The sequence below is a fragment of the Streptococcus himalayensis genome, assembly GCF_001708305.1.
Lineage (GTDB): Bacteria > Bacillota > Bacilli > Lactobacillales > Streptococcaceae > Streptococcus > Streptococcus himalayensis.
Genome location: NZ_CP016953.1, coordinates 305,687 through 363,357 on the forward strand (window position 1 = coordinate 305,687; position 57,671 = coordinate 363,357).

Consider the following 57,671-nt stretch of genomic DNA (forward strand, 5'->3'; position numbering starts at 1 on the left):
GAACATAGGAGCGGAAAATTTAACTTTTTTGAACGATATAAAGATCCCTATACAGGAAAATGGAAAAAAGTATCCGTGCTCATGGAGAAAAAGACACCGCAAGCACAGAATCAAGCCGCAAGATTGCTACAAGAAAAAATCAATCAAAAATTACAAATAAAACCTAATCACTCAGATATAAACTTTGAAACTCTATACAAAGAATTTAAGCTTGGATGGTCTCAAAGTGTCAAGAACTCCACCATTTATTCAACAAACAATATTGAAAAAGTCATTCTTGACAACATACCAGGGGATTATCTAGTCAAAAACATAGACAGACGGTTTTTACAAAGTATAATCAATAACCTACTGAACGAAGGTCGCTCACATAACTTTACTAGCAAAGTCAAATCTAAGTTAAAACAAATCATGGCATTTGCCGTGAGGATGAATTATATTGATAGAAATGAGATGCTATCTGTTGAAATGCCTAAAAAAGTATTGACAACAGAAATGATTCAAAAATCAAAAAGGAAATATCTGGATCAAACAGAGTTTGAGTTGTTAATGAAACATTTAGAAGAAGAGAGTATCCGTGATTATCGGGTTGCAAAGTATGCCAAAATTGCCCAAGTATTATTTATGACAGGCATGCGTTATGGAGAATTAGCTGCCTTAAATCCAGAAACCGATATTGACTTTGAACATCAAACCATATACATCCAACACAATTATAATTTCAGAGATAAAGAACGAACGACACCTAAAACAGTCAAATCAGATAGAGTGATTGCTGCACCTACCAAGGTATTAAACATCATTCAACAGCAACTAATCACCAATATAGAAAATGGCTTTGATACAGATTTCATCTTTATCAATACGAAAGGGCAACCAATCAACCCCGAGCGAGTCATCGGAGCCTTAAAAAGACATGGTCAAAAAATAGGAATTGAAAAAAATATCACAACGCATATATTCAGGCATTCTCACATCTCTCTATTAGCAGAATTAGGAATTCCGCTCCCTGCTATCATGGATAGAGTAGGGCATTCAGATTCCAAAACAACATTAGAGATATACTCTCACGTCACTAAAAAAATGGGAGATGAACTCATACAAAAACTCAATGATTTAAAGTTTTAAACTTTTGCCCCAAAAATGCCCCAAAAGTAATTTTGAATAAGAAAAAAAGCCTTGAAAATATTGATTTCATAGGCTTTTTAAAGATAAAGAAAAAAGAGCACACAGCTTACATCGCTTAGGGCTGCTGGATTCCTCCCCTGACCCGCTTCACGCAAAGCTGTTGCTCCAGAGACTATTATACCACATTTTCTTCATTTTGCACATGAAAAGTCATTTTTTCCGTCGATTTCTGAAAAATTCCTGCATCATCTGGGCGCATTCTTCTTCGAGAATTCCACTTTCAACCGCTACACGGTGGTTAAGCCGCTCATCTGTCAAAATATCATACAAGCTTCCTGCTGCCCCAAATTTTTGATTGGTCGCTCCAAACACGACCTGCGGAATTCGAGCAAGCCCAATCGCTCCACTACACATAACACAGGGTTCAATAGTGACAAACAAAGTCGCATCTAGCAGCCTCCAGCTTGAAGTCTGGCTATTTGCCTCCTCAATCGCCATAATTTCTGCATGCATAACTGCTCGCTGCAATTCTTCACGTGCATTATGCCCACGACCTATAATTTCCCCATCTTTCACAATCACACAGCCGATAGGAATTTCTTCCAACTTCAGGGCGATATGGGCCTCTTTCAAGGCTTCTCGCATAAAACGTTCTTTTTCTTCCTTCGTATAATCCATCATCGCTTCCTTTCACTGCCTTCATTATACCAAAAAGATAAAAAGTTTCCCATTCTCACTTGAAAAACAGATGCCAACTTCGTATAATAACAGTAGATGCTTCAGCATGCAATGAAAGCATTTCTGAATGGCGAATGTTACGGCTATACTTGAACGTTTAGTATCACAAAGTGCACCATCAATTGATAAGGAGAAGCTATGACTCACAAGATTGCGATATTATCGGATATCCATGGAAATCTTACTGCTTTACAGGCTGTTCTTGAGGATTGTTCCAAGCAGGGCATCACTGAATACTGGATTTTGGGAGACTGTTGGCTTCCCGGGCCTGCTCAAAGGGATATTTTCGAACTCTTGGACCAACTTCCTGTAACGGTTTGGATTCGGGGAAATTGGGATGACTGTCTATTAGAGTCCTTAGATGGTGTTTATAGCACAAAGACAGCTCAAGAAATCTATATTCTCCGCCTGAGTCAATACTTGCTAGAAGATTTGACGGCAGAAGATATCACCCGCATTCGACAACTCCCTCTACAGCAAGAACGAATAATCAACGGCCTTCATATTAGTATTTCTCACAATTTACCCCAGCAAAATTATGGCAGGGCACTGTTGAGTACCAATCCAACTGAAAATTTTGATGCCTTGTTTGAAAAAGACTACGACATCGCCGTTTATGGGCATATTCATTCCCAAGTTCTCCGTTATAGTAGCAAGGGACAGCTCATTCTCAATCCAGGCTCTATCGGCCAGCCTTTCTTTACTTGGGAGCCTCTGTGGAATGACCTCCGAGCTCAATATGCTGTGTTAGAAATTGATGAAAAAGGACTGCCAAATCTACAGTTTCGCAAGGTAGACTATGATATCAAACGCGAATATCAACTCGCAAAAGACCGACAACTCCCTTACTTGGAACTCTACAAAGAGCTGCTAGATACAGGTGCCCTCTATACCCACGACGAAACGACCCTTCAAAAGTGGACCGCCCGTTATCCCTATAAACACGATGTTCAAACATTCTTTTCTTCCTCAGCTCATTCTGATTTGTAATGGCTCAGCTGCCAACGCTTGCCATCACAGGATTTCTCGTGATGATGTCGAAACTTTCTCAACACCTATACAAAGAACAAAAAATAAAAACTCTTAGAAAGCTTACCTAGTAGCATTTCTAAGAGTTTTTATATTGCTTCAATTCGAGCCCTTATTTGTTGATTTGCAGCTCTGCTAACTGTTCTAAAATAGCATCAAGGGGAGCACCCGCCTGCAATAGGGCTGCTGCGGTGTAGCTTCCTTCGACAATGGGAACAGACTGGATTTGGATATTTTTGTCAGAGAAGTCAGCGACCATTTCCATGTTCATCCGAGCACTGCCTAGGTCAAAGAAGGCAAGGATGGTGTCGGCAGGATTGCTGTTTACTGCGTGTTCTACGCAGGAAAATTCTGTTCCGATGCTGCCGTCTTCTAATCCACCACAATAGGTAAGAGGGACATCTTTTGCAACCTCGGAGATTAAATCAACAACTCCTTGGGCAAGATGACGAGAGTGCGAGACAAGGACGATACCAATTTGTGTCATACGAGTCCAGCCTCTACCAATGCTTCAAAAAGAAGACCAGAAGAGTAGGAACCAGGATCGATATGTCCCACAGAACGCTCCCCAACGTAAGAAGCCCGTCCCTTTGTAGCCTGTAAGTCCTTGGTGCTGTCAACGGCTGCTCGGATAGATTCTAGACTGAGTTGCCCTGCTTTTAGATCAGCGATGACAGGTGTCCAGACATCGACCATGGTTTTTTCTCCGACTTCCGCCTTTCCTCGTTTTTGAATCATATCAAGTCCAGCTTGAAGGCTATCAGAGAGAGAATCATTCGCTTGTGCACTCTTGGTTAATCCCATGAAAGCTGAGCCGTAGAGTGGTCCAGAAGCTCCACCGACTTTACTGAGCAGTTGCATGGACACCACTTTAAAGATTTGATCGGAACTAGCAAATTCCTTTCCCTCTAACTCTTCCATGACTGCTGCCATGCCTCGTGCCATATTGCCACCGTGGTCACCATCTCCAATCGGTGTATCTAACTCGCTCAACAAGTCTTTATTTTCTTGGATTTTTTGGGCAAATAATTGCATCCATTTGAATACTGCTTGTGTCTCCATTCTTTCCTCCTTTACCAAGCTGGGGTTTCAACTGTTGCCTCTAAAGCCTCCAACCAGCTACTATCTTCTAATTGAATGAGGGTGAGGGATAGTCCTGCCATATCGATTGATGTCATATAGTTTCCAATCTTATGGTAGACCACTTCAATTTGCTTACTCTCTAAGAGTTGTGCGACGTCGTTAGCAAAAACATACTGTTCCATGAGTGGTGTAGCCCCGAGACCGTTGATAAGAAGACCGTATTTCTCGCCTGCTGTGGCTTCAAAATCTTGGAGTAATTTAGCAACTAACTCTTCAGCCAATTCTTTAGACGGTTGGAGTTTTTCTTTCTTATAGCCCGGTTCACCGTGGATACCAACACCGTATTCAAATTCATCTTCTTCTAGGACAAAACCTGGTTTTCCAACTTCAGGGACAGTAGCTCCTGAAAGGGCTAATCCAATGGTTTTAATCTGCGGAACAAGTTTATCTGCCAACTCTTTGATTTCAGCGAGGGATTTTCCTGTTTCTGCAGCATGACCAAGAATCTTATGGACTAAAATCGTACCAGCAACACCACGACGACCTTGTGTATAGAGGCTGTTTTCAACTGCAATATCATCATCCACGACGACACTTGCAACTTCAATGCCTTCCATTTCAGCTAATTCCTGTGCCATTTCGAAGTTCATAATGTCACCAGAATAGTTTTTGATGACCATAAAGACGCCTGCCCCTTCGTCAGCTGCCTTGATCGCTTCTAAAATCTGATCTGGTGTTGGCGAAGTAAAGACAGCTCCACAGACAGCAGCTGATAGCATACCACGTCCAACAAAACCTGCGTGAGACGGCTCGTGACCAGAACCTCCACCTGAGATGAGCCCAACTTTTCCACGTTTTTCAGCTTTCCGAACGATGACGTCATAGCCGTCTAAGCGCTCAACCAATTGACCATGCATAAAGACAAGACCTTGGAGCATTTCATCGACAACGTGCTCTGGCTGATTGATAATTTTTTTCATGAGTATTCCTCCTAATGAATATGAGTCATAAGAAGAGATTTGCCCTAGGAAGGTGGATGTTCGAAAGAGACAATCTATTTCTATGATGACAGTGATGATTACGCTTACAGTATACTGGATTTTAAGGAAAAAAGAAAGGGACAAAATAGGCTGTCTGTCCCTTTGGATTTTTGGAAAAATATGGTAAGGTAGAGATAGAATGACTGGAGGATGTTGATAGAGTATCAATCTGTTTTTCGGTTGAATGGAAGGGTAAGAAAAGAGTAAGGCATGGGAACATCTCTGATTACAAAAAAGCGGATTGCAAAGGCCTTTAAACAGCAACTGGCCCAAAAGAGCTTCGATAAACTATCGGTTGTGGATATTATGCAGGAAGCCAACATGCGACGCCAGACCTTTTATAATTATTTTTTGGATAAGTATGAACTGCTGGATTGGATTTTTGAAACGGAGTTACAGGAGCAGGTCACCGATAATCTCAACTATATCAGTGGCTTGACCCTGCTCGATGAATTGCTTTACTATATTGAACGAAATCAGTCCTTTTATGTCCAGCTGTTTGAAATCAAAGGCCAAAATGCTTTTGTTGCTTACTTGGACGGCTATTGTCAGATTTTACTAGAGAAGATTCTTCGAGAGGTGCAAAGTCAGGAGCGTGTGAACCTAGAGGACAACTATGTGCAATTCTTAGTTTCGTATCATGCGGGGGCCCTGCTCTCCTTGATTGAGCAGGGAATTCGACAGTGTCCATGTAGACTTTGTGAGCACTATCCTTATTTGGTGCAAGTGGTCACAAGATCCGTTAGAGAAGGAAAGGGGAAGTAAATGGTTGCCATTATCAATCAAGCTCATCACGTTATTTCTCAATATATAGATGGTTTCTTGCTGACTCATCCCGAACTTGAGCGGCTAGATCAAGAGCCTATTATTGCTTTGAGGGAGCAAGAAAAGACTTGTGTTCCTTTGATTTCGGGTGGTGGTGCTGGTCATGAACCCATGCATCTAGGCTTTGTCGGGCAAGGAATGCTGACAGCGGCAGTTTATGGCGAAGTTTTTATTCCACCGACTGCTGAGCAAATCTTACGTGCGATTCGGCATGTGCATAAAGGAAGCGGCGTTTTTGTTATCGTTAAAAATTTTGAAGCAGATCTACTAGCTTTTCAAACGGCTATTCATCAAGCTCGTCAAGAAGGGATTCCGGTTAAGTACATTGTGTCCCATGATGACATTTCCGTTGACACCAAAAAGAATTTTCAAAAGCGGCATAGGGGACTAGCAGGAACCATTTTACTGCATAAGATTGTAGGGGCAGCGGCCCAGTCGGGCCTGTCCTTGGATGATTTAGAACAGCTGGCTTTAGCCTTGTCAACAGAGATTGCGACGATTGGTTTTGCAAGGAAATCAGCACGTTTTCCTCAAGCAGCACACCCTTTATTTGAGCTAGAAGAAGGGCAGATTTCGTATGGTATCGGTATTCATGGTGAAGAAGGCTATCGGACGGTTCCCTTTGAATCATCAGAGCAATTAGCTAATGAAATTGTCAATAAGTTAAAACTGCGTTTCCGCTGGCAGGAGGGGGAAGAGTTTATCCTCTTGGTGAATAATTTAGGGACGATTTCTGAGTTAGAACAAGGTGTCTTTCTGAATGATATTTGCCAATTATTGGATTTGGAAGGTTTGCGACTTTCCTTTATCAAGGCAGGACGATTTGCGACCAGTTTAGACATGGCAGGGCTGTCTGTCACCCTTTGCCGTGTCAAAGACCCTGTCTGGCTTGCGTATTTACAGGAAAAAACCACCGCACCAGCTTGGTAGAACACTAAAAAAGTCAAAGGGGTAGAACAGATAATGAATAATCTCCTATAAATTTAGTCCAAAAAAACCGAATAATGCTTAATTTCTTTTAAGGAAGCATCATTCGGTTTTTGTCAAAATACTTTTTCAGTAGGCTTCCAGCTTGGTCGAGTGTGAGACTGCCCCTTAATGAGGGCACAAGGAAAGAACACAAATTGAAGAACGACCTTGTACCTTCCAACAGGAGGAACAAGGTTTTTTACATGCTGGCTAGCTGATTGATAAACTCCCTCTATTTTTGAAACGAGCAGAATTTTTGGACAACACAATAATTTTAATCTGAAACAACCATCATTTGTCCTAAAATGCTAAATAATGTTTCTTGAGCTTCTTCCAAAGTAAAACTCGTTTCTAAGAGCCAATAATTGACAAAGGCAGCCACTCCTCCCGAAAATACATGAATATAAGAGGTGTGAGGTGGTGCAATAACTTCTTTACTGCCTTGCAGATTGGCAGAAAGGAGCATTTCTTGAAAGGCGGCAGAAAAGATAGCTGGCTGACTGGTCAACAATTGATAGATGACAAAGCGATGGTCTTCGACTGCCCGAAGAATATTATCCAAGAACAAGCGACGTTCAGCTGTCGAAATACTGGCTAAGTCTTTGGCAAGCGGTTTACAAGCGTCCTCAATCGCTAGCAAAATCTCTTTTAGCATATTCTCATAAAGGTGTTCTTTGGTTTCATAATGCTGGTAAAAGGCATTGCGGGATACTTGGGCGACTGCGCAGATTTCCTTGACAGAGATTTTCGCGATGTCTTTCGTTTGGAGTAAATCCAAAAAGGCTTTTTGGAGAGCTAATTCCGTTTTTTGGAACCGTAAATCTTGTTTCAATAGGACAATCCTTTCTTTTGTGTCTGTTAAGTGACAGATTGGCAAAAAATGTCAATTGACTACCTTAAATGACACATGTACTATATAAACTATAACAGAAAGAAAGCGAGAAGACAAATGGCAAATCGTGTTACTGAAATATTAGGAATTGAAAAACCGATTATTCAAGGACCTTTAGCGTGGCTGACGAATGGAGCCTACGCTGGTGCAGTGAGTGCAGCAGGAGGACTAGGTGTTCTGGGGATTAGCGCAGGACAAACCGTCGCTGCGACAACGGTGGAAGAAACTGTGGAAAATATGCGTCGCGAAATTCGCATTGCCCGTCAAATTACAGACAAACCTCTCGGTCTCAATGTCGCACCAAGTCATCCAAATACAGATATCTTTACACAGCCCATGATGGATTTAATGGCAGAAGAAGGGGTTGAAGTTGCCGTTATGGTGGGAGAATTCTCAGCCGAGTGGACTAAGAGATTTCACAACAAAGGAATTAAAGTTGTCTTTCGAGCGGCCACTCCAACAGTTGAAAATACGGAAGAAGCCATTCAAGGTGGCGCAGATATTATCGTTGCGACCGGTTTTGATGAAGGTGGAACCGTACCTGAAAAGGCAATTGGCACATTTTCAATTGTTCCTATGATTGTGGATGCCGCAAAAGGGCGTGTTCCAGTCATGGCAGCCGGTGGTATTGCCGATGCACGAACTGCCAAAGCGGCCTTTGCTTTGGGAGCAGAAGGACTCTTTGTCGGAACTGCCTTTATGATGTCTGAAGAATCTATCCTCGCACAAAACATCAAAGAACAAGCCTTAGCTGCAAACGCTTCTGATCTCCTACTCTATCGTACCGTACCAGCCTATTATCGCTCCTTACCAGGAGCCATTCCCAATAAACTGCTGGAAATGAGCCAAGCTGGTGCTAGTGAGGAAGAAATTTTTAAGGTGCAAGGTGCCTATAACGGGATGCGCGATGGGATGTTATTTGGGGATTTGACCAAGGGATTTGCTTCCTTTGGACTCGGAATTTCCATGATTGATACGATTGAGCCTGTGGCTGTCATCATGGATAAGCTCATGTCTGGAATTGAGGAGTTAGTATAATGAATATGAAAAAACAAATGAAAATTGTCCTGCAAATGGTATCTGGCTATGGTGGGGAATTTAAGACATGGCGTCTGCCAGAAGCTAAAGAAGATGCCTACACAGACATGGATTTCTATGTTGAAATGGCACAGTTAGCAGAAAAAGGCAAACTCCATGCCCTCTTTATGGCAGACACTCCTGCTCTCGTCAATGATTTGACACAGGATACGCCCATGCATTCCATGGATCCGCTGATTGCCATGACCTCTGTGGCACGAGCAACCAAGCATATTGGCCTAGTCGGAACCTTTTCAACAACCTTTAACGAACCCTATAACCTTGCTCGTCACCTCAAAGCACTAGATGTAATCAGTCATGGACGAGTTGGTTGGAATGCGGTCACCACTTCTACACCAGCAACAGCTGCGAATTTTGGAAGCCATCTAAAATCTACACAGGAGCGTTATGGCAGAGCTCACGAGATGATTGAAGCTGTTCAAGGACTTTGGGGTTCTTGGGAAAAAGGAGCCTACATCCACGATAAACAATCTGGGCAATTTGCTGATATGGGGAGAATTAAACCTCTTAACTATCAAGGTGAATACATTCAGACCAAGGGTCCCCTTCCTATTCCGCCATCTGAACAGGGGCAGCCACCCATTTTCCAAGCAGGACCTAGTCCAGAAGGCATTCGGCTAGCAGGAAGATTTGCTTCTGGTGTCTATGCCAATCCTTTCACTATTGAAGAATCTCGCGAATACCGAAATATACTGAGAGAAAGTGCCGTCGCTCATGGGCGTTCTGCAGACGACATCAACGTCTTTACAGGCTTTATGTTTACCATTGCAGATAGTAAGGAAGAAGCACTTGCTCGGCGTAGAAGAGTCTTAGAATTTGACAAGGAAGAATTAGCACATCGTCTATCCTATCTCGGAGCCATGGTCGGCTTGAATTTCCAAGGTATCGATCCCTATCAACCTCTTCCTGATAGTTGGTTGAAACTCGCTCGGGCTAATCCACACGATCCTCGTTCTCCACGTGCCTTAGCGGTGCTAAAAGAAGGCTACTCTCCAGTCGATACACTGGCACACGGTGTCATCAACTACCATCCAGTCGTTGTGGGAACTGCCAAAGATGTAGCTGACTTCTTGGAAGAATGGTTTGAAGCAGGTGCAACAGATGGATTTTCCATTGTACCCGATTTAGCTCATGATGGCGTGCGTGCCTTTGTCGAACAAGTCGTACCCATCCTTCAAGAACGAGGACTCTTTCATAAAGACTATGAAAGCTCTACTCTTCGAGACCTCCTCGGTGTGCCTTATCAATACGGCATACGAACAGAAGAATAACGAAAATAGAAGCGCAGGTTAAACTGCACTCAGACCGAAGACAAACTAGCCCTTAAACTAGTTTGTCTTTTTGTTTGCTGTGTTATTTTTGAAAAAAGTAGTCTAAAAGAGTAGATTAGGGCAACATAAAAAGACCTTCCTGCCCTCATTTTCACCAGTTTTTTGAGATTAAGGCACGCCAAAGTCAGCCCAACCTTATCTCGCATTTTGAGCTTACCAATTTCTCTTGTATAGCGGAGATTATGGTATTCTTTAGCCGTCCCAAAGAGTCGCTCTATCGTCTCCTTACGATGCTGATATCGCTCTTTCATCCCTCTTTGGTGGCGAATCTCTTCACAAATCTCCATGTAACCTTTCCAGATATGTCTGGTGACTAGCTTCTGCTTGGTCTTACTTTCAGTACAACTCTTTAGGAGTGGACAGGTTGCACAAGTCTTAGGGTTACTCTTGTATTCTCGATAGCCAGAACGGTTGGTAGTGCTGTAAGACAAGACTTGGTTTTCAGGGCAGAGGTAGACGTCATAATGCTCGTCATAAATGAAATCATTCGGTCGTAACATGCCCTTCTTGCCACGAGGTCTGGTGTAGGGAAAGACAGGTGTGATATGCTGGTCCAGTAGACATTTGGCAATACTGGGAGTTTTATAACCAGAGTCAGCGATGATATAGTTGGGGTGAAACGGTTCTAGCTTTGCGAAAAGAGCAGGGAAAGCTTGACTATCATGGACATTGCCTGCTTCAACAGTATAGGCTAATGCCCAACCGTGTTTGTCGCAAGCCACCTGTGCTGCATAAGCGAAAACCTCCTTATGCTCCCCCTTATGAAACCAACCACTATCAGGGTCAGTCGTGGACATCTTTTTAGTGTTAGCCTCGCCTTTTGCGGCGGGCTTTAAGGGCTTTTTTTCATGTGTTACCCGATCTTGTGCGATTTCTTTTTCGAGTTGTTCACTCATCCATTTAGCTTGAGCCTCGACCTCTTGTCGTCTGTATTTATGGTTGTTGGCAGCTGCTTTGATGTGCGTTCCGTCGATGAAAATCTCATCTGTATCCACTAATCCAGCAGTCAAACAGAGATTGAGGACATGTTCGAAGATACGCGTGATCACTTCTGTTTCAGCGAAACGACGGCTGTAGTTTTTACCGTATGTGGTAAAATGAGGCACCTTATCGTCCAGACTCAAGCCCAGAAACCAACGATAGGCAACATTGACCTCAATGTCCTTGATGGTCTGACGCATGGAGCGAATGCCATAGAAGCACTGAATCAGAGGGATTTTGACCAGCATAACAGGGTCAAGGCTAGGACGACCCTTGTCTGAGGAATAACTATCCTCCACCAAGTCATAGATGACAGAAAAGTCGACAGTTTCCTCCAACTGACGCAGAAAGTGGTCCTTTGGAACTAACTCTTCAAGCGTATAGAAGCCTACTTGACGACGGTTATAATCGGGATTTTCTTTGTGAAACATAGCCAACACCTCACATTCTTCTTACCTCTATTATACTCCTTGACATCAAAAAAAGCCCTCAGAAACAAGTATTTCTAGGACTTTGTCTTCAATCTGAGCGCAGGTTAAACTGCACTTCTATTTTTCATATCGTTAAAGAAATGATGATAAGCTTTTTGCCTTTTTGAAAAGATGGGTAAAATAAACCACTGAACTTCTCAAACTGAGCATTCGCTTTTACAAATTTCTATTCCCAACTTAAAGCAGTTCTCCAGAAAGGGACCTTTTGCTACGCAAAACTCCTATTTCCCAACTTAAAACGGCTCTATAATATCTGTAGTGGGTAAATCCACTGTGGAGATTATGGAGCCTTTTTCAGTGTAGAAAAAAAGTCCCATATGACCTATAATGAAAAGCGACACAACTATCATTTAGAAAGACTCATATGGAACAACTAAATCTTATCACAAATTTTCTCAAAATGAAAGACAAAAATATCACGATCACTAATGAATGCGACATGGGAACACACTTAGAACTCCACGGTCACTTGGATTACACAGCCCCTAAATGCCCTTCCTGCAAGGGACAAATGGCTAAGTACGACTTCCAGAAAGCCTCTAAAATCCCCTACTTAGAAACTGCTGGCTACCCGCTACTTATCCGCCTTCGAAAGCGTCGTTTCAAGTGCAAGGAATGTGGGAAAATGGCGGTCGCTGAAACTCCTATTGTTAAGAAGAACCATCAAATATCTGTCGCTGTCAACCAGAAAATCACACAATTACTCATCGAAAATCAAGCAATGACACATATCGCACACAGACTTTCCATTTCAACATCTACAGTTATTCGAAAACTCAATGAGTTTAAGTTTGAAACGGATTGGGCTAAGCTTCCAGAAGTCATGTCCTGGGATGAGTATGCCTTCAAGAAAGGGAAAATGAGCTTTATCGCTCAAGATTTTGACACAAATAACATCATCGCTATCCTTGATGGAAGAACGCAGGTGGTCATCCGAAATCACTTCCTACGATACCCTAGACAGGTCAGAAACCGCGTTAAATTCATCACTATGGACATGTTTAGCCCTTACTATCAACTAGCCAAACAACTTTTTCCTCATGCTAAAATCGTGCTTGATCGTTTCCACGTTGTGCAACATCTCAGCCGTGCTATGAACCGTGTCCGTACCCAAATCATGAATGCTTTTGACCGCAAATCGCATGAATACAAGACGCTCAAACGCTACTGGAAACTGGTACAACAAGATAGCCGTAAACTCAGTGACAAGCGGTTCTATCGCCCTACTTTTCGCATGCACTTAACCAACCAGGAGATTGTCGCTAAACTGCTCGGCTATTCTCAAGAACTGAGAGAACACTACGAGCTCTATCAACTACTGCTTTTTCACTTCCAGGAGAAGCAAGCTGACCAGTTTTTTGGACTTATCCAAGACGCTAGGCAGACTGTCAACCCGATTTTCCAGACCGTATTTAATACCTTTTTGAAGGACAAGGATAAGATTCTCAACGCCATGGAATTGCCTTACTCAAATGCCAAACTTGAGGCGACGAATAATCTCATCAAAGTCATCAAGCGTAATGCCTTTGGATTTCGGAACTTTGAAAACTTCAAAAAGCGGATTTTGATTGCCATCAACATCAAAAAAGAGAAGACCAATTTGGTCCTCTCTAGGTGTTAGCTTTTCATCTACCCACTACAGTTGACAAAGAGCCCTTAAAACGAGGCGTAAGCCTGTAAAGAAGAAAATTCGTTTCCGCGAATTTCTATTTCCAACCTAAAACAACCCGTCAGGGTTGTTTTAGCCCCATACGCTTTCCAAGATATTGGTTTGTTCGCGGCCTGGGCCTACGGAGAAGGTTGAGATGCGAACGCCAACGAGTTCGCTGACGCGACGGACATAGTTCCGTGCATTTTCTGGGAGTTCTTCTAGGCTACGAGCGCCTGTAATATCCTCAGACCAACCTGATAATTCTTCGTAGATTGGTTTGCAACGTTTGAGTTCTTCTAGACTTGCTGGATAGTGGTCAATCCGTTGTCCATCTAAATCATAGGCGACACAGATTTTTACCGTTTCAAGGCCTGAAAGAACGTCAATTGAGTTCAAAGATAGATTAGTAATTCCTGATACGCGGCGACTATGACGCATCACAACAGAATCAAACCAGCCAACACGGCGCGGACGACCGGTAGTTGTCCCATACTCATGCCCCACTTCGCGAATACGATCACCGATTTCGTCAAATAATTCCGTTGGGAATGGTCCATCACCGACACGGCTAGTATAAGCTTTACATACCCCAACTACCTTATCAATCTTGCTTGGACCAACACCTGAACCAATGGTCACACCACCTGCAACTGGGTTTGATGAGGTTACAAATGGATAGGTTCCTTGGTCGATATCAAGCATAACCCCTTGTGCTCCCTCAAAGAGAACTCGTTTACCTTGGTCGAGGGCATCATTCAAAATCACCGAAGTATCCGTCACATATTGCTTGATTTGCTGACCGTATTCGTAGTATTCTTCAAAAATTTCGTCAAATGCAATCGCTGTGCTATCATACAATTTCTCAAACAGACGATTTTTTTCTGCTAGATTACGCTCCAAGCGCTCTCTGAAAATTTCGCGATCCAAGAGGTCTGCAATGCGGATTCCCACACGCGCAGCCTTATCCATATAGGCAGGTCCGATCCCTTTAATGGTCGTTCCGATTTTATTATCGCCTTTTGCTTCTTCCTGCAATTGGTCCAACTTGATATGATAAGGCAAGATAACATGTGCACGGTCTGAAATCCGAAGATTATCTGTTGTCACGCCCTCTTCATGCAAGTAGTTCAATTCCTTGACTAAAGATTTTGGATTGACCACCATACCATTTCCGATTACAGAGATTTTTTCTGGGAAGAAAATCCCTGATGGAATCAAGTGCAACTTGTATTTTTTTCCGTCAATCACGATGGTATGACCTGCATTGTCACCCCCTTGGTAACGGGCAATCACTTCTGCATTGGCAGACAAGAAGTCTGTGATTTTTCCCTTCCCTTCGTCCCCCCACTGGGTACCTACAACTACTACTGATGTCATGTCTTTATGGACCTCCATTTTTATTCGGCTCCGACTTGGTAGCCGCTAGGCGAGGATACCTTCTGCATTCCTCTACTGTTTTGATGCAGTAGATCCTCCACCGCTTTCTCAGGCACGGCAGGATTTTCACCTGCTAGTTTCTCTTACAATTCATTATATCCGATTTTTACCGTTTTTTCAAGATAAGACCCTAGCATTGTCCGTGAAAGGTCGATTATCATCTTGAAAAACGCTGCAATAGTTTGCAAAAACTGAACATTTCCTCTTTCAAAAAAACTAGACAAAGCTGAAAAAGCATGCTATACTAAAATAAAAATAGAACAGGAGAAACCATGCTTCAAAAACCCAATCTTTTGAAATGTATCCATATCCTCTTCCTTTTTCTCGGATCTCTTTGTATATTTTCCGGTTTTGCCCTTTCAGGTTATTACGCTGGTCAGATCCAGGATAACTTGTATGCTATTCCATTGCACATCTTTTTAGGAGTTCTAGGATTTTATCTGGCACTTATTCTACATGAGCTGGGCCATGCCTTTTTTGGACGAATCAGCGGCTACAAAACCGTAGCCTTGGGTCTTGGCAAATGGAATCTGGTATATTCACAAACGGGCACTCACTTCAAAAAGAAATTGCTACACAAGGATGTTGCAGCTCAGTACATCGGTGTGAAAGAAAATCGTGAAACGGGCAGAGACATTCTCATGCTTTCTGGCGGAATCATCGTCCACCTGACTCTCATTATCTGCTATCTTATCCTTGGTTCTCTGAATCAATCTTGGACCTGGTTTCTTCCACAAATCTGCCTCAATGCTGGACTTTTCCTGCTCAATCTCAACCCCAATGGCATTACGGACGGTGCCAAAATAGTGGAACTAGCCTCCTATCCTGAGCACAAGGAATATCTCTATCTGGAGTTAGACCATGCTGCCCAAGTATTTTTAGAAAATCAAGAGGTCAATCTAGCCGATTTTACCAAAGACTCCCCTCTCGAGCGGGGAAGTATTGCCCAAACCGCCTATCTCAATCACACAGAAGGCCTGATTGTTCACGGTGAGATAGAAGAAGCCCAATGCCGCTTAGAAACCGTCGTCCATTTCACGGAAAATACTGTAATCCGCATGCTAAGCAGGACGCTTCTCCTTCTTGCCTATCTCCTCCAAGACAAGACGCAACAAGCACGAGACCTCGCACAAACAAAAGACCTCAAAAAAATGTTCCAACAACCGCAAAGCCAATTCCAAATCATCAAGGCCTACTACGAAATCTCTGTTTTAAACGATAGCAAATCTGCCCAAAAATCGCTTGAAAAGGCGAAACAATCTTGGCAATTCTCTCACTTTCTAAAAGATGAAAAAGACTACTATCAAAAACTTTTTGACACTGTAAAATCCCAAATCCAGCCAGGGGAAAAGTCAGAAATCAAAGCCTAAGCAAGCCCCTTCAACTACTTTTTATGATAAAATAGAAGAATGGATAAAATTATTAAAACAATCTCAAATAGTGGCTCTTTCAGAGCCTTTGTGCTAGACAGCACAGAAACCGTCAAAACTGCCCAAGAAAAGCACCAAACCCTTGCAAGCTCAACCGTTGCCTTGGGGCGGACCCTGATTGCCAATCAAATCCTTGCCGCTAATGAAAAGGGCAAGACAAAAGTAACCGTTAAGGTACTGGGGTCTAGCTCTCTAGGAGCTATCATTTCCGTAGCAGATACCAAGGGCACTGTCAAAGGCTATGTGCAAAATCGAGGCGTTGACATCAAGAAAACGGCGACTGGAGAAGTCTTGGTCGGTCCCTTTGTCGGTAATGGAGAATTTCTCGTCATTACCGACTACGGCATGCGCAATCCCTATCATTCCATGACTCCTTTGATTACAGGGGAAATCGGAGAAGATCTTGCCTACTATCTGACCGAAAGCCAGCAAACACCATCCGCTGTGGGACTTAATGTCCTGTTAGATGAACATGACAAGGTCAAAACGGCAGGTGGCTTTCTCGTGCAAGTCCTTCCAGATGCTAAGGAAGCAGAAATCGCCCGCTTTGAAAAACGCATCCAAGAAATGCCTGCCATTTCTACCTTACTCAGCTCAGAGGACCATATCGAGGCCCTTCTTGCAGCCATTTACGGCGATGAACCTTACAAACGTCTATCCGAAGAAGAACTAAGCTTTTCATGCGATTGTAGCAAGGAACGCTTCCAAAATGCCCTCAATACTCTGCCAAAATCAGAATTGGAAGCTATGAAAGAAGAGGACAAGGGAGCAGAAATTATCTGCCAATTTTGCCAAACTGACTATCAATTTACCGAACAAGACTTGGAGGACTTAATTCGTGACAAATCTTAATACGCCCTTTATGATTGGAACTGTCGAAATTCCCAATCGTACCGTTCTAGCTCCTATGGCAGGGGTGACCAATTCTGCCTTTCGTACCATTGCCAAAGAATTAGGAGCAGGGCTGGTTGTGATGGAAATGGTCTCTGACAAAGGAATTCAATACAATAATGAAAAAACCTTGCACATGCTCCATATCGATGAGGGAGAAAATCCTGTTTCCATCCAATTATTTGGAAGCGATGCAGACAGCCTTTGCCGTGCTGCCGAATTTATCCAAAATAATACCCGCACAGACATCGTTGATATTAACATGGGCTGCCCAGTTAATAAAATTGTCAAAAACGAAGCTGGAGCTAAATGGCTAAAGGATCCCGATAAGATTTACCACATTATCCACAAGGTGCAAGCAGTCCTTGACATTCCCTTGACTGTCAAAATGCGGACTGGCTGGGCAGATACTAGTCTTGCTGTGGAAAATGCCCTTGCCGCAGAAAGCGCTGGTGTTGCGGCTCTCGCTATGCATGGACGAACTCGTGAGCAGATGTATACAGGAGAAGCCGATCTGGAGACACTGCGCGATGTCGCCCAAGCCTTGACTAAAATTCCTTTCATCGCCAATGGCGATATTCGCTCCGTAGAAGAAGCCAAGCAGCGTATTGAAGAAGTCGGTGCTGACGCTGTCATGGTCGGGCGTGCTGCTATGGGCAATCCTTATATTTTCAACCAAATTAACCATTACCTTGAAACAGGAGAAATTCTTCCAGATTTGAATTTTGGCGATAAGCTGAACATTGCTTTTGAGCACCTGACTCGCTTGGTCAATCTCAAAGGGGAAAGCATTGCTGTGCGCGAATTCCGCGGTCTCGCTCCTCACTATCTCCGCGGAACAGCTGGGGCTGCCAAAATCCGTGGAGCCGTTGCCCGTGCCGAATCTGTGGAAGAAGTTGAAGAACTCTTTAACCAAGCCCGTGAAGCCTATCAAAAATAAAGTGCATACTCTCTAAAAATCATAAGAGCATTATCAAAAATTTCCTGCCTACTCAAAAAACCAGAAGTTTCGGCAATAGAACTTCTGGTTTTTTGTTTTGTCAAATGCTCACTGATCAACTTGAGGTGACTGTTTAGTTATCCCCTCTTTTATCGATCACCATAACTCCAATGAGATTTGGAATTTCTCTTCTCTCAGCTCCCAGCCATTTATAATGGATACCATCAGAGTCTAGTACCACTTGATTCTCTCCAGGTCCGATATTAAAAGGAGTCATACTGATTGAAATATGCATAGAAACATTGTTTTTATCCATCATATTGTCCCAATGGCCCTTTGAATGTTTCCATTGATCGAATAATTTATTAGCAATATATTCTTCAGATACATACTGATACGGACTTTGGGGAGCAAAGGCAGCTAGATTTTCTCCCATATGTCCTCGATACTTAGGATCTGTAATAATACCTTCATGCCATTTTCGACCGTCTGGACGGGTATGTGCGAGATAGTTTTCCTTGACCTTAAAGCGAATACCACCAGCTGTTTTTAATTCTGTTGCCCGAGCATCTGCTGGTTTTATCAAATCCACATTGTCAGTCATCAGACGCAAACCTCGTTTTTTACGCTCTTCATTAGTCTTATCAATAATAATCTGACTGATCTTTGCTTGATCCAACTGTGATAACAAATAGTCTAAGAGTTGTCCATCGTATGGTGGATTGATTGTTTCTTTTCTTTCCGGAGTCGTCTTCCAAATAGCTGTATTATAAAGTTTAATATCCGAATTTCCAGCTAGCTCAAACCGCTTCTCTGCTGGAAGGGCTAAGATTTCTTCAAAAGTAGCGGGTAGCTCTTTAGCGTATGAATTTCTCCAAGTCTTTTCATACCATTCTTTTCCGGTCGAAGTGCGTTTTGGCTCTGCTGTTCCCACTTCTACGATACGACTCACAGGAGCAAGCATGAGTTTCTCACCGCGAGGGATTTCCTCTTGTGTCGCTGTCAGTTCTTTACCAGAACCTTGGAGTTGTCCTTTGATGTAAACTTTTTCGTTTACAACATATTTGTACCCATTTTTTCCTTCTTGAATGACCCGGGTTTGACCTTTTGGAAGGCTCGCATTTTCCCGCGTAATGGTCTCAAAGGCGAGGTCTTTTTTATGGACATTTTCACGGACAACTCTCCGAGTACCAATTTCTAGGATTCGATGCTGAACTGGTGTTTTGACATAGCTATTGACTTTTTCTTTTTCGAGCACACGGCCTTCTGCTGTATGGACACGGTAGACAGTAATTTTTTCACCGTCTTTACCGGCTTGAATTTCCTTGCTTTGTCCTTCAGATAAGTTAGGATTTTCACGAGTTTCTGTCGTAAATTTCAAAACTTCTTTTTCTTCGACTTGCTTAATCTCCAAGGTACCGACTAAAACCACTTCATCTTGAGCAGACGTCGTGATTTGCTCCTTGAATTGCTCATGGTCTTTTTGGTCGTGAATCTTGGCACCATTGCGATATGGCACTGCCCAAAGCTCTTCGACTTTCCCTTTTTGTCCTTTTTCCAAGACTTGCCGTTGACCAAGAAGGATCTGGTCAGATTTTTTCTCAACGACCTTGTAGTCTAACTCTTTTACCAACCGGCGTTCGTCTCGGTACTCTGGGGCAACGTAGCGACCAACTGCTACCACTTGAGTAATCGGCGCTACCACCAAAGGAGAGCTTCCCTCAATCGGCTTGCGGCTACCTTCAACTTCTACCCCTTCTCGGAAATCGGCACGATAATAGGTCGTCTCACTACCATTTTTACCTAGAATCACCACGCGTGTCTCACCAACTGGTAGATACGGATCATCGATTTCCTTGGTGTCAAAGGCTAGGACTTTTTTATCCTCGATAATCTTGGTTGTAGGAAGTGGCCGTGTCCCACGGCGGACACGAATCGGACGGCTATCAGGAAACTCCCCAGTCGTATAGAGGAGTGGTCGATTTGCTCTCCACTCGTATTCATAGATAGGATTATCTGGGTCTACATTAGCAAACATGCCCTCTGGAAATACTCGGAAGAAAATATCCGAAGACACAGACCAATCACTATTTATCTCTATGGACCGTATAGATGGTAATTTACTTGAAATGCGTCTCTCAAAAAGTTCTTTTATCATTTGAAGTTCTTGAGAAGTCAAGTTATTTTTATCTATTACTCGTATCTTGTTCTCTTCACCATTAGGATTTTCTGTTACTAAAGTATCTTTAGGTATTATGATTCCAACGTGAAGAGTTCTAGATTTCACATTTTCATTGAAAATTTCATCCACAAAATTTTCAGCAATATTATGATACGATGTGCTATAATTATTCTCTCCAAATACTTCTTTTGCAGCATTAACCACTACATCTGCAGAGTCTTGATATGCAGAACGAAGTATATTTGCTGCATATTCTTTATCTTTTTCTGTCAGTCCTGTCGCGAAATATCTACGAACCCAAATTCGAAAATCTTCATGTGTCCCATCTTCTATAACTTCTTCTCCAATATCAAGGTCTGGATCCTCAATATATTCGACAGATTTGTAGCGACGAGATTCTAGATAGAGTTTGCCATACCTCTCTCTCCGCCCGAGTTGTGGTAATTCCGACAAGCTCACACTAGCCGCAAGAGCATTATCACGCAATTTAGCCATAAATGCAGCTTTATTGTCAACATCTCTGGTAGTACCTGTATCAAAACGTTTGTCTAGTGTAAAGCCAGAAAGACGATCGTCTTCTGAATTAATTTTTAGACGATCTACTCCTTTTGGCTTGCCATCTGGCCATTCTTCATAGATATTTTCGACTTTTTCTGTCTCGGTTTCATCGATCAGGGTTCGCTCTGTATTTCCATTACCAGAAACAACTTTATAAACTTTATCATGAATGCCATTTTTTCCAATCGTAATACCTGTTGGAAAGGCAGTCGCAATATACGAATCATCAAAATGATTGAGAAGTGGTCCTTCTATTTTTGGTAGAACATAGAACTCTCCATCAGAATCTCTAACAGGAGTCTCAGGATACACCATCGTCGGATGCTCTACTATTTTCACAGAGTTATCTGAATTTTGCATTTCAGGATTATCAAGAGCATCATAAAGATAATCATCTAAATCACCAGTAGAAGTAGGAAAATTGTCCGCTATTGGACTTACATAATCATCTTCTCCATATTTTATATTTCGTGCATAGGCTTCGATGGTGTGGTTATACTCGTCCACAGTCCGCTCACGCACAATCTCGACATCTTTGGTTCCTACTTCGATGATGGTCTTGGTTAACTCATCGGCAATAATTTCATCGGTTGGGCGATCATGGCGAATTGTCGTTTTTCCACTTCCTTGTTGAATGACCCTGTGCGTACCTTTGTCAAGGTCTGGATTTTCTCTGATTTCCGTATCTGACCCCACTTGGATATCTGAAGCGATGACAGGTCGGTCCTCTTCTTGAGGGAGTTCTTCTGGAGTTCCTGTTGTCGGCTGAATAGCTGCTTTATTAACCAAGACAACGCGATCCTCAGCTGGTGTTTCTTCTACTGGCTCCTCTTCAGATACATTGGTCACAACTCCATTGGTTGTTGTCAAGGAGATTGAGCTTGTAACCTTCCCATCTCGACCTTCTGAGAGGACTTTTTCATCGCCTGGGCCTACTTCTTCGCTCACGCGGATAACGGTATTGTGCCTGATAGGCGTTGTTTCTGAGACAACTTCCGTCGTCACTACTGGCTCTTCATAAGTCCCGTACTCAACGATGGCTTCGACTGGCTCTTCAATAACTTCCTCGCGGATCAAACGATGTGCAATCTCTTGTCCATCCAGCAAGGTCACTTCATAAACAGCTCGTTTTTGTCCGTCTTTCCCAGCCTGAACGACACGGGTTTCCCCTTTTTTCAGATTTGGATTTTCAATATTTTTAGAAGGATGTGGAATGGAAATCAGGTGCTCCCGCTCTTCTTTTACAGAGTTATCCACGAAGGACTGGATACTGGATGCATGAGGTTCCCCAATCACTGGCTCTGGAAGAACCTTGTCATCCGTGCTACCTAAGTTCTGGACCTTGTCTGGAAGAGTTTGAGTTCCAGTTGGCTTTTCAGTCGGCATTTCCTTAGAAGGATTTGATGTATCTGATGTCATTGGTACGACATTGGCTTTGTCTGGTTGGACGACCTTAGCAGGTGCTTCGTAGGTTGCTTTTTTTGCTGGGGCATTTGCAATATAGCCTACATAGACAAAGTTCGGGATTTCTGCTCCTGCTGGCAATTCTGAACCTTTGGATAAGGTAAAGCTTTGGTTATAGCTCGCCAAACGATGACTTTCAACTGCACTCACACTTGGCAAGGCGTAAGAAGCTCCTAGGCTAGAGAGTACGACCATTGATGTGATGATGGTTTTCTTGCTGGCACCTTTTTTAACCAAACTAATCCCAATCACCAAAAGACTAACCCCGGCCGCTCCAGTTAAAGCAAGAGACATCTCACTACTTGTTTTTGGAAGTACACCCGAAGTCTGCACAGGACGATAAACCAAATAATAGCTTTGATCTTCATTCGTCACATTTCGAGGAAGATCACGTACAATCAGCGCTTTCTCTGCATCTGTCAATTCATCTTCAGATACATATTGGTATTGAACCGAGAATTCTTGCCCCTGACTAACTTCTCCTAATTGATCAGCGGATACTGTCTCTACTGGTCCTGTCAAACCTACTAGGGTTGAACCAACGGCTAGCGACACCGTTCCGATTGCTAATTTTCGAATGGAAAACTTCATCAGTTGTTTCCATTCAAAACTCTTACGTTTTTTCATCCTATTCTCCTTTAGAGTTTTACTTTTTTATAGACTTTAATTTTTCTATAAAATCACCTATATTGTACCACTCTCACCATAAAAATTCAATAGATATCTTGCTATTTTGACAAAGTTTTTAAAAATTCGGGGGGGGGGTAAATGTTAGTTTAACAATTATTCTAGACTTAAAAATAATAGGATACATGCATATATGTGTCTATGACCTGTTCTTCTTATACCCAATGAAAATCAAAATTAGCATCTTGATATTTTCTTAGGTGGTTTGGATGTAAACTACCTGTGTTCTATGATTATTCATCTTATTTACTGGAAAAGTATCCTGTTTAACTCATTTAGTTCTCTACATTTTTAACCTAAAATAAATACGTTTAAATAAAATGGCTATTTTTGAAATTAAATGAGTATTATATAGGTTTTTATCTGTTGTCTACACAGAAAAAGACAGGGCTTGCCCTATCTTTTTGATTGTCCTTATACTAAATCTGACTAGGTTCCACAATTGATAATTGTGGAAGGTTGGAAATAGAGCTAGCGAAATGTTTGCTAGCCTCTTCCACTAGAATGTTGATTTATCAACGTTTTACAAAGCAGACAACTACTGCGTCAAACTGTTAAAGCTATAAAAGAAACGAGGCTGGACACTTTTATCTCAGCCTCGTTTTCCTATAATTACACTATGTCAAACTTGAGTTTATCGCCTTTGACACCGACTTTCAAGCTCCTTCCTTCGCCTAGTTCTCCTTTTAGCAGTAACTCTGATAGCGGATCTTCGACTTGGGTTTGGAGGGTTCGTCGCAAGGGTCTGGCCCCCATTTCTGGGTCATAACCTTCTTTTGCTAGCCATTTGAGAGCAGATGGTTGGAATTTCAATTCCACATGCTTGTCTCTGAGTGCTGCAATTAATGGACCTACCATGACTTTGACCACTTCTTGCATATGTTCACTCGAGAGACTATGGAAAACAACCTTTTCATCAATCCTATTGATAAATTCTGGACGATAGGCTTTTTTCAACTCTTCTAACATGCGTTTTTCCATATTGGCATGGTCAAAACGTACATCACGTGCCCCAAATCCAACGGTTTTGTCATCTCGAAGGCTGGTCGCCCCAAGGTTGCTGGTCATGATAATCAAGGTATTTGAAAAATCAACCTTGCGTCCCTTGCTATCAGTCAAAACGCCGTCATCCAAGACCTGCAAGAGCACATTGAAAATATCTGGATGAGCCTTTTCCACCTCATCAAAGAGGAGGACAGAGTAAGGCTTGTTGCGGACCTTCTCTGTCAATTCGCCGCCCTCGTCATAGCCAACATAGCCCGGAGGAGCCCCGTTCAAACGACTTGCTGCAAATTTTTCCATATATTCACTCATGTCAAAGCGAATGAGAGCTGATTCATCATCAAACAGCAATTCAGCCAAAGCCTTAGCCAGCTCTGTCTTTCCGACCCCTGTCGGCCCCAGAAACATAAAGGAGCCGATAGGACGCTTGCTGGTTTTCAAGCCGGATTGATTGCGACGAATCGCACGGCTAATCGCTGAAATTGCTTCGTCTTGTCCGATGATACGCTTATGCAGTTCTGTTTCCAAATTCAAATATTTCTTGGCATCTGTCTGACTTAACTTTTGAACAGGAATACCTGATAAACGGCTCAAGGTCGTCAAGATATCCGCCTCTTCCACCTTTAGGGTAAAGGGTTGCGGAGATAGCTCTTTTTTCAATAGGCGAGACACTTGTTTGAATTGTTGATCCATCACCGCCACATCCAGTTCTGTCAACTCAGACTGGGACATATCCCCCTGTTTTGCTCCCTTATTTTGCACCGTGGCTGCTGCCTCATCTAGCAAATCAATAGCCGAATCTGGCAAGTGCTTACTGGTCAAATACCGATGGGCATAGGTGACTGCCGTTTCAATCGCTTCATCTGAAATCACCACCTTGTGATGGGCTTGATAGCTTTCCCGCAATCCCTTCAAAATTCGAATGCTGTCTGCCACACTTGGCTCATCAATGGTGATTTTCGCAAAACGACGAGAGAGAGCTGCATCTTTTTCGATATGCTTTTGGTATTCTTCCTGAGTCGTTGCACCAACCGTCCGAAGGGTTCCACGTGCCAAGGCTGGCTTGAGAATATTTGCCGCGTCCAAGGTCGAATCAATTCCGCTTCCAGACCCCATAATGGTATGCAACTCATCAATAAAGAGAATAACACGGCCGTCTTCTTCGATATCTGTGATGATATTATTCATCCGCTCCTCGAAATCTCCACGGAAACGCGTCCCTGCTACCACATTCATCAAATCTAGCTCGAGTACCCGCATTTTAGCCATCTCGTTAGGAACAGATCCACTTGCCACTCGTTGGGCAAGACCTAAAGCCAAAGCTGTTTTTCCAACTCCCGCATCTCCGACCAAGACCGGATTATTTTTGGTTTTTCGGCTCAGGATTTGAATCATTCGCGAAATCTCTTCGTCACGACCAATGACCGGCTCTAATTGGCCAGTTCTTGCTAGTTCGGTCAAATCACGGGTATAGTCTTCCAGACCACCGCTTTGCGGTTGTGGCATCCCCATCATATTGGCCATATTTTGCTTGTTTGGATTAGGAGCTTTCTGCAAGTTTCGAATGGCTTTCCAGGCTTCCTTGTCCCAACCCGCACGTTGGCTCAGATTTTTCCGCAAGTCTGCAATCCGAACAGCCTTATCCGTCTCTTCATAGATAAAACCTGCCTGCTCTAAAATATGAGCCACAAGACTACCACGATCCAAAAACATCGCTAAAAGGACATGCTCAGTTCCTATACTTTTTGAACGAGTAGCCGAGGCAATCTTCTCTGCTGTTGCAAACAATTCCTTCAAGCGATAAGAAAAGGCAAGTTTTCCTGGTTTCGCTTCTTTTTGATAGGCTTTTCCTGTCACAGTATAGGCCGCTTCTTCCAGATTGTCCACCTCCAGAGGATAATCATTGAGGACCGAGCCTGCTACACTATAGGGATTATTGGCAATCGCGATTAAGACCTGCCAAGACTCCAGATAGTCCGTTTCAAAATGACTAGCTAACACTTGAGCCGACGCCAAGCTCTGCTCCAAGGCCTTTGAATACTTCATCTTCTACATTCCTTTTCTATCTACTTGTTGTAAAATCCGTTTTAACATCCGTGCCCGAATCTTCTCAGCACCCTCACCTAGAACCATATCCGTCGCTAAAGACAGGAGAAGTTGCCCTTCCTGATAACTCAAAACTCCTTTTTCAAACAACATTTGAATGACATCTTCGAACACTTGCTGGCTAAGATGTTCGCCAACACTACTAGCCAATTCGCAAATCATATCATGATGGTTTGAAAATTCAACCTTGCCAATCCGGATATAGCCACCACCGCCGCGCTTACTCTCGACAATGTAGCCGCGACTTTCTGTGAATCGCGTCTTTAGGACATAGTTTATCTGGCTTGGAACGACCTGAAAAACATCTGCCAACTCGCTACGCTTTAACTCTGCAATGCCCACTCGTGCAAGCAGGGCTTTGATATACTCTTCAATACTATCTGATGTATTTTTCGCTCCCATAGCCGACCCCTTCTCTACTGATATTGACCATCTTTGACTATTATACCCTAAAAGGCAAACTTTGAAAAGCAAAAGCCATGCTGATTTTCTTTCCCACCATTTTTAAAGAAGTCCTTAAAACAAAGCTACTCACAGCCTTAATGATACTCCTGTAATTTCAAAAATAGGCATACGATATGTATTTTTCATTCCCTCATATAATGAAGTTGGCTAAGTAAGTCCAATAGGATGATTTTTTAGCAGAGGAAAAAGACAGCCATAAAAAGAGATAATTTATATCCAAACTATCTAAGAAAGCAGGCAAAATGCTACCTTTGATTTTCATTGTGTATTCAATCGAATGATCTAGATGAGGCTGAACTGCCTATAAAAATTGTTGGTTTCCGAAAAAATCTAGCATCCCGTTACAACCTTAGTTATTTCCAACATCCTGAAACGAAAGGTACCCCGCATACTTTTCAAACCATTTACCCCTTCATATCCTAAAAAATAGTTCTAAATCCTCAAAAAAATCGAACCCCTAAGAGTTCGATTTTGCTAGTCGATTTATTTACCAAGAGCCGCAGCCATTGTTGCAGCAACTTCTGATTCGAAGTCGTTCGCTGCTTTTTCAATTCCTTCACCCACTTCAAAGCGTGCAAATGCTACAACGCTAGCGTTCACTGAGTCAAGGTAAGCTTCAACTGTCTTGCTGTCATCCATGATGTAGACTTGTGCAAGAAGGGTGTAAGCTTGGTCAACTTTTGTATTGTCAAGCATGAAGCGATCCATTTTACCTGGAAGGATTTTATCCCAGATTTTTTCTGGTTTGCCTTCAGCAGCCAATTCTGCTTTGATGTCTTCTTCTGCTTGCGCAATCACATCGTCAGACAATTGTGCTTTTGATCCATATTTCAAGAATGGAAGGGCTGGTTTACCAACCATTGCACGGCTTTCATTGTCTTGTTCGATTGCGTGGTTCAATTGTGCCAATTCATCTTTCACGAATTGCTCATCCAATTCTTTATAAGAAAGAACAGTTGGTTTCATGGCAGCGATATGCATGGATACTTGTTTTGCAAGCGTTTCATCGCCACCTTCGATGACAGAGATAACACCGATACGTCCGCCATTGTGTTGGTAAGCTCCAAATGCTTGCGCATCTGTTTTTTCAATCAAGGCAAAACGACGGAAGGAGATTTTTTCTCCGATTGTCGCAGTTGCGTTTACGTAAGCTGCTTCAAGCGTTTCACCTGAAGGCATTGTAAGGGCAAGTGCTTCTTCGTTGTTAGCTGGTTTACCTGCTGCGATTACTTTAGCTGTTTCGTTTACCAATTCAACGAATTGAGCGTTTTTCGCAACAAAGTCCGTTTCAGCATTTACTTCAACAACTGCTGCTACATTCCCATCTACGTAAACACCAGTCAAACCTTCTGCTGCTACACGGTCAGCTTTCTTAGCTGCTTTTGCCATCCCTTTTTCACGAAGCAATTCAATCGCTTTTTCGATGTCCCCATCTACTTCAACAAGGGCTTTCTTCGCGTCCATGACACCAGCACCAGATTTCTCACGCAATTCTTTTACAAGCTTAGCTGTAATTTCTGCCATTATTAGATCTCCTATTTAGTTTTATTGAAAAAAAGGGGAGGGCTGAGCCCGCCCCTTAGGTTGTTTTACATGTTTATATGATTAGTTGTTTTCGCCTTCTACAACTTCAACGATTTCTTCAATAGAAGTTGCTTCTGTTTCAGTAGCTACAAATTCTGCTTCTACTGATTCAACGCTATCTTCACCTTGACGACCTTCGATGATTGCGTCAGCCATTTTCGCAGTGATCAATTTAACTGCACGGATTGCATCATCGTTTGCTGGAATGATTACATCAATGTCATCTGGATCTGTGTTTGTATCCACCATCGCAACAACTGGAATACCCAATTTTTTCGCTTCTTTCACAGCGATTTGCTCTTTATGTGGATCCACTACATACATAACATCTGGAATACGTGGCATTTCTTCGATACCACCCAAGAATTTTTCAAGACGAGCACGTTGTTTGTTCAACAATGCTACTTCTTTCTTAGGAAGAACGTCAAAAATTCCTTCTTCTTCCATGCGTTTGATTTCTTTCAAACGAGCGACACGTTTTTGGATGGTTGCCCAGTTTGTAAGAGTTCCACCCAACCAACGGTGGTTGATGTAGTATTGACCTGAACGTTCTGCTTCTTCTTTTACAGCGTCAGCAGCTTGTTTTTTCGTACCAACGAACAAGATAATCGCATCGTTTGCAGCTGCATCACGGATAAAGTCGTAGGCTTGATCAGCGTATTTTACAGTTTGTTGAAGGTCAATCACGTGGATTCCGTTACGCTCTGTAAAGATGTATTTTGCCATCTTAGGATTCCAGCGGCGAGTTTGGTGACCAAAGTGAACACCAGCCTCAAGAAGTTGTTTCATTGAAATTACTGCCATGAGTAATGTCTCCTTTTTTGTTTTTTCTCCTCTTTTAGATTTCAACTTGCAGGGCGACCAAGCGGCAACAGCTCCACAATTCATCTAAAATGAGTATTTGTTGTTTTTACAACCTACTTAGTATACCAAAATTTTAGATGATTGACAAGGGATTTTATACAGAATCTGACATTTTTCGATGAAAAACTCTGCTGATTCTTCACCAACAGAGTTTTGTTTTATCGATTTCCTAAAATAGCTGCCCAGGCTTTCTGGTAATCGCTATCTGAACCACCAATTCCAAAGCGATAGCTTGTAGCAGGGGCGCCATTTTTTGCCCAATAGCTTGGAACCATCTGACCACTCACACTGATCGTACGTCCATTGATTGTCACCGTTGCTGGTCTATCTCCTGTTGATTTCAAGACATCTGTCTTAATGACACTAGGATCTAGGTTAAATTTTTCATTGATGCCCAGAACGCTCGGATCTGCTTGATGAATCGCGTTGACCAAGTTGGCCATAAAATTGGCATTGTTATTATAGCCAGTCAGAGGAGCCATGGAGGTATTGTCATCATGCCCAATCCATCCTCCTAAGGTCACTTTAGGAGTTGATAACATCAGCCACATATCGCCATTGAACTGGCTCGTTCCTGTTTTTCCAATCCAATCTCCGCCTGCTACTTGACCATTGATTTGCGACAAGCGAGAGCGGAAAGTCGTTGTGGCACCAGAGGTTAGAACCCCCCGAAGCAACTGCTGCATAATGGTCGCTGTAGCCTTGGAATACACTTGCACAGGATTATCTGTATGCTCATAAATCACAGTGCCATCTTTTTTGGTGATTTTTGCAACCATATACTTTTCTAGGTAGACTCCATTATTGGCCAAGGTTTGAAATCCGTTGGTATGTTGAGCAACAGAGACTTCTACACCGCCCCCCATCGGGAGACTTTCAATACCGTATTCTGCAATATCATACCCCATTTTTTCCATGTATCCACGGACATTTACCCCTTTTTCTCGAAGCAGCTGGTAGGTCCAGTAAGCTGGAATATTCCAAGATGTATTCAGAGCCTCTTGGAGGTCCATCATGGCTGTTCCTCGGCTATCAACGTGCATAATCGGCTCCCCACTGGAGAAGTTGGTTGGGTAATTGGAAAGAACGCTGGCACTTCCCATCAAACCTTGATCGATGGCAATTCCATAGGCCAAAATCGGTTTAATGGTGGATCCTGGCGAACGGACGGTGTCAAAGGCGTGATTATTTTGATTGGACTGGTAATCTCGTCCACCAATAAATCCAAGAACAGCCCCTGTTCGATTGTCCATCAACACATTTCCAGTCTCTACAAAACCAGTCCCGTCATTCAAAAGACCACCAAAATTGTCCACAGCATTCTGCATGGCTGTGTGGATATTTTTATTGATGGTCGTGGTGACAATATAGCCTCCCTCGCTCAATTCTTTGGCAGCAAGTTCTTGGTAGGCCTTGACCGTCGCATCATTTTTCAAATCCTGCTCAGAAACCTGATCTCTCTTGATGACATAATCATACATCACTTTTCTGGCTTCTTCCATCGCTGTGAAGTAGAGGTAGTCATGGGTAATCTCTGGAATTCGCTCAGCTGGTAAAAATTCTTGGCTGAGGTCATAATCCTTGTAAAGATTATATTCTTCTTCTGTTAGAGCACCTGTCCGGTACATATTATAGAGGACATTCTTGGCTCGCTCTAGTCCCAGTGCCATATTTTCAGGACTTTTCAGGCGACCATCTGCTGCATAAGGAGAATAAACAATCGGACTTTGCGGAAGTCCAGCGATAAAGGCCGACTGCGGAATGCTCAAGTCCTTGGCTGCCACACCAAAGATTCCTCTAGCAGCCTCCTCTACACCTGCAATATTTTGCCCCTTATTATTCCGACCAAAGGGGGCAACGTTTAGGTAGGTTGTCAAAATCTCATCTTTTGATAAATAGCGTTCGAGGGCGAGTGCATCCACAATTTCCACTGCCTTGCGTTTAAAAGTCGGTGCGTCTCCCACCACCTGCTGCTTGATCAATTGCTGCGTGAGGGTCGAGCCTCCACTAGAAGAGCCAATCCCAACCACAGAGCCTAAGGTTGCCCGGAAAACTGCCTTGGTCACAATTCCATTATGCTCCTTAAAATGCTCATCTTCGGTAGCAATCACTGCTTTTTTAATATTTTCTGAAATATCTTGGCTTTCTACTGCAACCCGTAACAAATCGCTATCAATGGCCGAAATCGAACTGCCATCCGCATACTTTAACTCAGAAATCGCTGAAATGTTACGGATTTGCGTGACCAATTCTTCCTTATCTGGCACTTTAACATCATCCAAAAGACTAGCCGTATAGCCCAAGGCAATCCCTGTTCCAAATAAGAAACCCAGAAAACCTAAAATAAATAGTAAATTAGAAAGGAGTTTCAAGGTTCTCAGACCCACACCTGCAACATCTCCTATGGTCCACTCTTCTTTGGGAATTCTTTCCTTTTTCGGTCGTTTCTGGAAGTAACCCTTCATACGTTCAATCATCTGTTTCATGCTCTTTCACCTCATAGTTAGAACTATTATAGCAAATTTTTAATCTTCCTTACAAACGAAGGGCTGAAAATTCAAACTTTTTTAGCAAATCCATCCCTTTCTTCCCCATTTTATGGTACAATGGAATCTAACTATAAACAAAAAAGGAGAAGAGACATGCACATTTTTGATGAGCTAAAAGAACGTGGCTTGGTTTTTCAAACCACAGATGAAGATGCTTTACGAAAAGCCTTAGAAGAGGGTCAAGTCTCTTATTATTCAGGCTACGATCCCACTGCCGACAGCCTACATTTAGGACATTTGGTCCCAATCCTTGTCTGCCGCCACTTGCAACTGGCTGGTCACAAACCCTACCCTCTTGTAGGAGGCGCAACTGGTCTGATTGGAGACCCTTCTTTCAAAGATACCGAACGGAGCTTGCAAACAAAAGATACGGTGGATAGCTGGGTGAAAAGTATCCAAGCTCAACTAGAACGTTTCCTTGATTTTGAAAATGGGGACAACAAGGCTGTCATGACCAACAACTATGATTGGTTCGCGAGCATCAGTTTTATTGATTTCTTGCGCGACATCGGCAAATACTTCACGGTCAACTACATGATGAGTAAGGAATCAGTGAAAAAGCGGATTGAAACAGGGATTTCCTACACAGAATTTGCCTACCAAATCATGCAAGGCTTTGACTTCTATGAACTCAATCGCTTGCATAATGTCACTCTCCAAATTGGCGGAAGTGACCAGTGGGGCAATATGACTGCCGGAACTGAATTACTCCGCCGTAAGGCAGACAAAACTGGCCATGTCATTACTGTTCCACTCATTACTGATGCGACTGGTAAAAAATTCGGAAAATCAGAAGGCAATGCCGTTTGGCTCAATGCTGATAAGACTTCACCATACGAAATGTACCAATTTTGGATGAATGTTATGGATGCCGATGCCATTCGTTTCTTGAAAATTTTCACCTTCTTACCACTTGACGAAATTGAAGAAATCCGAAAACAATTTGAAGCAGCACCTCATGAACGCCTAGCTCAAAAAATCCTTGCCCGTGAAGTGGTGACCTTGGTCCACGGTGAAGCAGCTTACAAAGAAGCACTAAACATTACTGAGCAACTGTTTGCAGGAAATATCAAAAACCTTTCTGTCAAAGAACTCAAACAAGGACTTCGTGGCGTGCCAAACCACACTGTAACAGCAGAGGATAGCCTCAACATTGTTGAACTCCTTGTGACGGCAGGCGTTGTGAATTCTAAGCGTCAAGCTCGTGAAGATGTCCAAAATGGAGCGATTTACCTGAACGGAGATCGTGTACAGGATCTTGACTATGCATTGACAGATGCTGACAAACTCGAAAACGAATTAACCGTTATCCGCCGTGGTAAGAAAAAATATTTCGTTATTACTTATTAACCATAAAAACTGGGACTTGCTCTCAGTTTTTACTATCTCATCTTAAAAAGGGGAGCAGAGCATGACGTGTATCTTTTGTCACGATATTTCAGAGGAAGCCATTCTGTATCAAAGCAGACATTTCAAACTAGTTTGGGATATAGACCCCATTCAGACAGGACACCTCTTGATAATCAGTAAAGACCATTTTACCAGCCTGTCTGAACTCCCCTTGCCCCTTCTTCATGAGCTAGCAGAGCTAGAGCAAGAGGTGATCACTCTTATGGAGGAGACACTCCCCATTGACGGTGTTACTCTTCTACGCAATGACAAAAATCTAATGGACGAGGGGACACATTTTCATTCCCATCTTATCCCACGGCAAAAAGGAGACGGTTTTTGGGAGCATATCACCCTCCATAAGAGTTCCTACTCCCTTCACATCTTAGAACAAACCATGAGGTCTCGTTAATGCTTCCAAATGTTTCACCCTTTGCACATGCCCACCGCCATTTCAGCTGCCCTCTTTGCAAGGAACTTTTAAATCTGCAAGAAAAGAGCCTGATTTGCCCCAACAGACACTGCTTTGACATCAGTAAGTTTGGTTATGTCAACCTTGCTCCCCATATCAAGCAATCCAAAACCTATGATAAGGAAAATTTCCAACAGCGGCAATTGGTGCTAGAAGCTGGTTACTACCAGCATATTTTACAAGTGCTTAACGATTTATTGGGCAAGCAAACAGAGCACGAGCATATTCTCGATGTTGGCTGCGGGGAGGGTTACTATACACGCCATCTACAACAAGCTTTTCCCACTAAAACCTTCTATGCTTTTGACTTATCCAAGCACTCGGTACAATTAGGTGCCAAGAGTGACAAAGAAAAAGCCATCCGCTGGTTTGTGGCAGACCTTGCCAAACTTCCGCTACAAGAAAATAGCATGGATATGTTATTAGATATCTTCTCTCCGGCCCACTATCAGGAATTCAAACGTGTCTTAGCTCCCAACGGCAAGCTCATCAAGGTCATTCCCACTAAAGAGCACCTCAAGGAGATTCGCCAGAAAGTAGGAAAAACGGACTATAACAACCAAGATATCATCGAGCATTTCAGGGAATACTTTGAGATAGAGAGCACTATCTCCGCAACAGCGACCTATCCTCTAACCGAGGACAGCAAAGTAGCCCTCCTTGCCATGACTCCCCTCCTCTTTCATATAGATAAAACAAGTATGGATTGGTCTGATTTGACAGAGATTACCATTTCCAGTCAAATTTTGATCGGACGTCAAAAAGGCTAGAATAGCCATCTTAACTCTCGTTAGGCTTTGATATTTCAACAACTTGACGACCGACAAAGAAATGTAGTCTGGCTATCCAATCTATCAAACTTCAATAAACGACCCTTCTGATCATAAAAGGTTAGCAAACATCATGTTGCTAACCTTTTTTAGTACTCTATAAACATCAAAATCTGACTAGGTTCTACAATCGAGAATTGTGGAAGATGAAGCATAAAACTAACCTAACTTGTGCCCTAAAAAACGCAGGGGTAACGGAGATTAGCTGAGGATTATTTCCAACTTTCAACAATCCACTGGACTGTTGAAGCAAGGTGAGTTAACAAGGTCAGATTTTGATGTTTGACGAGTATAGACTGACAGAAAGATTTCTCCATCAAGTCAGTCAAAACAAAAAATCATTCGATGCTCTCAACTTTAAAGCTGTATTCACAATATGATGCATTTGAAAGGCGACCTCAGATACTAACTTTTCAACATTCTGGGAAGTTAGGTTTGTGAAATTATCGCAAATTAGCTTATTTTAAGGATCCTGCGATGGTGTGAATACAGGTTCTTAGAATGCAATGTCTTTGAACTTACAACTGAAATTCAGCCTTTGTCAAAATGTTCTCCGAGAGAGTTTTTTAATTTGCCAACCTTATATATAGTAGTTTTACAAAGTAGAATCGAGGAATTAGCGACGGCTAAAAGCTAGAAAGAGTAAACCAAATACCAACAAAAGATAGGCAACAAGGGCTAGAATTCTTTCTACTAAACTATACGCTCGTCTTTCCCCTCGCACCGGCAGAAACACAGCACAGAGGGCACCTCCTAGTGCTCCCCCCAGATGGCCTCCTAGACTAATTCCCGGCAACAGACTAAAGAGTAAATTAACCACCAAAAGCGACCGATAGGATTGTCCCAACTGCTGAATATAGGGATTTCTAACCGCATAGCGAAGCATGATAATAGCTCCAAAAATCCCAAACAGCGAGGTAGAAGCTCCTGCTCCCACCGCATTTGGGGTGAAGAAAAAGACAAACATATTTCCCATGATACCTGCCAACAGATAGAGCAAGAGAAACTTAATAGAGCCAAAAATATCCTCCGCCTGCCGACCGATAAAATATAAGGTCAGCATATTGAGGAAAAAATGCTCGAAGCCAATGTGGACAAAAATCGCTGATACTAGCCGCCATAGCTGACTTGGAAAAGCCAGCATTGCCTGTCCATAAACACCGCCAAAATCAAAAATAGTTTGCGTGCTACTATAAGCAAAGCCTCGCAACAGTAACATCGCTAAGAACACAAGCGTTGTCAATGCCAGTAAACCGCTGGTCACTGGGTAACGCTTATCCCATAGTTTTTCCATATTTATATACCTTTCCTATCTGAATATCATGGACCTCAGGCTCAAAATCCCTTTCTTGAAAGCCATAAATCGTACTAACCGTTTTACCCTTATAATCCGCCAAATAGCGGTCATAATAGCCACCACCATAGCCAATCCGATACCCCTCTTTCGTAAAGACAACCCCGGGAACATGAATCAAGTCAATCATAGCTGGATCAACCGCAAGCTCGCTCCGAGGCTCTAATAGACCAAAAGAAGTTTGCACCAGTTGCTCAGGATTATAGTCCACAAAAATCATCCGCCCCTGTGGATAAGTCTTGGGGACTAGCACCTGCTTTCCATCCTTTAAAGCTGTCGCAATCAGGAAATCTGTTGCCATCTCGTGAGAAAAGGACAGATAAGTGGCAAGCACCTTCGCCTTTTGATAGGCAGTGCTAGCTAATATTTGCCCAATAAGCCACTCATCTGCCCGCTCCTTTTCAGCACCCGAAAAATCTTTCATCCAGCTCAATACTTCTTGTCTTAATGCGTCTTTCATCTCTCCTCCTAAAAGGGGAAAAGAGAGAGGGAACATGTCCCACCTCTCCTACATCACTGATATCCCCTATTCTTCACTTTTCATCCGTAAAAATTTCCCAACTTTTTCGATGGCAAATGGCAAAGCGGCTTCATCTGGCGTCATCTTAGGATGATGGAGAGCATAAGGGCTATCAATCCCTAGCCAAAACATGACCCCATCCACCTTATTTAGCAGATAACCAAAGTCTTCTCCTGTCATAGCTGGAAGACAATCAATCAAATCCACGCCTTCTTCCTCCTCAAAGAAGGTCATCATTTGATCTGCCAAGCCTGCATGATTTTCCACAGGAAGATAGCCCCCCTGTTTCAGCTCGATTTCGAGCTCCATTCCAAAGGACTGAGCCACACCTTCAGCAATGATCCGAACCCGCTCTTGGGTCAAGCGATTCATCTCCATAGTCAAGGTTCGGATAGTACCATGTAAAAAGGCTGTTTCTGCGATGACATTATTGGTCACTCCTGCCTGCATTGCACCAAAGGTCACCACAGCTCCTTCAATGGGATCGACATTGCGACTGACAACGGATTGCACTTGGGTCACAAAATAACTTGCTGCCACCAAGGCATCATTTGCCTCATGTGGAAAGGCAGCATGCCCTCCCTTGCCCTTAAAGGTCAATTTGACCTCACAAGTCCCTGCAAATAAGGTTCCACGATTGGTCGCAATCGCACCGACCTTCAAATCAGGACGGACATGTAAGGCATAAAACTCATCTGGCAACCACTCGCCAAAGGCTCCATCTTCATACATGAGCATACCCCCAGCTTCGTTTTCCTCAGCTGGCTGAAAGATAAAGAGAAGATGATTCTTTGGCTGTTTTTGCGTCAGTTGCTCCAGCAAACCTAGGGCAATCGTCATGTGCATGTCATGGCCACAAGCATGCATGCGTCCTTCGTGCTGACTAGCAAAAGGAAGCCCAGTATCCTCTACAATCGGCAGACCATCAATATCCGTCCGCCAGCCAATCGTTTTAGTCGGTGCACTTCCTTTAACAAAGACTAAAATTCCCGTTCGCCAAGTTCTGATTTCAACGAAATCAAGGCTCTCTGTTAAATCCTTAATGACCCGCATGAGATAGGCATGGGTCTTAAATTCTTCTAATCCAATTTCAGGAATCTGATGAAGATCCCGGCGGATTTGGTGAATATCTAGCATCTTCTCACCTATTAAAGCGTCCGTAGAGCGTCTTCTAGAGCTGTTTTTTGCTGGGTCTGTTCATCGATTTCTTTGATAATTCGAGCAGGCACTCCTGCAACAACCACATTTTCAGGAACATCTTGAGTCACGATGGCACCAGCTGCTACAACTGAACCACTGCCAATCTGCACGCCCTCAATCACGACAGCATTGGCTCCAATTAAAACATGGTCCCCAACACGCACCGGCTCGGCACTAGCTGGCTCAATAACACCTGCCAAGACTGCTCCAGCACCCACATGACTATTTTTTCCAACAATGGCACGACCGCCGAGAATAGCGCCCATATCAATCATGGTTCCGCTACCGATTTCGGCACCAATATTGATGACCGCTCCCATCATAATCACCGCATTATCCCCAATTTCCACTTGATCGCGGATAATAGCCCCTGGCTCAATCCGTGCATTGATGGAACGCTTGTCTAGTAAAGGCACGGCAGAATTTCTTGCATCTTGCTCCACGACATAATCCTTATTCTCCGTCAGTGACACAAGCAAGGGCTCGATATCCGCCCAATCACCAAAAAGGACATTGCCTAATTTGGTCACTGTTTCAGGTACAGGTTGCGCGAGTTCACCCTCAAAGGTCACTTTCACCGCTGTTTTCTTTTTCGCATCCGCAATAAATTGGATAATTTCTTGTGCTGTCATTTTCGTTGCTGACATGTATGATTCTCCTTCAAACTATCATTTCCTTGCAGTCTTGCAAAGTTATCATCTATTATACCACAAAGACTGGAAAATAGGGGTAAGAGAAGAAAAATTATCTGAAAAAACTGACAATTTCCCAATAAAATTTGTTATACTAAAGTTCTACTATAAATAGAAGAGGTGAAAACATGGCAGAATACTGGGACGCCTACTTGGCAAACGGACAAAAGACAGAGCATATCCTAGAGCGAGGAAAAGCAATTCCACAAGGCCTTTACCACTTGGTCGTCGAATGTATCCTCGTTCATACGGACGGCAGTATCTTATTCATGCAACGAGACGGCAAGAAAGCCTCCTACCCTCATTACTATGAAGCAACCGCAGGCGGCTCTGCCCTATTTGGCGAAAGTTCTGAAACAGCTATTCTGCGTGAAATTGCAGAAAAAACCGGTATCCATCTACAGACTGATCAGCTTATCCATTACCACCACTTTGTGGCCCATGATGACCAGTGTATCTTTGACCTCTTTTGGGCAAAGGTTGACAATAGAAAAGATACGATTACTCTCCAAGACGGAGAAACAAGCGATTTCATCTGGATAGCACCAGCAGACCTTCCGAACTTTTTAGAAACCCAACTCGTCATTCCACGGCAAAAGGAGTATGTCGAGCAGTTGTTTTTAGAAAAAGAATAATCCCAATACGAGCAACAGACTGATGAGACCATGGACAACAAAGTGAGACAGGTGAACTTGACCAAAAACAAATTTTCCTACTAAGGGACGAATGAACCAAAGAAGGACTAAGCCAGTAATGAACATTCCCTGACTGACAACTCTGGTAAATTGCCCTAGCAAAGCCAGAGACACCAGAGAGACTGGTATTGCATAAACCAGTCGCCAGAGTGCAGAAATTCGCTCTTTCATCCATAAAGCAGACAAAAATGGCAAGGTAACATACAAGAAAATCAAAAACTGAAACATATCTTTCCTCCTTCTTCACCATTAAAACATGAGGGACTAAGACCCTGTCAACCCTACTTGAAAGGAGTTCCATGAAAACTGGACAAATCACTCAAACCTACAAGATTAGCCGAGATACCCTTCGATTTTATATCAAGAAAGGATTGCTCATGCCAACTATCCAAGAAGGTCACTATCGCTGGAGCGAGCAAGATTGTCAAGAACTTGAAAACATTCTCCAACTGCGAGAACTGGGCCTTTCTATCAAAGCCATTCAACGAATGAAAGAAGTCCATGACACCATGTGTGGCACTAGAGAGCAGTGGATAGAAAACCGTCAGGTCCTACAAAAGGAAGTAGCTGAACGCAGGAAAATGATTGAGCAACTCGAAGCACAAATCCACAACATGAACGGATTGATCGAGCAACTCGATGAAAAATTAGCAGGTCTAGAAAATGAAACTAGGTGAGACTTCCTGAAAAAATCGTCAACAGCTGGTTTTAAGTTACTCTTTTCAATAACTTGAAGTTGGTGTCCGGATGCTTTTTCTGTAAAGAAGATATCCAATTCTCTCTGAGTTGCTTTATCTAAATTGTCATAACGTTCCTTGCGCCTGATAGCTATTAGATTCTTATTCACCATTAATTACCTCCACTTTAAAGAGGGCAGTTTTGCCCTCTTAATGACTCATTGTTATCAGAAGTAGAAAAATAAGTCTTTACAAAATTCTTTATCTTCTTCCGATAAATTTTTATTCTTATACTCATCTAAAACGTAGAGTACTCCTCTAACATTTCTTTCCAGAGCAGCATCTTCCAAAAGTTGCAGCCGAATAACTTCATCTTCAATATAAATATTGATAATTTTGAATAGTCTTGACCTAACATCACTATATTTCATATCAATCACCTATCATATCCACTTTATTAAACTTAGTAACTGAGTTTGTTTTTAACTGTGAATATCCTCCTTTACCATATTGAGGATAATAAGATGTAATAGGCTCCAATAAATCCCCTGTATCTCCCACTGCCTTAGGAACATATATGTTATCCATAATTTGCAAAGTATTAAACTCACCTCTTAGCTTAGCATCACTCCAAGTTGGTGATATTTGACATGCATCTTGAACTTGTTTCGCTGAATCGAACTTAGAAAATCCTATATAGCTTCCCGGTACCTCCATATTACGCATGGTTTGCTCTGCATATTTAGAATCCATATATCAATAACCAGTGGCTAGTAAAGTGATTCCATCTGGTGTGACATAAAAATCTGTCTCTGGGGCTGTAACATCTTTAACAGGTCGCTTATGAGTGTGACCCAGTTCAAGAACCTCACCATATACCTTATTTCCATTGCCATCTACAGCTTCCACTGGAATTCTAGACTTATTAGGTCCAGGGTTAGACATTTGCTGAACAGGTGTCACATCCTTACGAGGTTTCGTGACTAGTACATCACCCGATTTCGGCTTGTTCTTAGCTACATCTGCTTTGGCAGATTTCTTACTTGAAACACTACCTGAACCATTGTAATGAGATTGAAACCATAGTCTGTCACGACATTCTTTCCCTGTCGCAACAGAGATATCAGTATCGATGTCTGCTTCAACACCAGCCGTAGCAACTTGACGAACAGCCTGAGTCCCAATATTCTGGGTGAGATTAGTCGCAACGCCCGCTCCTGCTCCAATAGATTGACCACCAACAAACCCTGTAATAGCTCCAAGTGCTGCGCCTTTAAGTATAAGACCAATTTCATGGTACAGTCTAGCCTTATTTTTCTATGCCTACTCTACATCAATTCTCTCAAGATACTAACACTGGTCAGTGCATAAAGCGGAGCTGTCTCTGCCCGCATAATCCGTGGCCCAAGACCGACCTTGCGGCCACCCTTCCTTTCAAATTGTGCCACTTCATCAGGCGACAAACCACCTTCAGGACCAAAGATAAAGAGAATTTTTTCGCCATTAGAAAGGCTCGAAAGAACTTCTACCAAGGCCGACCGCTCTCCTTCCTTAGCTGATTCTTCATAGGCAATCAAAATGCGGTCAAACGAGTCCAATGTTGCAAGAAAATCCGCTTGATGAGTAAACAAGGTGACCTCCGGTACCCTATTACGCTTGCTTTGCTCTGCTGCTCCTAGGGCAATTTTCTGCAACTTTTCGACCTTTTTGACAAGTTTCTTACTATCCCATTTGACCACGGACCAATCTGCCGGAAAGGCCCAGAGCTGACTTGCACCTAACTCTGTCGTTTTCTGGGCAAGAAATTCTAATTTGTCCCCCTTAGGAAAACCGCAGGCAATCGTTACCTCGACCGGTAATTCCACTTGGTCAGGCAAGTCCTCAAGGAGTTCAAAGCAGTATTCTGCTTCATTGACCACGCGCGCTAAGCGCTTCACTCCATCATCAAAAACCAAGACCACTTGATCACCTTTTGCCAAGCGCATGACCTGAAACATGTGCTTAATTGTGTCCTTATCTTCAATCGTCACAGGTGAAATTGCTTCACCCTTTACAAAATACTGCTGCATCTAGCCTCCTATGACACCTGAAATATCCTGTGTTTTTTTCAAAACAAGAGCATTCCATTCTCCTTGAGTCATCTGGGTTTCCAAGAAGAAGCCTGCACGATAGGCTGCTTCTAATACCATATCCAACTTGTCCGCAATAATCCCACTCATAATCAGATACCCTTCGTCTTTGAGCAAGCGATAAGCGTCATCTGTCAAATACACCAGAATATCTGCCAAAATATTGGCTACAATGACATCCGCCTCAAGCTCTACGCCACGGAGTAGATCCCCTGTTTGTACGGTAATATTCTCTGTATTAGCATTCAAATCAATATTTTCCTGTGCAACCCGTACTGCAACCTCATCAAGGTCATAGGCATGAATCTCACTCGCACCAAGAAGGGAACTCGCAATCGATAGCACCCCACTTCCTGTTCCAACATCAAGAACACGCTCGCCACCTCGTAACACTTGCTCTAAGGCAAATAAGCTCATCTTGGTCGTCGGATGCGTTCCAGTCCCAAAGGCCATACCAGGATCGAGCCGAATGACCTTCTCCCCAGCTGTCGCCTCATATTCCGTCCAAGACGGCACAATCGTCAAATCGTGGGTAATCCGTGCTGGCTCATAATATTTCTTCCAGTTATCAGCCCAGTCTTCCTCTTCCAAGGACTGTTCCTCCAAGCGAACCGTGTTTGGGTCTAAAAAGTCACTAACTTCTTTCAAGCGCTCAAGGAGGCTCTCCTTGACATCTTCAATTGCAAAATTTTCTGGATAGTAAGCAACAATCGTAATTCGATCTGACTGTTCCTTTTCAGGTACAATTTCTCCGAACAAGTCCTCCTTGTCCACATAATCTGCCGTATCTTCAATCGCAACTCCCTGCGCTCCCAGCTCAATCAAGAGATTGGATACAATCTCCTCACCTTCTCGCTCTAGCTCTACCCGTAATTCCTGCCACATAGTCTCTCCTTTACTTGCTGATTTCTTGTTCCTCTAGTTCTTTCAAGCTCATACCTGCTTGATTTTTCCATTCTGTCCGTCCGTTCGCACTCATACCGAGCACAAACATAGCTGCTGTTGAAGCACTATTGAAAAGTTGATTTTGTTGCAAAATACCATCTTGAATCACATTCCTTTTCACCAACTCTTCTCTTAGTCCCTTCACCGATTCAGAAAGATGGGGAGCATCAATCAGATCCACCATACTGCCTTTTAAGACAACAAACCCTTCCGCAGTCCGCTTACAGATCGCTTGAATTTCTTGCTTTGATTTCTTCGTCTTTCGTTTCAAATGAAGTAGTTGCTCATCTTCCTGCTGTTTTTCAGAAAAGACAGACTCTTTCCGAATAATCGGTACAAATAGCTTATAACCTAATGTTCCAATAATCATCGTCGCATATTCAATAATTTCGTCTAACTCCGCTTGCTTCTCTTCTGTCACATGACCTGGATTAGGCTCATTACCATTTTTAACGATAAATCGCCCAGCTTCCTTGGCAAGGTTGGTAAACGAATTTTCCAAATAGCTAATTTCAGTTGGCCCGAATGAATTGTTTTGCGTTGTCAAAATAATGACATCGTTGAAATAATCAGCATGAGAGTCTCTGGTATGCTCCTGCACACGTAATAGGACACCCTCCCCATTTTTCCGAGTGGTTGCTTGGCCAATATACGTAATATCTTGTTGGGTCTCATCGTCCTTGCCAAACAAAAAATAAATGCCACTTTGTTTCAATTCGTCCCGTTCTTTGAGAGTCGCAAGTTGGATGCGAGGAATTTTATACAAGACTCCTGTCCAATTGGACAAGGTACACTTCATTCTCCCTGTAACATCTCCATCCATTAGAAAAATATTGATATTTTTACTACGATGATACATCTCTAATACCTCGGATACGGATGAAAATCCTTTTCTTGCAAAGCTGCTCTGCCATTTTCAAAAGCTTCTTTATCCCAGACAATCGCAAATTCTTCTGCTTCTTCATCTGCCAAAAAGTCCATTAAATCATCCAATCCTTTTTCAGCTGTTTCTGCCAAAAATCCGACAAAATAAGCCAAAAACTCACTGGATAAGCCTTTTTTCTGCTCATAAGGAATAGCCGCTAAATACTCCTCTTCCTGAACGGTTGATTTTAAAGGATTATAAAATAAAACTGCCTCTTCAAAGAAGATATCTTCTGTTGTCCGATTTCCCTCATCATCAACTGTTTCAATACCTGCCTGATTTTCCACTTCTAACAGAAAAGCAACCTCCACCGCATGATTTTTCTTATCCCAATTGATTTCAAAATCGTATGGAAAATCCTTCTCCATGGTCTTATCCAACACATCTAAAAATCCGTACTTACTCATCTTGCCTCACTTTGCTGTATTTATGATAGAATATATAGATAAGTGTAACACAAAACCAGCCAAAAAGATAGGAGATGGGAAATCCATGATTGAGAATTTAGCACTGAGCATGCGTCCCAAAACCATTGACCAGATTATTGGCCAAAACCACTTAGTCGGAAAAGGAAAGATTATCCGCCGGATGGTCGAGGCAAAACGCCTGTCTTCCATGATTTTATATGGACCACCAGGCATTGGAAAAACCAGTATCGCAAGTGCCATCGCAGGAACCTCAAAATACGCTTTTCGTACCTTCAATGCGACTGTTGACACCAAAAAGCGACTTCAAGAAATTGCAGAAGAGGCAAAATTTTCAGGTGGTCTAATCCTACTTCTCGATGAAATTCATCGCTTGGATAAGACCAAACAAGATTTTCTCTTGCCTCTCCTTGAAAACGGCAATCTCATCATGATTGGCGCCACTACAGAAAATCCTTTCTTTTCTGTGACTCCTGCCATTCGCAGTCGTGTTCAGATTTTTGAGCTAGAACCACTTTCCAACGACGACATCAAAACAGCCGTTCAAATGGCTATTACTGATACTGAGCGTGGCTTTGATTTCCCGGTCTCTCTCGATGATGAGGCTCTTGATTTCATTGCAACCAGTACCAATGGAGATTTACGTTCTGCTTTCAATTCCCTTGAGTTAGCCGTCCTATCCACCCCAGAGAATGAAGAGGGCATCCGCCACATCACACGCGATACCATGGAAAATAGTTTACAAAAAAGCTATATCACCATGGATAAGAATGGCGACGGACATTACGATGTCCTCTCTGCTCTTCAAAAATCCATCCGTGGGAGTGATGTCAATGCCAGTCTCCACTATGCAGCTCGCTTGATTGAAGCTGGTGATTTACCCAGCCTTGCAAGGCGACTCATGGTAATTGCCTACGAAGACATCGGACTTGCCAATCCCGAAGCCCAAATCCACACGGTAACAGCCCTTGAAGCCGCTCAAAAAATTGGTTTTCCAGAAGCTCGCATTCCCATTGCCAATATTGTCATTGATCTCGCCCTGTCACCAAAATCAAACTCCGCTTATCTAGCCATGGATCAAGCAATTGCTGACCTCAAAAAAACAGGGCATCTTCCCATTCCACGTCATCTCCGAGATGGTCATTACAAGGGGAGCAAGGAATTGGGCAATGCACAAGATTATCTCTATCCCCATAACTTTCCTGAAAAATGGGTTGACCAGCAGTATCTACCAGATAAATTGCTAGGGAAAAATTACTTTGAACCCAATCAAACCGGTAAGTATGAGCGCGCCCTCGCTACTACAAAAGAAAAGATTGACCGCTTAAAAAAATAATGGTATCGGTTTCAAAAAAAATGCATTTTTCTCTTGAATTTTTTTGAAAATATGGTATTATATATACATAGAAACGCTGTGGTGTACGACTTCACACTTAAGTGTTGACCGACTATTTTTTGTATTACTAGGGAAACAAAAGTCTTCTAACAGCATGCAGGCCGTTACACGCGGAAGCAGCTTCAGTTAGAGCGAGTTGCCCACCTGCTTAATTGCGCGGGTTCAATACAAATCGTGACAGTCCGGCACCAATACAGCTTTTTCTATTGCCTCCTTAGCTCAGCTGGCAGAGCAGCGGACTCTTAATCCGTGGGTCACAGGTTCGATCCCTGTAGGGGGCATATTTTAGTACTCAGAAGCCTTATTCTAAAGGCTTTTTTTCGTTTTTGTTCTACTTTTGTTCACAGACTAGAGACTTACACTCAATCAAAATCAGCTTGAGTCTATCTGTATTTTTTATGATTGGCTAGTTTTTGGCCAGTCTCTTTTTGTTTTACAAAAATCCCTCATTGCTATTAGCCAAATGAGGGATTAAATCATAGTATATCTCGAAACTTTAGAAAGGTAGCTCTTCTTGCTCCAAGACAAGATCTGCTAAATCTTCAGCGACATTGTTTTCACGCATCGCACGTTGTGCTCGACTTTCTAACAATTGGAATCCATTGCAGAGTACTTCTGTGACATAGTGAGTGACTCCGTTCTTATCATACTTGCGTGTCCGCAATTCACCATCCAGCGAAATCAAACTTCCTTTCGTGGCATAGCTGGCTAGGGTTTCTGCAAGACGTCCCCAAACTACGACATTTACAAAATCAGCTTCTCGCTCTCCGTTTTGGTCTTTGTAGCGACGATTAACGGCTACTGTAACACGCGCCACCGATTTGTCATTCGGTGTTTTTTTCAATTCTGGTGTACTCACCAAACGACCGATTAAAATTACTTTATTATACATATCATTTTCCTCCTACTTATCTATTCGTAGAAGTCGCAAAAAAAGCGGATAATCCCGCCTTTTCGGCTCTATAATTTCTGTAGTGGGTAACTCCACCGCAGAGGTTATAGAGCCGTTTGAGTGTAGAAAAAAAGTTCCATATGATTTACAATGAAAAGCGACAAAACTATCATTTAGAAAGACTCATATGGAACAAACTCATTTTATCACAAAACTGCTGGAATTTAAAGACCCCACTATCCTATTCGACAAGGAAACACTCGATATAGGAACCCATAAGGAATTGAAGGCATTCTTAGATTAGCTTGCACCGCCTTGCCCTTACTGTCAAGGAAAGATAGGCAAATACGATTTCCAGCGTGAATCTAAGCTCCCTTTTCTTGATTGTGCTGGCTATAGGATTTTGATTCGTCTCAAAAAGCGTCGTTTCATGTGCAAAGACTGTGGAAAAATCGCTGTCGCAGAGACGTCACTGATCCCTAAAAATCATCAGATTCCAACCATTGTCAAACAGAAAGTTGCCCAGCTTCTCATCGAGAAAGCATCCATGACTGCTATAGCCGACAGACTTTCCATCTCAACATCTACAGTTATTCGAAAACTCAGTGACAAGCGGTTTTACCGCCCTACCTTTCGTATGTATTTGACAAAGAGTCAGTACTATTAGACTATCAGTGCCCTACATCTGAATAAGCGATGTAATACCGAACACCGTCATTTCCTACATAGCTATACCAGTAATCTCCATTTCCTTGCATATACTGATCCCAGTTCACCTCACCAACTGGAAGCGTAAAGCCTGCACTTTTTCCCTTATCCATAGCAGTATAGACAGGAGTATCTTCAAATAAAGGCAATGTGCCACCATCCTTTGCTTCATAGCCCCCTTTTCCTGTTTCTTGGGTCTGCTTTGAAGATTGAGCCGCTATTTCTTCAGCTGACGATCCCTCTTGTTCCGAAGAAGATGCACTTGCTTTCATATCTGTATCTTGGACATCTTCTTTTTTATTTTTCATCATTTCAGATGAGCTAGATTGACTTGATTTTTTATCCTTACTTTTCGCCATACTCTGCTCAATGCTTGATGAATTCGAAGAATTTGATTCTGTCGCTTTTTGTTCGCAAGCCGTCAATAATAGGGCCACAGAAGCTAATGTCACTGCGGATAGGATTGTTTTCTTTGTCATGTGTTTTACCTCGCTTTCTTTCCTGTTATTATAATATTAACACCATTATTTGTCGACACATTTTTGAAATATTTGTAATTTTTTTGAAATATTTTTAACGAAAGATACTACTTACCCATAGAATGCATTGATAGAAATTTCCTTTCCTAAGCTCATAACACGCTACCAAGCACTATCAAATTAAAAAATCAGCATGAATCCTGTTCCTTCATGCTGATTGCTTTTTAATTTGCTCGATAGTAAGGGTGGTTCTCCATGTCCACACCTTGTCCCATATAAATGGCATCTTGATCTCGTACAATCTTAAAGTAAGAGCTCGCTACGCCTGCTGGTACCACATTCACAGCCCAGGCTGCTGAAGCATTCTCTGAATCATCTTCAAATAGAAGTCCGTAAGATCCAATATAGACACCTGCTGTCACGGCATGTCCTTGCATGCTCTCTTGCTTCACTTTTTTATCACCAGGAAAGCTGGATGAAACGGGACCGTTAGCATCAAAGGTGACAAAATGACCTTCATCGTCTTTCCAAGTTCCTGCAATACTTGAATAGTCCCCATTGAGAAGAGCATTGACATCAATCGCACTCGCAGCTGATTGAGTTGCCTCTTCTTTTTTTTCTGCAGCTTCGTTTTCAGCTGATTTGGCAGTTGCTGATTGACTTTCTGTGTTTGACTTTGTTTCTTCCCCTGATTGGCTCATCGCTGAGCTAGAAGCTTTTGTATTATTTTTATTTGTTTTTGCTGACGTTTTTGTAGAAGATTGCTCTACTTTTGCTTGACTAGAATCTACTCCACTTGCCCGATTTGTTTGATTAGAGCAAGCTCCAAGAAAAAGTGAAGCTGCTACCAAGACCATCGCTGATTTTGTCATCCATTGTTTTTTCATGTTGTTTTCTCCTTTTTTCATATTATTTCATCTATCATTATTGTATCATGTAGCAGCACACTTGTCAACACAATTTTGAAATATTTGTAACTTTTTGGTAATTTTTCAGTTAATTGATTGCGATATAGCGGCGAGCTCCTGAATAGCCAATGTAACTAATCCACTGATGACCGTCACCATCTAGCACACGATCATAATTGACAGTATCTCCTGCAGTATAGTGTGCTAAGTCTTCTGCAGCCATTCGTGGCTCTGCCTTGATTCCTGCATAACCCGTAAATTGATAAGTTCCGCTAGATGGAATAGTCACACGTGCCGGTGTTGTAGCTACTGGTTTTGGAGCTGGTGTTTGAACTTCTTCTACTGCAACATAACGACGCACTCCTGAAAAGCTCACATAACTAATCCATCTATGTCCGTCCGCCTGCATAACACGATCGTAATTTACGGACTGACCAGCTTCGTATGCTGCCAACTCTGGTGCGGAAACACGAGGAACATTTTTCACACTTGAGCGTTTGGTAAATTGGTAAACACCACTTGATGCGAGTGTGTTTGTTCCACCTTGTTGGGTTGCTGACGAACTCGTTGCCGGTGCTGTAGCTCCGCCTAGGTCTTTAAAGTGGATATAGCCACTAACCGCATTGGCAGGAATAATTCGGGTGTTGTAATGATGACTCGGATTTCCATAATTATATTCCTCGATACGGACTTGATTTCCTAAAACCTCAGCGACCCATGTAACGTGACCAGCTCCATAAGCACCACCGACATAAGAATCAAACCAAGCCACAGCACCTACTGCTGGCTTCATATCCACTCGAATACCGTTATTACGAGCAATATGACCCCAGGTATTCGCATTCCCATAGCCAGCTGGCAATTGATAACCATTCGCAGAGCTTAGACGATAAGCTGTAAATGATGTACATTCACGGTTATACATCAACCACGGATCCACGATTGTATCTGGTGCTGCATTTTTCAAATAGGCAGGATAGTCATCCCCACGAAATTGGGAGGTCACACCTGCACTACGGAAACCTGCTGAACGGAACGTCGTTGTATCATTATTTGAATTTGCCTCACGGGTTTCCAACTTTGGTGCCTGAACCAAAGCAGCTTCTCTTGTTTCTGGATTGAAGGCTTGAGCTACTGGTTTTTCCTCATGAACATCCGTATTTGGAGCAATCGAAACTGTCTGCTCTTCCGTCTTCGTGTCTGTTTTCTCTGTCTGAATCGCTGAACGATCATCCGTCGAAGATGCTACTGAAGTTTCTAGCAAAGCTGCCTCCAAGGTTTCAGATTTGCTTTCTACTAGATTTGCTACAGGCGTAGCGACTTCTGGTGTTGCAGGTGACACTTGCTCTGTTGGACTTGTGACAGAAGTATTTGCAATCTCATCTGCTGAAACTTGAGATGTCATTAATGTAAATGCAGCAAGAGCAGAGGCAGCTAGGAGCGAATATTTTTTAACAGTAGGAGTAACATTCAATTGTAACATAGGGATAACCTTTCAACATTTTTTTCGATTAGATAGGCTCGCGCGCTGCCTGTCTAACTAATTATTCGCAAGTTTTTTAAAAAATGAAAAAAAGAGAGAAAAAATCTCTCCTTCATTCATTATTTGTGTTCTCCCAAGATACTAAGGGTTTCCAATAAGTTATCCGCATGGACTTCAATGGTATCTCCAGTAGCTTTGATTTTGACTTCAACAATCCCTTCTGCTGCTTTTTTACCAACTGTTACACGGATTGGCAAGCCAATCAAATCACTATCTGAGAATTTTACACCTACGCGCTCGTTACGGTCATCTGTCAAGACCTCGTAACCGGCGTCCATCAAGCGGTTTTCAAGATCTTGGGTCAAGTCTTGTGCTGCCTCATCTTTGACATTCACCGTAATCAAATGCACGTCAAATGGAGCTAATTCTTTCGGGAAGTTAATACCCCAGGCATAGCGATACTCCCCTTTTGGTGTTTTGTTTACAAAAAGACGAGCGTGTTGTTCCATAACAGCTGAAAGCAGGCGACTCACACCAATTCCATAGCAGCCCATGACCATTGGCACAGCACGGCCATTTTCATCCAAGACTGTTGCACCCATACTATCTGAATAGCGTGTACCCAGTTTAAAGATGTGTCCGATTTCAATTCCACGCGCGAATTTCAGAACTCCTTTGCCATCTGGTGAGATTTCACCCTCACGAACTTCACGGATATCGACAAATTCTGCTGTAAAATCACGCCCTGGATTAACACCCGTCAGGTGATAGCCATCTTCATTAGCTCCCGCCACGGCATTATGCATGTCCTGTACTTTACGGTCAGCAATGATTTTTACTCCCTCTGGTAGATTCACTGGTCCCAGCGAACCAAAACTTGCCCCGAGTAGGTTTTGAACGAATGCCTCGTCAGCTGCGTCAAAGAAATTGGCTCCAAGATGATTTTTAAGCTTTACTTCATTGAGCTGGTCATTGCCGACCAGAAGGGCAACAACGGGCTCTTCATCTGCCACATATACCAAGGTCTTAATGGCTTGCCCTTCATCCACTTTTAAGAAATCTGCTACATCATCAATAGTTTTGCAATCTGGTGTTTCCACACGCACTATCTCTGCTTGTGTTTCCACACGGTTGCTTGGCTTGTACTCGTTGGTGGCCATTTCGATATTGGCTGCATAGCTAGATTCACTCGAATACACAATCGTATCTTCTCCAGACACCAACCAACTTGCTAGTTCTGTCTTGATTTCTGCCTGAATCTCTTCTGGAATTTCATCAAAACTTGCTACAGATTTATCTAAAATGACCCAATGATTGATATCTGTACGGTCAGGGGTAATCGCCATAAATTCTTGGCTATCTTTTCCTCCCATCGCTCCGCCATCGCCGATAATGCCTTTGAACTCCAAACCACTGCGAGTAAAGATGTTCTCATAGGCTGTTTTGTATTCGTCATAGACGACATCTAAATCTTCGTAGTTGGCATGGAAGCTATATCCGTCTTTCATAATGAACTCACGGGTGCGAAGTAGACCATTTCGTGGGCGTTTTTCATCCCGGTATTTAGCTTGGATTTGGTAGAGATTGAGCGGTAATTGCTTGTATGATTTTACAGAATCACGCACCAAGGCTGTAAAGGTTTCTTCATGAGTTGGTCCCAAGATAAAATCAGAGCCTTCTCCATTTTTCAACTTATAAAGACCACCGTCGTAGGTGTCGTAACGGCCACTTTCTCTCCACAAATCTGCACTGAGGAGGGCTGGTGCAAACATCTCGACAGCCCCGATTTTGTCAAATTCCTCACGCATAATATTTTTGGCTTTTTCAATAACGCGATTGGCCAAAGGAAGGTAAGAATAGACTCCTGCGGATACCTGACGGACATAGCCCGCACGCAACATAAGTGCATGGCTGATGACCTGTGCATCACTAGGCATTTCGCGAAGAGTAGGGATTAGCATTTTACTTTGTTTCATATAAACTCCTTTATCATTCAATTTAAATCATTCTTAGAAGAAGGCACGGATAATATCATTCCAAGTCACCGCTAACATCAAAAAGACCATGATGGCTACTCCTGCTAGGGTCACATAGCTTTCTGTTTCTCGCTTGAGTGGTTTTCTGCGGATAGCCTCTAGCAGATTGAGAACAATTTTCCCACCGTCAAGGGCTGGAATAGGGATGAGATTAAAAATTCCAATATTTAGAGACAGCATTGCCAAAAGTCCAATCACACTTTCTAGCCCATTTTGAGCTGCTTGATTGCTGGCTTGGAAAATGGCAACAGGTCCGCCTAGTTCATTGAGATTGGGACGAAGAACCAGATTTTTCAGAGCACCAAAGATACGGAAACTTGCATTCCAAGCCTCAGTGAACCCTCCTACAATCATAGAAGGAAAATCAGATTTGAGCGAAGGCATGACACCAATCACGTATCGCTCTCCCTCTTTTTTAGGCTCTATGATGAGTTCTTTTTCTTCTTTGCTCGTTTTGATAAGAACGGTCAGCTTTAATTCTTTCTTTGCATCCTTGGTCTCACTATCCACCGCTTGCGTCAAATCTTCCCAATTTGAAATTGTATGGGAACCAATCTTTAAAATCCTATCATTGGTTTGTACGCCTGCCTGTGCTAAAGCACCATCAGGGACGACCCGCACCTGATTGCTCTCAGGATTTGGCACGCCTCCCTGCATGAAGACAAGGAGCATAAAGGCTACAATTCCTAAAATGAAATTATTCATAGGACCGGCAAAGTTGGTTATTAGGCGACCTGCAATACTTGCATTCTGGTACTGAACGTCCAATGGCGCAATGCGAACCTCCGTACCATCTTGCTCCACAATGGTTGCATCGTGATCGACGGCATAGGTCTTTTCTTCTTCCAAGACCAAGCCTGTAATTTCTAACTTGTCCTCAAAATCAAACTTCGTCACATTCATAGGTAGGGCTGTTTGATCAACCTTTTTCCCAGAAAGATTGATGCGAATTACCTTACCACTTGCATCCAAGGTCAGACTAGCAGGGCTTCCGGTCTTAATCTCCGTAGTATCTTCGCCCCAGCCCGCCATCCGAACATACCCCCCTAGGGGCAGCATGCGAATCGTATAAGCTGTGCCATCTCGTCCGATATGGGAGAAGATTTTAGGCCCCATCCCAATCGCAAATTCGCGTACAAGAATGCCTGATTTTTTGGCAAAATAGAAGTGCCCAAATTCATGAATTACCACAATCACACAGAAAATGAGTATAAAGGCTAAAATTCCTTTCATGTAGCTATTACCGACCTTTCTATTGGTTAAAACAAGCCAAAGAAGTGCATCAGAGGAAAGACAAAGAGTAAACTGTCAAACCGATCTAAAACTCCACCATGTCCAGGAATAAATTTCCCAGAATCTTTGACTCCAAAATGACGTTTTAGTGAACTTTCTACCAAATCTCCAAACTGACCTGCAAGGCTAAACACCACTGTCAAAAAGAGCATGGTCACAAAATGGTGCGGAGCAGCGACACTTCTATCCACCAACATAAAGATAAAGGCTACCAAGACTGCTAGGAAAATCCCCCCCAGACTGCCTTCCATCGTTTTATTAGGCGAAACAGTCGGTGCCAGCTTTCTTTTGCCATATCTCCGACCGACTAAGTAAGCTCCGCTATCCGTTGCCCAAACGATAAAAAGAGCGAGTAAGACCTTGTCAAGCCCTGCAATTCTAGCATCTAACAGGGCATTAAAGCCCATACCGACATACAGACTTGAGGCAATCGGATAAACTGCGTCTTCAAAACTATAATCCTCATGAAACACCGTAGCTCCCAAGAGGATAAATACAACAATACTATAAGTGATAACATTCCCATCAACTGGTAAAAATTTTAAGTAATTTTCCAGGGGAAGGGTTAAGACAAAAGCTGCTAACATAGCCAATAAGCCTTCTAAAGTTGCTGTTTTTAGCCCCTTCATCTTGAGCAGTTCATGTACAGCTCCCATAGCAAGCAAGCCCACTCCTATCTGGAAAACAACGCCCCCTGCCATTAAAATTGGTAGGAAGACAGCCAGAGCTATCCCTCCAAAAATGACCCGTTTTTTTAAATCCTTGTCCATGATTCCTCCTAAATCGCTCCAAAGCGACGATTGCGGCGACTATACTCCCTGATAGCCATTTCAAGGGCCTTCTCATCAAAGTCAGGCCACAAGGTATCCGTGAAATAAAGTTCACTGTAGGCGCTCTGCCAAGGCAAGAAATTACTCAATCGTAACTCTCCACTGGTCCGAATAATCAACTCCGGATCGCGCAAGACCCTTGGAAGAATGCTGGTCTGTAAATAGTCATCCACCATTTCTTCGCTAATATCCCCAGGATTAAACTTGGCATCCAATACATCCTGAGCAATCATCCGAATGGCTTGGGTCACTTCTGCTCGACCTCCATAATTCAAAGCAAAATTTAGAATTAGCCCTGTATTCAACTTGGTCAGCTCCTCGGCCTTACAAAGTGCTTGGTAAGTGGCTTCCGGCAGGCGATTCGTATCTCCAATCATTTGAATTTTCACATTATTTTTGTGTAATTCTGGAACATAACGCTCGTAAAATTCGACAGGTAAATTCATAATGAATTTGACTTCTTTTTCAGGTCGCTTCCAATTTTCTGTTGAAAAGGCATAAACTGTCAGTGCCTGAACTCCTAAATTTTTTGCAGCAATTGTCACATTTTGAAGTGCTTCCATGCCTGCCTTATGACCAAATACACGCGGTTGCATCCGCTTTTTTGCCCAACGACCATTTCCATCCATAATAATCCCGATATGTTTTGGAACTTGTAGGGGAAGGTCTATTTTTTCCTTTTTCTTAAAACCAAACATTTGCTTGCTTCCTAACAACATTTTATACGCTATCAATCTCAAAATCTCATCAGAAACAAATAGCCAACAAGCTAAAAAAGCATCCTCGATTTCGATTTTTGATGATTATAATCATTTCATTATACCATAAATCCCAATAAAATACACTTTTCTCCACCTTTCTCCTCACACCTACCTACAAATCTCTAGACTAGTCCCCATTCAAACTGATCTAGCTCCCTCAAAGCAAGGAAAGAAGTTATTCCTCTAGTTGTTCTCTTCTTTATCTGCAAGCTATCTCCACCATTTTTATCCCTTTGGTAAAATCTTTTTGCCCATCTTCGACAAATAAAAAAGGATAGAAATGATTACTCTCTATCCCTTCATTTTATTCTTCAATTGCAGAATCTGCTTCACTCACTTCATCTGTAGTAACAACTTCACTCACCGCTTCTTCTGTGACTGCTGGCTCTGTCAAAACACGCTTAATCGCAATGAGTTCAAACGTTAAATAGACCCCATCCACATCCAAGGTCACTGTCCGTTTGTCATGGTCCACTTCATCAACCACTCCGTACAGACCTCCGATGGTGACTACTTCCGTTCCTTTTTCAAGCTTGTTCAAACGATTCATATGTTCTTGAGCTTGTTTCTTTTGATTACGCTGCATAAAGTACATAGACCCCATCAGCACAATTAGCATAATTAATAATGTTGGCATGATTTGCTCCTTTTATTCAGATAAAAATTATTATAACAAATGACAGCTCACTTTTCAAGTTTGAACCTAATTCCCCTAAACTTTAAAGGTCTGTTTCCCCTTTCTGGCTCTGTCCGTTGATGGCCGGGCTGAAGTAGAAAATCTCATATTTCCTTTAGGAATACCGCTTAGCTATGCCTTGGTATTTGGTATTCGGAAGATGTTCACCCTAGTATTCGTTTCGCCTCATGTCCTGAAAAATCGACAAAACGCAAGAAATCATGATAAGAGATATTAAGGGTTGTCGTATTTACAAAAGGATGAAAGCCAACTGTTAGACTATCGTCAACTGTTTCATCTACCAAAACCTGTACTTTTTTGTCCGTATCAAAGATTAGACCAAATGGCGTAACTGACCCCGCCTCTACCTGCAATAGGTCTTCCAAGTCGCTATCGCTCGCAAATGATAGGCGTTTTTCTCCTAGAGCCTCTGCCAATTGCTTGATATTTGCAGTCTTTTCATCAGGGAGAATAAATAGATAAAATTGCCGTCCTTTTTTCGTTTTTAACAGAAGATTTTTTACCTGCTGACCAGGCAGACGAATCTCCGTATCTCGCACCGAATAAATCGGCTCATGGTCCAATCGCACATACTCAATGTTTAATTCTGCTAGTAATTGATAAATCATCGCTTCTTTTTCTACCATAAGAAACCGCCTCCATTTTCTTTATTTTATCACAAAATAGAAAAAATGGGAAAAAACATAGATTTCTAGAGAAAGATAATCTTGTAAGAAGAAAATTAGGCTCGTTTTTACAATCAAAATTATATTTTTGTACATATCATCACTGCTTCATGAGCAATATTGCTCGGAAACTCGACTAGATAATTTTAAACCAGCGATATGGATATTTTTGAATGGCTTGTATCTTACAACGGAGTGCTCCCAAACAAATCTACTGACCCACCTAGCACATGCCTCACAAAAAGAAGCTGAGTATGAACTCAACTTCTCGTGTAAATGTTTTACAATCCTTTAACTGTTTTAACCACATTTTCCACAGTAAAGCCATATTCTTCGATGACTTTGGCTGCTGGTGCAGAAGCTCCAAAGGTATCAATACCAAGTACCGCACCATCTAGACCAACATATTTGTACCAGCTTTGAGTGGCACCCATTTCAATGGCTACACGGCGACGGATGGCATTTGGTAGAATTTCTTCCTTATAGGCTGCATCTTGTGCATCAAAGAGTTCTGTCGAAGGCACGCTGACGACACGAACCTTGATACCTTCTGTTGCCAGGGCTTTCGCAGCACTCACTGCCAAGTTGACTTCTGAACCAGAGGCAAGAAGAATGGTATCAAATCCTGCTTCTTCGTAAACAACATAAGCACCTTTTGCCACCTTGTCAAAGTCCGTTCCTTCTTCTACTGTCAGATTTTGACGAGTGAGAACGAGAGCTGAAGGTGTTGATGTGCTCATCAATGACAAGTACCATGCTGCCTGTGTTTCACGCGCATCGGCTGGACGAAAGACCGTCAAGTTTGGCATCGCACGAAGTCCTGCCAAGTGCTCAATTGGCTCATGCGTTGGACCATCTTCTCCAACGGCAATCGAATCATGGGTAAAGACATAGGTTACTGGAAGTCCTTGAAGGGCTGACAAACGAATCGCTGCCTTCAAATAGTCTGAAAAGACAAAGAAGGTACCGCCATAGACACGAAGTCCACCGTGTGCTGCCATACCATTCAACACAGTTCCCATCGCAAATTCACGTACACCAAATTGAATATTGCGATTGAGGCGATGAGCGTCGTCTTGCAAGCCATCTTCCTTGATGTAGGTCATATTTGAATGAGCCAAGTCAGCCGAACCACCCAAGAAAGTTGGAAGAACGTTAGCTGCTGCATTAATCGCATCCTGACTTGAATTACGAGTGGCTTGCGAGAAGCCTGCTTCATGTGCTGGGAAATCGCTCGGTTTCAACTCTACTGCATCTCGACCTTCAATAATAGCAGTCACTTCTTCTGCCAATTCTGGATAGGCTACCTTGTAATCCGCTACCAGCTGCTCCCATGCTACGTAAGCTGCTTGACCACGGTCAGCGACTTTTTCCTTGAAATCTGCATACACTTCTGCTGGAATCTCAAATGGAGCAAAGTTCCAGTTTAACGCTTTACGAGTGGCTTCTGTCTCTTCTGCTCCGAGTGGGGCGCCATGTACTGCATTTGTCCCCTGTTTATTTGGAGAACCATATCCGATAATCGTTTTCACTTCGATAAGAGCTGGCTTGCCTGCTGCTTTTGCTGTTTCGATTGCTTGATTAATCGCGACAACATCCGTCCCATCCGTTACAAGATCGGTATGCCAGCCATAGGCTTCATAGCGGGCACGAACATTTTCTGTAAAGGAATCTTTCGTTTCCCCATCTAAGTTAATATCATTTGAATCATAGAGGACAATGAGCTTGTCTAGTTTTTGCAAACCAGCATAAGAAGCCGCTTCGGCAGAGACACCTTCCATCAAATCCCCATCTCCACAGATAACGTAGGTATAGTGGTCAAAAAGGTTATATCCTTCTTTATTGTACTTAGCTG

The 57,671-nt window shown here is 42.7% G+C and carries 52 protein-coding genes, 1 tRNA gene, 1 other RNA gene and 1 pseudogene (2 of these 55 running past the window's edge); 18 read left to right on the top strand and 37 right to left on the bottom strand.

What is annotated here, in order from left to right:
* Positions 1-1,128: the 3' portion of a tyrosine-type recombinase/integrase gene (locus BFM96_RS10745; RefSeq protein ID WP_083201722.1), read on the top strand. 12 nt of this gene lie to the left of the window's left edge; 1,128 of the gene's 1,140 nt are visible here — the last part of the coding sequence; its start codon lies beyond the left edge, outside the window; it ends in the stop codon at positions 1,126-1,128.
* A gap of 79 nt (positions 1,129-1,207) precedes the next feature.
* Here BFM96_RS10745 and ffs read toward each other — a convergent pair.
* Positions 1,208-1,305, bottom strand: an RNA gene (gene ffs / locus BFM96_RS01455) — signal recognition particle sRNA small type.
* Positions 1,306-1,338: 33 nt separating this feature from the next.
* Positions 1,339-1,809, bottom strand: a complete 471-nt coding sequence (gene tadA / locus BFM96_RS01460; protein ID WP_145939699.1) for a tRNA adenosine(34) deaminase TadA — start codon at positions 1,807-1,809, stop codon at positions 1,339-1,341.
* A gap of 195 nt (positions 1,810-2,004) precedes the next feature.
* On the opposite strand from tadA, the gene BFM96_RS01465 reads away from it, so the two are divergent.
* The gene (locus BFM96_RS01465; RefSeq protein ID WP_068989425.1) at positions 2,005-2,856 is read left to right on the top strand and encodes a metallophosphoesterase family protein; all 852 of its coding nucleotides are present in this window, start codon (positions 2,005-2,007) and stop codon (positions 2,854-2,856) included.
* Positions 2,857-3,007: 151 nt separating this feature from the next.
* Here BFM96_RS01465 and dhaM read toward each other — a convergent pair whose 3' ends face one another.
* The 3 genes from dhaM to dhaK are packed head-to-tail and all read right to left on the bottom strand — an operon-like array spanning position 3,008 to position 4,958.
* Entirely contained in the window at positions 3,008-3,382 is a 375-nt protein-coding gene (gene dhaM, locus BFM96_RS01470) for a dihydroxyacetone kinase phosphoryl donor subunit DhaM (RefSeq protein ID WP_068989427.1), read from the bottom strand.
* Positions 3,379-3,957 (bottom strand): dihydroxyacetone kinase subunit DhaL, encoded by a 579-nt coding sequence (gene dhaL, locus BFM96_RS01475; RefSeq protein ID WP_068989430.1) that lies wholly within the window; start codon positions 3,955-3,957, stop codon positions 3,379-3,381. Before dhaL ends, dhaM begins: the two co-directional genes overlap by 4 nt.
* An 11-nt stretch (positions 3,958-3,968) precedes the next feature.
* A complete protein-coding gene (dhaK, locus tag BFM96_RS01480) occupies positions 3,969-4,958 on the bottom strand; it encodes a dihydroxyacetone kinase subunit DhaK (protein ID WP_068989433.1) in 990 nt (329 codons plus the stop codon).
* 270 nt (positions 4,959-5,228) lie between these two features.
* Here dhaK and dhaS point away from each other — a divergent pair, with 270 nt between their 5' ends.
* Together dhaS and dhaQ are read left to right on the top strand one after the other, a co-directional pair.
* Positions 5,229-5,783: a dihydroxyacetone kinase transcriptional activator DhaS gene (gene dhaS / locus BFM96_RS01485; RefSeq protein ID WP_068989435.1), complete on the top strand. Its 555-nt coding sequence runs from the start codon at positions 5,229-5,231 to the stop codon at positions 5,781-5,783.
* The gene (gene dhaQ / locus BFM96_RS01490; RefSeq protein WP_068989439.1) at positions 5,784-6,773 is read left to right on the top strand and encodes a DhaKLM operon coactivator DhaQ; all 990 of its coding nucleotides are present in this window, start codon (positions 5,784-5,786) and stop codon (positions 6,771-6,773) included.
* A 313-nt stretch (positions 6,774-7,086) separates the two neighbouring features.
* On the opposite strand, the gene BFM96_RS01495 is transcribed toward dhaQ, so the two are convergent.
* Positions 7,087-7,644 (bottom strand): TetR/AcrR family transcriptional regulator, encoded by a 558-nt coding sequence (locus BFM96_RS01495; RefSeq protein ID WP_068989442.1) that lies wholly within the window; start codon positions 7,642-7,644, stop codon positions 7,087-7,089.
* 117 nt (positions 7,645-7,761) lie between these two features.
* On the opposite strand from BFM96_RS01495, the gene BFM96_RS01500 reads away from it, so the two are divergent.
* Together BFM96_RS01500 and BFM96_RS01505 are read left to right on the top strand one after the other, a co-directional pair.
* Positions 7,762-8,742: an NAD(P)H-dependent flavin oxidoreductase gene (locus tag BFM96_RS01500; protein ID WP_068989447.1), complete on the top strand. Its 981-nt coding sequence runs from the start codon at positions 7,762-7,764 to the stop codon at positions 8,740-8,742.
* Positions 8,742-10,073 (top strand): NtaA/DmoA family FMN-dependent monooxygenase, encoded by a 1,332-nt coding sequence (locus BFM96_RS01505; RefSeq protein ID WP_188595263.1) that lies wholly within the window; start codon positions 8,742-8,744, stop codon positions 10,071-10,073. The genes BFM96_RS01500 and BFM96_RS01505 overlap by 1 nt, the downstream gene beginning before the upstream one ends.
* A 29-nt stretch (positions 10,074-10,102) precedes the next feature.
* Here BFM96_RS01505 and BFM96_RS01510 read toward each other — a convergent pair whose 3' ends face one another.
* Positions 10,103-11,545: an IS1182 family transposase gene (locus BFM96_RS01510; protein ID WP_068989453.1), complete on the bottom strand. Its 1,443-nt coding sequence runs from the start codon at positions 11,543-11,545 to the stop codon at positions 10,103-10,105.
* Positions 11,546-11,969: 424 nt separating this feature from the next.
* Between BFM96_RS01510 and BFM96_RS01515 the strand changes: the two genes are divergently transcribed.
* A complete protein-coding gene (locus BFM96_RS01515; RefSeq protein ID WP_083201724.1) occupies positions 11,970-13,226 on the top strand; it encodes an ISL3 family transposase in 1,257 nt (418 codons plus the stop codon).
* 120 nt (positions 13,227-13,346) lie between these two features.
* Here the strand turns inward: BFM96_RS01515 and BFM96_RS01520 are convergent, their stop codons facing one another.
* Positions 13,347-14,633 (bottom strand): adenylosuccinate synthase, encoded by a 1,287-nt coding sequence (locus BFM96_RS01520; RefSeq protein ID WP_068989456.1) that lies wholly within the window; start codon positions 14,631-14,633, stop codon positions 13,347-13,349.
* Positions 14,634-14,965: 332 nt separating this feature from the next.
* Between BFM96_RS01520 and BFM96_RS01525 the strand changes: the two genes are divergently transcribed.
* Genes BFM96_RS01525 through dusB form a run of 3 tightly spaced genes read left to right on the top strand, consistent with a single transcriptional unit; the run spans position 14,966 to position 17,954 of the window.
* Positions 14,966-16,063: a zinc metalloprotease gene (locus tag BFM96_RS01525; protein ID WP_068989461.1), complete on the top strand. Its 1,098-nt coding sequence runs from the start codon at positions 14,966-14,968 to the stop codon at positions 16,061-16,063.
* A 39-nt stretch (positions 16,064-16,102) separates the two neighbouring features.
* On the top strand, positions 16,103-16,975 hold the full coding sequence (gene hslO, locus BFM96_RS01530; RefSeq protein ID WP_068989464.1) for an Hsp33 family molecular chaperone HslO: 873 nt from the start codon (positions 16,103-16,105) through the stop codon (positions 16,973-16,975).
* Positions 16,962-17,954 (top strand): tRNA dihydrouridine synthase DusB, encoded by a 993-nt coding sequence (gene dusB, locus BFM96_RS01535; RefSeq protein ID WP_068989467.1) that lies wholly within the window; start codon positions 16,962-16,964, stop codon positions 17,952-17,954. Before hslO ends, dusB begins: the two co-directional genes overlap by 14 nt.
* A gap of 133 nt (positions 17,955-18,087) precedes the next feature.
* Here the strand turns inward: dusB and BFM96_RS01540 are convergent, their stop codons facing one another.
* The 6 genes from BFM96_RS01540 to pbp1b form a co-directional block, all read right to left on the bottom strand.
* Complete coding sequence (locus tag BFM96_RS01540; RefSeq protein WP_068989470.1) at positions 18,088-22,785, bottom strand: G5 domain-containing protein; 4,698 nt, start codon at positions 22,783-22,785, stop codon at positions 18,088-18,090.
* 672 nt (positions 22,786-23,457) lie between these two features.
* Positions 23,458-25,893: an ATP-dependent Clp protease ATP-binding subunit gene (locus tag BFM96_RS01545; RefSeq protein WP_068989472.1), complete on the bottom strand. Its 2,436-nt coding sequence runs from the start codon at positions 25,891-25,893 to the stop codon at positions 23,458-23,460.
* A 3-nt stretch (positions 25,894-25,896) separates the two neighbouring features.
* Positions 25,897-26,355: a CtsR family transcriptional regulator gene (locus tag BFM96_RS01550; RefSeq protein ID WP_068989474.1), complete on the bottom strand. Its 459-nt coding sequence runs from the start codon at positions 26,353-26,355 to the stop codon at positions 25,897-25,899.
* Between the two features lie 546 nt (positions 26,356-26,901).
* Positions 26,902-27,942 (bottom strand): translation elongation factor Ts, encoded by a 1,041-nt coding sequence (gene tsf, locus BFM96_RS01555; RefSeq protein ID WP_068989476.1) that lies wholly within the window; start codon positions 27,940-27,942, stop codon positions 26,902-26,904.
* Positions 27,943-28,023: 81 nt separating this feature from the next.
* The gene (gene rpsB, locus BFM96_RS01560) at positions 28,024-28,806 is read right to left on the bottom strand and encodes a 30S ribosomal protein S2 (protein ID WP_068989479.1); all 783 of its coding nucleotides are present in this window, start codon (positions 28,804-28,806) and stop codon (positions 28,024-28,026) included.
* A 218-nt stretch (positions 28,807-29,024) separates the two neighbouring features.
* Positions 29,025-31,331: a penicillin-binding protein PBP1B gene (pbp1b, locus tag BFM96_RS01565; protein ID WP_373283958.1), complete on the bottom strand. Its 2,307-nt coding sequence runs from the start codon at positions 31,329-31,331 to the stop codon at positions 29,025-29,027.
* Positions 31,332-31,508: 177 nt separating this feature from the next.
* Between pbp1b and tyrS the strand changes: the two genes are divergently transcribed.
* From tyrS to BFM96_RS01580, 3 genes are all read left to right on the top strand, one after another.
* Positions 31,509-32,765, top strand: coding sequence for a tyrosine--tRNA ligase (tyrS, locus tag BFM96_RS01570; RefSeq protein WP_068989486.1), 1,257 nt, complete (start codon positions 31,509-31,511; stop codon positions 32,763-32,765).
* 61 nt (positions 32,766-32,826) lie between these two features.
* Positions 32,827-33,216 (top strand): HIT family protein, encoded by a 390-nt coding sequence (locus BFM96_RS01575; protein ID WP_068989489.1) that lies wholly within the window; start codon positions 32,827-32,829, stop codon positions 33,214-33,216.
* Positions 33,216-34,046, top strand: a complete 831-nt coding sequence (locus BFM96_RS01580; protein WP_068989492.1) for a putative RNA methyltransferase — start codon at positions 33,216-33,218, stop codon at positions 34,044-34,046. Before BFM96_RS01575 ends, BFM96_RS01580 begins: the two co-directional genes overlap by 1 nt.
* 676 nt (positions 34,047-34,722) lie before the next feature.
* Here BFM96_RS01580 and BFM96_RS01585 read toward each other — a convergent pair.
* The 4 genes from BFM96_RS01585 to dapD form a co-directional block, all read right to left on the bottom strand.
* Positions 34,723-35,400, bottom strand: coding sequence for a rhomboid family intramembrane serine protease (locus BFM96_RS01585; RefSeq protein ID WP_068989495.1), 678 nt, complete (start codon positions 35,398-35,400; stop codon positions 34,723-34,725).
* A complete protein-coding gene (locus BFM96_RS01590; RefSeq protein ID WP_068994109.1) occupies positions 35,381-35,920 on the bottom strand; it encodes a 5-formyltetrahydrofolate cyclo-ligase in 540 nt (179 codons plus the stop codon). Before BFM96_RS01590 ends, BFM96_RS01585 begins: the two co-directional genes overlap by 20 nt.
* Before the next feature lie 66 nt (positions 35,921-35,986).
* Positions 35,987-37,117, bottom strand: coding sequence for an N-acetyldiaminopimelate deacetylase (locus BFM96_RS01595; RefSeq protein WP_068989497.1), 1,131 nt, complete (start codon positions 37,115-37,117; stop codon positions 35,987-35,989).
* 11 nt (positions 37,118-37,128) lie between these two features.
* Entirely contained in the window at positions 37,129-37,827 is a 699-nt protein-coding gene (gene dapD / locus BFM96_RS01600) for a 2,3,4,5-tetrahydropyridine-2,6-dicarboxylate N-acetyltransferase (protein ID WP_068989499.1), read from the bottom strand.
* Between the two features lie 173 nt (positions 37,828-38,000).
* Between dapD and BFM96_RS01605 the strand changes: the two genes are divergently transcribed.
* Positions 38,001-38,507: an NUDIX hydrolase gene (locus tag BFM96_RS01605; RefSeq protein ID WP_068989502.1), complete on the top strand. Its 507-nt coding sequence runs from the start codon at positions 38,001-38,003 to the stop codon at positions 38,505-38,507.
* On the opposite strand, the gene BFM96_RS01610 is transcribed toward BFM96_RS01605, so the two are convergent.
* A complete protein-coding gene (locus BFM96_RS01610) occupies positions 38,493-38,795 on the bottom strand; it encodes a hypothetical protein (RefSeq protein WP_068989503.1) in 303 nt (100 codons plus the stop codon). The two genes, BFM96_RS01605 and BFM96_RS01610, sit on opposite strands and share 15 nt — an antisense overlap.
* A gap of 71 nt (positions 38,796-38,866) precedes the next feature.
* Here BFM96_RS01610 and BFM96_RS01615 point away from each other — a divergent pair, with 71 nt between their 5' ends.
* Positions 38,867-39,244, top strand: coding sequence for a MerR family transcriptional regulator (locus tag BFM96_RS01615; RefSeq protein ID WP_068989504.1), 378 nt, complete (start codon positions 38,867-38,869; stop codon positions 39,242-39,244).
* Between the two features lie 227 nt (positions 39,245-39,471).
* Here the strand turns inward: BFM96_RS01615 and BFM96_RS01620 are convergent, their stop codons facing one another.
* The 7 genes from BFM96_RS01620 to BFM96_RS01655 all read right to left on the bottom strand — a co-directional run bounded on the left by BFM96_RS01620 (position 39,472) and on the right by BFM96_RS01655 (position 43,650).
* Positions 39,472-39,675 carry a hypothetical protein gene (locus BFM96_RS01620; RefSeq protein ID WP_068989505.1) on the bottom strand — a complete coding sequence of 68 codons (204 nt, stop codon included), beginning with the start codon at positions 39,673-39,675 and terminating at the stop codon, positions 39,472-39,474.
* A gap of 1 nt (position 39,676) precedes the next feature.
* Positions 39,677-39,997: a hypothetical protein gene (locus BFM96_RS01625; RefSeq protein WP_068989507.1), complete on the bottom strand. Its 321-nt coding sequence runs from the start codon at positions 39,995-39,997 to the stop codon at positions 39,677-39,679.
* Between the two features lie 3 nt (positions 39,998-40,000).
* A complete protein-coding gene (locus BFM96_RS01630; RefSeq protein ID WP_223245864.1) occupies positions 40,001-40,207 on the bottom strand; it encodes a hypothetical protein in 207 nt (68 codons plus the stop codon).
* Between the two features lie 365 nt (positions 40,208-40,572).
* Complete coding sequence (locus BFM96_RS01640; protein WP_068989518.1) at positions 40,573-41,313, bottom strand: 16S rRNA (uracil(1498)-N(3))-methyltransferase; 741 nt, start codon at positions 41,311-41,313, stop codon at positions 40,573-40,575.
* Positions 41,314-42,258: a 50S ribosomal protein L11 methyltransferase gene (gene prmA, locus BFM96_RS01645; protein WP_068989521.1), complete on the bottom strand. Its 945-nt coding sequence runs from the start codon at positions 42,256-42,258 to the stop codon at positions 41,314-41,316. It abuts the gene before it with no gap.
* A gap of 10 nt (positions 42,259-42,268) precedes the next feature.
* On the bottom strand, positions 42,269-43,177 hold the full coding sequence (locus tag BFM96_RS01650; RefSeq protein ID WP_068989524.1) for a GIY-YIG nuclease family protein: 909 nt from the start codon (positions 43,175-43,177) through the stop codon (positions 42,269-42,271).
* 2 nt (positions 43,178-43,179) lie between these two features.
* Complete coding sequence (locus BFM96_RS01655; protein WP_068989526.1) at positions 43,180-43,650, bottom strand: DUF3013 family protein; 471 nt, start codon at positions 43,648-43,650, stop codon at positions 43,180-43,182.
* 85 nt (positions 43,651-43,735) lie between these two features.
* Between BFM96_RS01655 and BFM96_RS01660 the strand changes: the two genes are divergently transcribed.
* Both BFM96_RS01660 and BFM96_RS01665 read left to right on the top strand, forming a co-directional pair.
* Complete coding sequence (locus BFM96_RS01660; RefSeq protein WP_068989529.1) at positions 43,736-45,004, top strand: replication-associated recombination protein A; 1,269 nt, start codon at positions 43,736-43,738, stop codon at positions 45,002-45,004.
* 268 nt (positions 45,005-45,272) lie between these two features.
* Positions 45,273-45,345 (top strand) — tRNA-Lys (locus BFM96_RS01665).
* A 215-nt stretch (positions 45,346-45,560) separates the two neighbouring features.
* Here the strand turns inward: BFM96_RS01665 and BFM96_RS01670 are convergent.
* Complete coding sequence (locus BFM96_RS01670) at positions 45,561-45,956, bottom strand: single-stranded DNA-binding protein (protein ID WP_068989532.1); 396 nt, start codon at positions 45,954-45,956, stop codon at positions 45,561-45,563.
* Between the two features lie 187 nt (positions 45,957-46,143).
* Here BFM96_RS01670 and BFM96_RS10750 point away from each other — a divergent pair.
* Positions 46,144-46,605 (top strand): annotated as a pseudogene (locus BFM96_RS10750) (transposase family protein); the annotation flags it as partial.
* Positions 46,606-46,627: 22 nt separating this feature from the next.
* Here the strand turns inward: BFM96_RS10750 and BFM96_RS01680 are convergent.
* The 10 genes from BFM96_RS01680 to tkt all read right to left on the bottom strand — a co-directional run.
* Complete coding sequence (locus tag BFM96_RS01680; protein ID WP_068989538.1) at positions 46,628-47,143, bottom strand: hypothetical protein; 516 nt, start codon at positions 47,141-47,143, stop codon at positions 46,628-46,630.
* A 224-nt stretch (positions 47,144-47,367) separates the two neighbouring features.
* Positions 47,368-48,030, bottom strand: a complete 663-nt coding sequence (locus BFM96_RS01685; protein ID WP_068989541.1) for a DUF6287 domain-containing protein — start codon at positions 48,028-48,030, stop codon at positions 47,368-47,370.
* A gap of 109 nt (positions 48,031-48,139) precedes the next feature.
* On the bottom strand, positions 48,140-49,534 hold the full coding sequence (locus tag BFM96_RS11050) for an SH3 domain-containing protein (protein WP_068989544.1): 1,395 nt from the start codon (positions 49,532-49,534) through the stop codon (positions 48,140-48,142).
* 119 nt (positions 49,535-49,653) lie between these two features.
* Complete coding sequence (locus BFM96_RS01695) at positions 49,654-51,510, bottom strand: proline--tRNA ligase (protein WP_068989547.1); 1,857 nt, start codon at positions 51,508-51,510, stop codon at positions 49,654-49,656.
* 33 nt (positions 51,511-51,543) lie between these two features.
* Positions 51,544-52,803 carry an RIP metalloprotease RseP gene (gene rseP / locus BFM96_RS01700; protein ID WP_068989548.1) on the bottom strand — a complete coding sequence of 420 codons (1,260 nt, stop codon included), beginning with the start codon at positions 52,801-52,803 and terminating at the stop codon, positions 51,544-51,546.
* Between the two features lie 26 nt (positions 52,804-52,829).
* Complete coding sequence (locus BFM96_RS01705; protein ID WP_068989551.1) at positions 52,830-53,633, bottom strand: phosphatidate cytidylyltransferase; 804 nt, start codon at positions 53,631-53,633, stop codon at positions 52,830-52,832.
* A gap of 8 nt (positions 53,634-53,641) precedes the next feature.
* Positions 53,642-54,391 (bottom strand): isoprenyl transferase, encoded by a 750-nt coding sequence (locus BFM96_RS01710; protein ID WP_068989554.1) that lies wholly within the window; start codon positions 54,389-54,391, stop codon positions 53,642-53,644.
* A 367-nt stretch (positions 54,392-54,758) separates the two neighbouring features.
* A complete protein-coding gene (yajC, locus tag BFM96_RS01715) occupies positions 54,759-55,091 on the bottom strand; it encodes a preprotein translocase subunit YajC (RefSeq protein ID WP_068989556.1) in 333 nt (110 codons plus the stop codon).
* 203 nt (positions 55,092-55,294) lie between these two features.
* The gene (locus BFM96_RS01720; protein ID WP_068989560.1) at positions 55,295-55,777 is read right to left on the bottom strand and encodes a prolyl-tRNA synthetase associated domain-containing protein; all 483 of its coding nucleotides are present in this window, start codon (positions 55,775-55,777) and stop codon (positions 55,295-55,297) included.
* 320 nt (positions 55,778-56,097) lie between these two features.
* A protein-coding gene (tkt, locus tag BFM96_RS01725; RefSeq protein ID WP_068989563.1) for a transketolase crosses the window boundary here: on the bottom strand, positions 56,098-57,671 show its 3' portion. Its footprint extends 397 nt past the window's final position; 1,574 of the gene's 1,971 nt are visible here — the last part of the coding sequence; its start codon lies off the right edge, out of view — the gene reads right to left on this strand; the stop codon is at positions 56,098-56,100.

Excerpts from the sequence above, each read along its gene's own strand:
- BFM96_RS11050 (WP_068989544.1), bottom strand. The coding sequence starts at position 49,534 with ATGTTACAATTGAATGTTACTCCTACTGTTAAAAAATATTCGCTCCTA.
- BFM96_RS01695 (WP_068989547.1), bottom strand. The coding sequence starts at position 51,510 with ATGAAACAAAGTAAAATGCTAATCCCTACTCTTCGCGAAATGCCTAGT.
- BFM96_RS01525 (WP_068989461.1), top strand. The coding sequence starts at position 14,966 with ATGCTTCAAAAACCCAATCTTTTGAAATGTATCCATATCCTCTTCCTT.
- rpsB (WP_068989479.1), bottom strand. The coding sequence starts at position 28,806 with ATGGCAGTAATTTCAATGAAACAACTTCTTGAGGCTGGTGTTCACTTT.
- BFM96_RS01710 (WP_068989554.1), bottom strand. The coding sequence starts at position 54,391 with ATGTTTGGTTTTAAGAAAAAGGAAAAAATAGACCTTCCCCTACAAGTT.
- dhaQ (WP_068989439.1), top strand. The coding sequence starts at position 5,784 with ATGGTTGCCATTATCAATCAAGCTCATCACGTTATTTCTCAATATATA.
- prmA (WP_068989521.1), bottom strand. The coding sequence starts at position 42,258 with ATGTGGCAGGAATTACGGGTAGAGCTAGAGCGAGAAGGTGAGGAGATT.
- dapD (WP_068989499.1), bottom strand. The coding sequence starts at position 37,827 with ATGTCAGCAACGAAAATGACAGCACAAGAAATTATCCAATTTATTGCG.
- BFM96_RS01670 (WP_068989532.1), bottom strand. The coding sequence starts at position 45,956 with ATGTATAATAAAGTAATTTTAATCGGTCGTTTGGTGAGTACACCAGAA.
- BFM96_RS01575 (WP_068989489.1), top strand. The coding sequence starts at position 32,827 with ATGACGTGTATCTTTTGTCACGATATTTCAGAGGAAGCCATTCTGTAT.
- BFM96_RS01620 (WP_068989505.1), bottom strand. The coding sequence starts at position 39,675 with ATGAAATATAGTGATGTTAGGTCAAGACTATTCAAAATTATCAATATT.
- BFM96_RS01500 (WP_068989447.1), top strand. The coding sequence starts at position 7,762 with ATGGCAAATCGTGTTACTGAAATATTAGGAATTGAAAAACCGATTATT.
- dhaK (WP_068989433.1), bottom strand. The coding sequence starts at position 4,958 with ATGAAAAAAATTATCAATCAGCCAGAGCACGTTGTCGATGAAATGCTC.
- BFM96_RS01680 (WP_068989538.1), bottom strand. The coding sequence starts at position 47,143 with ATGACAAAGAAAACAATCCTATCCGCAGTGACATTAGCTTCTGTGGCC.
- BFM96_RS01625 (WP_068989507.1), bottom strand. The coding sequence starts at position 39,997 with ATGGATTCTAAATATGCAGAGCAAACCATGCGTAATATGGAGGTACCG.
- tadA (WP_145939699.1), bottom strand. The coding sequence starts at position 1,809 with ATGATGGATTATACGAAGGAAGAAAAAGAACGTTTTATGCGAGAAGCC.
- BFM96_RS01550 (WP_068989474.1), bottom strand. The coding sequence starts at position 26,355 with ATGGGAGCGAAAAATACATCAGATAGTATTGAAGAGTATATCAAAGCC.
- BFM96_RS01685 (WP_068989541.1), bottom strand. The coding sequence starts at position 48,030 with ATGAAAAAACAATGGATGACAAAATCAGCGATGGTCTTGGTAGCAGCT.
- BFM96_RS01585 (WP_068989495.1), bottom strand. The coding sequence starts at position 35,400 with ATGGAAAAACTATGGGATAAGCGTTACCCAGTGACCAGCGGTTTACTG.
- BFM96_RS01595 (WP_068989497.1), bottom strand. The coding sequence starts at position 37,117 with ATGCTAGATATTCACCAAATCCGCCGGGATCTTCATCAGATTCCTGAA.
- BFM96_RS01515 (WP_083201724.1), top strand. The coding sequence starts at position 11,970 with ATGGAACAACTAAATCTTATCACAAATTTTCTCAAAATGAAAGACAAA.
- BFM96_RS01505 (WP_188595263.1), top strand. The coding sequence starts at position 8,742 with ATGAATATGAAAAAACAAATGAAAATTGTCCTGCAAATGGTATCTGGC.
- hslO (WP_068989464.1), top strand. The coding sequence starts at position 16,103 with ATGGATAAAATTATTAAAACAATCTCAAATAGTGGCTCTTTCAGAGCC.
- tyrS (WP_068989486.1), top strand. The coding sequence starts at position 31,509 with ATGCACATTTTTGATGAGCTAAAAGAACGTGGCTTGGTTTTTCAAACC.
- yajC (WP_068989556.1), bottom strand. The coding sequence starts at position 55,091 with ATGCCAACATTATTAATTATGCTAATTGTGCTGATGGGGTCTATGTAC.
- BFM96_RS01545 (WP_068989472.1), bottom strand. The coding sequence starts at position 25,893 with ATGAAGTATTCAAAGGCCTTGGAGCAGAGCTTGGCGTCGGCTCAAGTG.
- BFM96_RS01540 (WP_068989470.1), bottom strand. The coding sequence starts at position 22,785 with ATGAAAAAACGTAAGAGTTTTGAATGGAAACAACTGATGAAGTTTTCC.
- BFM96_RS01465 (WP_068989425.1), top strand. The coding sequence starts at position 2,005 with ATGACTCACAAGATTGCGATATTATCGGATATCCATGGAAATCTTACT.
- dhaS (WP_068989435.1), top strand. The coding sequence starts at position 5,229 with ATGGGAACATCTCTGATTACAAAAAAGCGGATTGCAAAGGCCTTTAAA.
- BFM96_RS01610 (WP_068989503.1), bottom strand. The coding sequence starts at position 38,795 with ATGTTTCAGTTTTTGATTTTCTTGTATGTTACCTTGCCATTTTTGTCT.
- BFM96_RS01615 (WP_068989504.1), top strand. The coding sequence starts at position 38,867 with ATGAAAACTGGACAAATCACTCAAACCTACAAGATTAGCCGAGATACC.
- BFM96_RS01510 (WP_068989453.1), bottom strand. The coding sequence starts at position 11,545 with ATGTTTCACAAAGAAAATCCCGATTATAACCGTCGTCAAGTAGGCTTC.
- BFM96_RS01520 (WP_068989456.1), bottom strand. The coding sequence starts at position 14,633 with ATGACATCAGTAGTAGTTGTAGGTACCCAGTGGGGGGACGAAGGGAAG.
- BFM96_RS01590 (WP_068994109.1), bottom strand. The coding sequence starts at position 35,920 with ATGAAAGACGCATTAAGACAAGAAGTATTGAGCTGGATGAAAGATTTT.
- BFM96_RS01720 (WP_068989560.1), bottom strand. The coding sequence starts at position 55,777 with ATGGTAGAAAAAGAAGCGATGATTTATCAATTACTAGCAGAATTAAAC.
- rseP (WP_068989548.1), bottom strand. The coding sequence starts at position 52,803 with ATGAAAGGAATTTTAGCCTTTATACTCATTTTCTGTGTGATTGTGGTA.
- dhaL (WP_068989430.1), bottom strand. The coding sequence starts at position 3,957 with ATGGAGACACAAGCAGTATTCAAATGGATGCAATTATTTGCCCAAAAA.
- BFM96_RS01640 (WP_068989518.1), bottom strand. The coding sequence starts at position 41,313 with ATGCAGCAGTATTTTGTAAAGGGTGAAGCAATTTCACCTGTGACGATT.
- dhaM (WP_068989427.1), bottom strand. The coding sequence starts at position 3,382 with ATGACACAAATTGGTATCGTCCTTGTCTCGCACTCTCGTCATCTTGCC.
- BFM96_RS01650 (WP_068989524.1), bottom strand. The coding sequence starts at position 43,177 with ATGTATCATCGTAGTAAAAATATCAATATTTTTCTAATGGATGGAGAT.
- BFM96_RS01660 (WP_068989529.1), top strand. The coding sequence starts at position 43,736 with ATGATTGAGAATTTAGCACTGAGCATGCGTCCCAAAACCATTGACCAG.
- pbp1b (WP_373283958.1), bottom strand. The coding sequence starts at position 31,331 with ATGAAGGGTTACTTCCAGAAACGACCGAAAAAGGAAAGAATTCCCAAA.
- BFM96_RS01705 (WP_068989551.1), bottom strand. The coding sequence starts at position 53,633 with ATGGACAAGGATTTAAAAAAACGGGTCATTTTTGGAGGGATAGCTCTG.
- tsf (WP_068989476.1), bottom strand. The coding sequence starts at position 27,942 with ATGGCAGAAATTACAGCTAAGCTTGTAAAAGAATTGCGTGAGAAATCT.
- BFM96_RS01605 (WP_068989502.1), top strand. The coding sequence starts at position 38,001 with ATGGCAGAATACTGGGACGCCTACTTGGCAAACGGACAAAAGACAGAG.
- BFM96_RS01655 (WP_068989526.1), bottom strand. The coding sequence starts at position 43,650 with ATGAGTAAGTACGGATTTTTAGATGTGTTGGATAAGACCATGGAGAAG.
- BFM96_RS01580 (WP_068989492.1), top strand. The coding sequence starts at position 33,216 with ATGCTTCCAAATGTTTCACCCTTTGCACATGCCCACCGCCATTTCAGC.